Annotated in this window: 51 protein-coding genes and 1 pseudogene (2 of these 52 only partly in view); 40 read left to right on the top strand and 12 right to left on the bottom strand. The window is 60.4% G+C overall.

Features of this window, described 5'->3' with window-relative positions:
* From HCN58_RS16075 to HCN58_RS16065, 3 genes are all read left to right on the top strand, one after another.
* Nucleotides 1-985: the 3' portion of a glycoside hydrolase family 88 protein gene (locus HCN58_RS16075; RefSeq protein ID WP_171580309.1), read on the top strand. The gene continues 176 nt to the left of window position 1, outside the view; only the last 985 of its 1,161 coding nucleotides appear in the window; the start codon falls outside the window, past its left edge; it ends in the stop codon at nucleotides 983-985.
* A 44-nt stretch (nucleotides 986-1,029) separates the two neighbouring features.
* A complete protein-coding gene (locus HCN58_RS16070; protein ID WP_171580308.1) occupies nucleotides 1,030-1,950 on the top strand; it encodes a dihydrodipicolinate synthase family protein in 921 nt (306 codons plus the stop codon).
* Between the two features lie 205 nt (nucleotides 1,951-2,155).
* On the top strand, nucleotides 2,156-2,632 hold the full coding sequence (locus HCN58_RS16065) for an Lrp/AsnC family transcriptional regulator (protein WP_171580307.1): 477 nt from the start codon (nucleotides 2,156-2,158) through the stop codon (nucleotides 2,630-2,632).
* A gap of 213 nt (nucleotides 2,633-2,845) precedes the next feature.
* Here HCN58_RS16065 and HCN58_RS16060 read toward each other — a convergent pair whose 3' ends face one another.
* From HCN58_RS16060 to HCN58_RS35310, 6 genes are all read right to left on the bottom strand, one after another.
* Complete coding sequence (locus HCN58_RS16060) at nucleotides 2,846-4,069, bottom strand: glycoside hydrolase family protein (protein ID WP_171580306.1); 1,224 nt, start codon at nucleotides 4,067-4,069, stop codon at nucleotides 2,846-2,848.
* Between the two features lie 97 nt (nucleotides 4,070-4,166).
* The gene (locus HCN58_RS37090) at nucleotides 4,167-5,507 is read right to left on the bottom strand and encodes a helix-turn-helix domain-containing protein (protein ID WP_210266006.1); all 1,341 of its coding nucleotides are present in this window, start codon (nucleotides 5,505-5,507) and stop codon (nucleotides 4,167-4,169) included.
* Entirely contained in the window at nucleotides 5,504-6,697 is a 1,194-nt protein-coding gene (locus HCN58_RS16050) for a CaiB/BaiF CoA transferase family protein (protein WP_171580305.1), read from the bottom strand. Before HCN58_RS16050 ends, HCN58_RS37090 begins: the two co-directional genes overlap by 4 nt.
* 59 nt (nucleotides 6,698-6,756) lie before the next feature.
* Nucleotides 6,757-6,879, bottom strand: a complete 123-nt coding sequence (locus tag HCN58_RS36750; protein ID WP_283814576.1) for a hypothetical protein — start codon at nucleotides 6,877-6,879, stop codon at nucleotides 6,757-6,759.
* A 234-nt stretch (nucleotides 6,880-7,113) separates the two neighbouring features.
* Complete coding sequence (locus tag HCN58_RS16045; RefSeq protein WP_210266005.1) at nucleotides 7,114-8,043, bottom strand: enoyl-CoA hydratase/isomerase family protein; 930 nt, start codon at nucleotides 8,041-8,043, stop codon at nucleotides 7,114-7,116.
* Nucleotides 8,044-8,114: 71 nt separating this feature from the next.
* Nucleotides 8,115-8,357 (bottom strand): MaoC/PaaZ C-terminal domain-containing protein, encoded by a 243-nt coding sequence (locus tag HCN58_RS35310; RefSeq protein ID WP_210266004.1) that lies wholly within the window; start codon nucleotides 8,355-8,357, stop codon nucleotides 8,115-8,117.
* Nucleotides 8,358-8,505: 148 nt separating this feature from the next.
* Here HCN58_RS35310 and HCN58_RS16035 point away from each other — a divergent pair, with 148 nt between their 5' ends.
* From HCN58_RS16035 to HCN58_RS16000, 8 genes and pseudogenes are all read left to right on the top strand, one after another.
* Entirely contained in the window at nucleotides 8,506-8,904 is a 399-nt protein-coding gene (locus HCN58_RS16035) for a hypothetical protein (protein ID WP_171580303.1), read from the top strand.
* A gap of 367 nt (nucleotides 8,905-9,271) precedes the next feature.
* Nucleotides 9,272-9,790, top strand: a complete 519-nt coding sequence (locus tag HCN58_RS16030; protein WP_235983632.1) for a copper chaperone PCu(A)C — start codon at nucleotides 9,272-9,274, stop codon at nucleotides 9,788-9,790.
* Nucleotides 9,791-9,894: 104 nt separating this feature from the next.
* Nucleotides 9,895-11,682: a PQQ-dependent dehydrogenase, methanol/ethanol family gene (locus tag HCN58_RS16025; RefSeq protein ID WP_171580302.1), complete on the top strand. Its 1,788-nt coding sequence runs from the start codon at nucleotides 9,895-9,897 to the stop codon at nucleotides 11,680-11,682.
* A gap of 63 nt (nucleotides 11,683-11,745) precedes the next feature.
* Nucleotides 11,746-12,309, top strand: a complete 564-nt coding sequence (locus tag HCN58_RS16020; protein ID WP_376701178.1) for a c-type cytochrome — start codon at nucleotides 11,746-11,748, stop codon at nucleotides 12,307-12,309.
* The gene (locus HCN58_RS16015) at nucleotides 12,306-12,938 is read left to right on the top strand and encodes a hypothetical protein (RefSeq protein WP_171580301.1); all 633 of its coding nucleotides are present in this window, start codon (nucleotides 12,306-12,308) and stop codon (nucleotides 12,936-12,938) included. Before HCN58_RS16020 ends, HCN58_RS16015 begins: the two co-directional genes overlap by 4 nt.
* 137 nt (nucleotides 12,939-13,075) lie before the next feature.
* Nucleotides 13,076-13,144, top strand: a pseudogene (gene pqqA, locus HCN58_RS36745) (pyrroloquinoline quinone precursor peptide PqqA); the annotation flags it as partial.
* Nucleotides 13,145-13,341: 197 nt separating this feature from the next.
* Nucleotides 13,342-13,830, top strand: coding sequence for a (2Fe-2S)-binding protein (locus HCN58_RS16005; RefSeq protein WP_171580299.1), 489 nt, complete (start codon nucleotides 13,342-13,344; stop codon nucleotides 13,828-13,830).
* Nucleotides 13,827-16,109 (top strand): xanthine dehydrogenase family protein molybdopterin-binding subunit, encoded by a 2,283-nt coding sequence (locus tag HCN58_RS16000; RefSeq protein WP_171580298.1) that lies wholly within the window; start codon nucleotides 13,827-13,829, stop codon nucleotides 16,107-16,109. The genes HCN58_RS16005 and HCN58_RS16000 overlap by 4 nt, the downstream gene beginning before the upstream one ends.
* Nucleotides 16,110-16,593: 484 nt before the next feature.
* Here the strand turns inward: HCN58_RS16000 and nodU are convergent, their stop codons facing one another.
* Entirely contained in the window at nucleotides 16,594-18,264 is a 1,671-nt protein-coding gene (gene nodU, locus HCN58_RS15995; protein ID WP_171580297.1) for a nodulation protein NodU, read from the bottom strand.
* Nucleotides 18,265-19,286: 1,022 nt separating this feature from the next.
* On the opposite strand from nodU, the gene HCN58_RS15990 reads away from it, so the two are divergent.
* The 4 genes from HCN58_RS15990 to HCN58_RS15975 all read left to right on the top strand — a co-directional run bounded on the left by HCN58_RS15990 (nucleotide 19,287) and on the right by HCN58_RS15975 (nucleotide 25,312).
* Nucleotides 19,287-19,544, top strand: a complete 258-nt coding sequence (locus HCN58_RS15990; RefSeq protein ID WP_171580296.1) for a hypothetical protein — start codon at nucleotides 19,287-19,289, stop codon at nucleotides 19,542-19,544.
* 294 nt (nucleotides 19,545-19,838) lie between these two features.
* A complete protein-coding gene (locus tag HCN58_RS15985) occupies nucleotides 19,839-21,098 on the top strand; it encodes an MFS transporter (RefSeq protein ID WP_171580295.1) in 1,260 nt (419 codons plus the stop codon).
* A gap of 1,024 nt (nucleotides 21,099-22,122) precedes the next feature.
* Nucleotides 22,123-22,362: a hypothetical protein gene (locus HCN58_RS15980; RefSeq protein ID WP_171580294.1), complete on the top strand. Its 240-nt coding sequence runs from the start codon at nucleotides 22,123-22,125 to the stop codon at nucleotides 22,360-22,362.
* 313 nt (nucleotides 22,363-22,675) lie between these two features.
* Entirely contained in the window at nucleotides 22,676-25,312 is a 2,637-nt protein-coding gene (locus HCN58_RS15975) for a CehA/McbA family metallohydrolase (protein WP_210266003.1), read from the top strand.
* 409 nt (nucleotides 25,313-25,721) lie between these two features.
* Here the strand turns inward: HCN58_RS15975 and HCN58_RS15970 are convergent, their stop codons facing one another.
* Both HCN58_RS15970 and HCN58_RS15965 read right to left on the bottom strand, forming a co-directional pair.
* A complete protein-coding gene (locus HCN58_RS15970; protein ID WP_171580293.1) occupies nucleotides 25,722-25,898 on the bottom strand; it encodes a hypothetical protein in 177 nt (58 codons plus the stop codon).
* Nucleotides 25,899-26,672: 774 nt separating this feature from the next.
* A complete protein-coding gene (locus HCN58_RS15965) occupies nucleotides 26,673-27,419 on the bottom strand; it encodes a hypothetical protein (RefSeq protein WP_235983631.1) in 747 nt (248 codons plus the stop codon).
* A gap of 1,312 nt (nucleotides 27,420-28,731) precedes the next feature.
* On the opposite strand from HCN58_RS15965, the gene glmS reads away from it, so the two are divergent.
* Nucleotides 28,732-30,558, top strand: coding sequence for a glutamine--fructose-6-phosphate transaminase (isomerizing) (gene glmS, locus HCN58_RS15960; protein ID WP_171580292.1), 1,827 nt, complete (start codon nucleotides 28,732-28,734; stop codon nucleotides 30,556-30,558).
* 758 nt (nucleotides 30,559-31,316) lie between these two features.
* Nucleotides 31,317-31,514 (top strand): hypothetical protein, encoded by a 198-nt coding sequence (locus HCN58_RS15955; protein ID WP_171580291.1) that lies wholly within the window; start codon nucleotides 31,317-31,319, stop codon nucleotides 31,512-31,514.
* 517 nt (nucleotides 31,515-32,031) lie between these two features.
* Here the strand turns inward: HCN58_RS15955 and HCN58_RS35800 are convergent.
* On the bottom strand, nucleotides 32,032-32,322 hold the full coding sequence (locus HCN58_RS35800; RefSeq protein WP_235983630.1) for a hypothetical protein: 291 nt from the start codon (nucleotides 32,320-32,322) through the stop codon (nucleotides 32,032-32,034).
* A gap of 1,042 nt (nucleotides 32,323-33,364) precedes the next feature.
* On the opposite strand from HCN58_RS35800, the gene HCN58_RS15945 reads away from it, so the two are divergent.
* From HCN58_RS15945 to rlxS, 10 genes are all read left to right on the top strand, one after another.
* The gene (locus tag HCN58_RS15945) at nucleotides 33,365-34,321 is read left to right on the top strand and encodes an ArdC family protein (protein WP_171580290.1); all 957 of its coding nucleotides are present in this window, start codon (nucleotides 33,365-33,367) and stop codon (nucleotides 34,319-34,321) included.
* The gene (locus tag HCN58_RS15940; RefSeq protein WP_171580289.1) at nucleotides 34,321-35,376 is read left to right on the top strand and encodes a DUF7146 domain-containing protein; all 1,056 of its coding nucleotides are present in this window, start codon (nucleotides 34,321-34,323) and stop codon (nucleotides 35,374-35,376) included. The genes HCN58_RS15945 and HCN58_RS15940 overlap by 1 nt, the downstream gene beginning before the upstream one ends.
* Nucleotides 35,377-35,723: 347 nt before the next feature.
* Nucleotides 35,724-36,662 carry a DUF2493 domain-containing protein gene (locus HCN58_RS15935; RefSeq protein ID WP_171580288.1) on the top strand — a complete coding sequence of 313 codons (939 nt, stop codon included), beginning with the start codon at nucleotides 35,724-35,726 and terminating at the stop codon, nucleotides 36,660-36,662.
* Nucleotides 36,663-36,833: 171 nt separating this feature from the next.
* Nucleotides 36,834-37,109: a hypothetical protein gene (locus HCN58_RS15930; RefSeq protein WP_171580287.1), complete on the top strand. Its 276-nt coding sequence runs from the start codon at nucleotides 36,834-36,836 to the stop codon at nucleotides 37,107-37,109.
* Between the two features lie 727 nt (nucleotides 37,110-37,836).
* A complete protein-coding gene (locus HCN58_RS15925) occupies nucleotides 37,837-38,154 on the top strand; it encodes a DUF736 domain-containing protein (protein ID WP_171580286.1) in 318 nt (105 codons plus the stop codon).
* A gap of 169 nt (nucleotides 38,155-38,323) precedes the next feature.
* Complete coding sequence (locus tag HCN58_RS15920; protein WP_171580285.1) at nucleotides 38,324-38,563, top strand: hypothetical protein; 240 nt, start codon at nucleotides 38,324-38,326, stop codon at nucleotides 38,561-38,563.
* Nucleotides 38,564-39,149: 586 nt separating this feature from the next.
* Nucleotides 39,150-40,019, top strand: coding sequence for a DUF2285 domain-containing protein (locus tag HCN58_RS15915; RefSeq protein WP_171580284.1), 870 nt, complete (start codon nucleotides 39,150-39,152; stop codon nucleotides 40,017-40,019).
* A gap of 153 nt (nucleotides 40,020-40,172) precedes the next feature.
* Complete coding sequence (locus tag HCN58_RS15910; RefSeq protein ID WP_171580283.1) at nucleotides 40,173-40,391, top strand: helix-turn-helix domain-containing protein; 219 nt, start codon at nucleotides 40,173-40,175, stop codon at nucleotides 40,389-40,391.
* Nucleotides 40,381-40,920 carry a S26 family signal peptidase gene (locus tag HCN58_RS15905; RefSeq protein ID WP_171580282.1) on the top strand — a complete coding sequence of 180 codons (540 nt, stop codon included), beginning with the start codon at nucleotides 40,381-40,383 and terminating at the stop codon, nucleotides 40,918-40,920. Before HCN58_RS15910 ends, HCN58_RS15905 begins: the two co-directional genes overlap by 11 nt.
* Before the next feature lie 337 nt (nucleotides 40,921-41,257).
* Nucleotides 41,258-43,225: a relaxase/mobilization nuclease RlxS gene (rlxS, locus tag HCN58_RS15900; protein WP_171580281.1), complete on the top strand. Its 1,968-nt coding sequence runs from the start codon at nucleotides 41,258-41,260 to the stop codon at nucleotides 43,223-43,225.
* Nucleotides 43,226-43,233: 8 nt separating this feature from the next.
* Here the strand turns inward: rlxS and HCN58_RS15895 are convergent, their stop codons facing one another.
* On the bottom strand, nucleotides 43,234-44,583 hold the full coding sequence (locus tag HCN58_RS15895) for a GSU2403 family nucleotidyltransferase fold protein (protein ID WP_171580280.1): 1,350 nt from the start codon (nucleotides 44,581-44,583) through the stop codon (nucleotides 43,234-43,236).
* Between the two features lie 424 nt (nucleotides 44,584-45,007).
* Here HCN58_RS15895 and HCN58_RS15890 point away from each other — a divergent pair, with 424 nt between their 5' ends.
* The 12 genes from HCN58_RS15890 (at nucleotide 45,008) to HCN58_RS15835 (ending at nucleotide 57,008) form a co-directional block, all read left to right on the top strand.
* Entirely contained in the window at nucleotides 45,008-47,035 is a 2,028-nt protein-coding gene (locus HCN58_RS15890) for a conjugal transfer protein TraG (protein WP_171580279.1), read from the top strand.
* A 12-nt stretch (nucleotides 47,036-47,047) separates the two neighbouring features.
* On the top strand, nucleotides 47,048-47,599 hold the full coding sequence (locus tag HCN58_RS15885) for a CopG family transcriptional regulator (protein WP_171580278.1): 552 nt from the start codon (nucleotides 47,048-47,050) through the stop codon (nucleotides 47,597-47,599).
* On the top strand, nucleotides 47,592-48,575 hold the full coding sequence (trbB, locus tag HCN58_RS15880) for a P-type conjugative transfer ATPase TrbB (protein ID WP_171580277.1): 984 nt from the start codon (nucleotides 47,592-47,594) through the stop codon (nucleotides 48,573-48,575). Before HCN58_RS15885 ends, trbB begins: the two co-directional genes overlap by 8 nt.
* A 117-nt stretch (nucleotides 48,576-48,692) precedes the next feature.
* A complete protein-coding gene (locus HCN58_RS15875; protein WP_235977108.1) occupies nucleotides 48,693-48,962 on the top strand; it encodes a TrbC/VirB2 family type IV secretion system protein in 270 nt (89 codons plus the stop codon).
* Complete coding sequence (locus HCN58_RS15870; RefSeq protein ID WP_092252230.1) at nucleotides 48,962-49,219, top strand: VirB3 family type IV secretion system protein; 258 nt, start codon at nucleotides 48,962-48,964, stop codon at nucleotides 49,217-49,219. Before HCN58_RS15875 ends, HCN58_RS15870 begins: the two co-directional genes overlap by 1 nt.
* Nucleotides 49,213-51,801 (top strand): conjugal transfer protein TrbE, encoded by a 2,589-nt coding sequence (gene trbE / locus HCN58_RS15865; protein ID WP_171580275.1) that lies wholly within the window; start codon nucleotides 49,213-49,215, stop codon nucleotides 51,799-51,801. Before HCN58_RS15870 ends, trbE begins: the two co-directional genes overlap by 7 nt.
* A gap of 29 nt (nucleotides 51,802-51,830) precedes the next feature.
* Nucleotides 51,831-52,583 carry a P-type conjugative transfer protein TrbJ gene (gene trbJ, locus HCN58_RS15860; protein WP_171580274.1) on the top strand — a complete coding sequence of 251 codons (753 nt, stop codon included), beginning with the start codon at nucleotides 51,831-51,833 and terminating at the stop codon, nucleotides 52,581-52,583.
* 11 nt (nucleotides 52,584-52,594) lie between these two features.
* Nucleotides 52,595-53,752, top strand: coding sequence for a P-type conjugative transfer protein TrbL (gene trbL / locus HCN58_RS15855; protein ID WP_171580273.1), 1,158 nt, complete (start codon nucleotides 52,595-52,597; stop codon nucleotides 53,750-53,752).
* Nucleotides 53,753-53,755: 3 nt separating this feature from the next.
* Nucleotides 53,756-54,460, top strand: a complete 705-nt coding sequence (trbF, locus tag HCN58_RS15850) for a conjugal transfer protein TrbF (protein WP_171580272.1) — start codon at nucleotides 53,756-53,758, stop codon at nucleotides 54,458-54,460.
* Nucleotides 54,457-55,482, top strand: coding sequence for a P-type conjugative transfer protein TrbG (gene trbG / locus HCN58_RS15845; protein WP_171580271.1), 1,026 nt, complete (start codon nucleotides 54,457-54,459; stop codon nucleotides 55,480-55,482). The genes trbF and trbG overlap by 4 nt, the downstream gene beginning before the upstream one ends.
* A 125-nt stretch (nucleotides 55,483-55,607) precedes the next feature.
* Nucleotides 55,608-56,756, top strand: coding sequence for a TraB/TrbI/VirB10 family type IV secretion system protein (locus HCN58_RS15840; RefSeq protein ID WP_235983629.1), 1,149 nt, complete (start codon nucleotides 55,608-55,610; stop codon nucleotides 56,754-56,756).
* A gap of 3 nt (nucleotides 56,757-56,759) precedes the next feature.
* On the top strand, nucleotides 56,760-57,008 hold the full coding sequence (locus HCN58_RS15835) for a DUF2274 domain-containing protein (RefSeq protein ID WP_171580269.1): 249 nt from the start codon (nucleotides 56,760-56,762) through the stop codon (nucleotides 57,006-57,008).
* 25 nt (nucleotides 57,009-57,033) lie between these two features.
* Here the strand turns inward: HCN58_RS15835 and HCN58_RS15830 are convergent, their stop codons facing one another.
* A complete protein-coding gene (locus HCN58_RS15830; protein WP_171580268.1) occupies nucleotides 57,034-57,447 on the bottom strand; it encodes a hypothetical protein in 414 nt (137 codons plus the stop codon).
* A gap of 96 nt (nucleotides 57,448-57,543) precedes the next feature.
* On the opposite strand from HCN58_RS15830, the gene HCN58_RS15825 reads away from it, so the two are divergent.
* Nucleotides 57,544-57,671: the 5' portion of a helix-turn-helix domain-containing protein gene (locus tag HCN58_RS15825; protein ID WP_171580267.1), read on the top strand. The gene runs 103 nt beyond the window's last position; only the first 128 of its 231 coding nucleotides appear in the window; the start codon lies at nucleotides 57,544-57,546; its stop codon lies off the right edge, out of view.

The raw sequence follows: 57,671 nt of genomic DNA, 5'->3' as shown, positions 1-57,671 counted from the left end.
GTTGTTTGCGCGACGCACGGGGAGCTCCAGATACCTGGATGCTGCCCGGCTGTGGAGCAGCCGGCTCGAGCCGCGGGCGCATCTGCAAACGGCGTTCAAGGGCTTTGGGTTCTACTACGGCGTTGCACTTGGCGACATCCTGTGTGCAGACAAGGATGCCGCGACATTGGCGCTGGATGCTGCCCATTCGCTGAAGGGTCAATATGACCCGAGGCTCGATCTCATTCCGCTTGGTAGTGACGCCGAGGAGTCGGAGGACGTAGGCAACTCCTTCAGCAGCATCGATTCCTTGCAAGCGGTTCCGCTCCTGTTCTGGGCGGCAGAGAAGACGGGGGAAGCATCGTTCGCTGACGTCGCCGCGCGACATACGACGCGGGTGCTGGATATTCACATGCGGCCCGACGGTTCGATCGTGCAGTCGAGCAAGCTCAATCCAGCGAACGGCAAGGTCGTCCGCCATTTTACCCACAAGGGCTTTAGCGAGAGCAGCGTTTGGGCGCGGGCGCAGGCTTGGGGCCTCGTCTATGCCGCGGTCGCGCTTGCCCATCGTCCGCAGGAAAAGCGCTGGATGGAGCAGCTGATCGCGGGCGCCGACTGGTGGCTGTCGCACGTCCCGCCCGGCCTGGTGGCGTTCTGGGATTTCGATGATCCGGCAATCCCCAATACAGAAACCGATACGGCGGCTACTGCGATCGTCTGCTCGGCGCTGCTCAAGCTGGGGCGGCTTGCGCCGTCCGCCGATCTCCGCGCGAAATATCAGGATGCAGGCGAGCGCATCGCGCTCGCTCTGATCAACGGCTATCTTACGCCCGTCGGGGCAGGGGAGACCCGCTCGCAAGGCATGCTGGTCGGCGCCTGCTTCAATAAGCGGCGCGACGCTCGTGTACGGGATTCCGCGACCAATGCTGAGACGATCTTCGGCTCCTATTATCTGCTGGAATCGCTGAACGTTCTGGATGGTTTGATCGAGGCGGAAAAGATCTAAACATATCGATCGATGTCACCTCTCCCGATGCGTGGAGCCATGTTATGAGAAGTTCAGACTCCCCGGTCTACAGCGGCCTGTTCCCGGTCGCTCCCACCCCGTTCACGGAGGACGGTGACCTCGACCTGGAAGGACAGAAGCGTCTGCTGGACTGCATGATCGACCAAGGCGTCGACGGCATTTGCATTCTGGCCAACTATTCCGAGCAGTTTTTGTTGTCGGACGAGGAGCGCGATACGCTGGTCGATCTGTGCCTGTCGCACGTAGCTGGTCGCAAGCCGGTGATGGTGACCTGCAGCCATTTCAGCACCCGGATCGCGGAGGAGCGGGCGCGCTATGCGACCGAGCGCGGCGCGAGGCTGTTGATGCTGATGCCGCCCTACCACGGCGCGGGCCTGCGGACGGATGAAGAGGGCATGTTGCAGCATTTCAGCCGTGTTGCCGAGGCTGCGAAGATTCCCATCATGGTTCAGGATGCGCCGCTAAGCGGCGTGACACTGACGGTGCCTTTTCTGGCGCGTTTAGCGCGTGCGGTGCCGCTCGTCAGCTATTTCAAGGTCGAAGTGCCCTTTGCCGCGGCAAAACTCCGCTCGCTGATAGAGGCCGGTGGCGCGGCCATTGTCGGTCCATTTGACGGGGAGGAGGCCATTACCATGATGGCCGATCTCGACGCCGGGGCTACCGGTACCATGCCGAGCGCGCTGCTTCCGGATCTGTTGCGCGATGTCATTGACAATCACAAGGCGGGACGTCGCGCAGATGCCGCGGCGGCCTATGCGCACGTCCTGCCGTTGATCAACTTCGAGAACCGGCAATGCGGCTTGCGTGCCGCGAAGAGCGTGATGGCGGAAGGCAAGGTCACCAAATGCGAGGCGGTTCGTCATCCGCTCGAGCAGATCCATCCGGAGACAAGAGCCAGGCTGATCGAGCTTGCGCGGGAAGCAAATCCTCTGGCATTGCACTGAGGACGCTGACGCCGAGACGCGGCATGCGGGCACTGGATTTTCGGCTTGACCGTTGATGAAAACTTGGGCTGCGGAATTATCTGTAAGCTGATCCGGTACCGGGAGCGCATGATGTGCGCTCCCGCCGTCTACGCTGCTGGCTTGCCCTGATCGCGAACTGCTCATCAGGTTTCCGGAATTTCGATCTTCTGAACGTGGCGCAGCCATGCAACTCGATAGAATTGATGCTCGTCTTCTTGACCTCGTACAGCGCAACAATCGCCTGACCAGTGAAGAACTCGGCGCGAAGGTCGGTTTGTCTGCATCCGGAGTTCAGCGTCGACTGAAACGCCTACGATCACAACGTGTCATAGAAGGAGACGTTTCAATCGTCTCCCCAAAAGCAATCGGACGGAACGTGAGCCTGTTGGTTCTCATTTCGTTTGAGCGCGATCGGACCGATATCGTCGATCGCTTTAAGCAGACAATCCGCAAAATGCCAGAGGTGATGAGCGGATTCTACGTTACCGGACAGACTGACTTCGTTCTCCTAGTAACAGCAAATAGTATGGAAGAGTACGAGCAGTTTACTCGGTTTTTAGTAGACGAAAACCCAGATATAAAGCGCTTTGAAAGTATGGTCGTTTTGGACAGAGTCAAAGCCGGCTTCACTTTACCAATGGATTCTATCGCATGCTGGTGACCAAGCTAGGCTAGAGCGCAGCGGTTTGAGGTCCAGCTGGAGAGGCCAGCTGGCGGCCGAGCTCAAGCCGTGCGGCTGTAATAAAGCGCGTGTGCAACGACGGCTGAATGTTGCGATCGTTCAGAAAGTGTAGTCGATAGATTGGGAGCGGGTTTGGATATTCCTGGAAGTGGCGCGTGCTGGGCAGATCAGCTCGCGAAATGCCAGTTCATCTCACGCGAGCGTCGGCACCGCCGTCAGCGGTCGGAACTTACCGGGCAGCATGACGCGGCACAGGGCCTCGGTGAAGAAGAAGTCGCCGAACATGGTCGCGCTGCGTACACCCTCATTGTGCGGCTTCGAGTAGCAGGAATTCTTTAACAAGCCGCGATGCAACGGTTCTCTCGCGAACTCATCGCGGCACAGCGCTTCCAGCATCGCCAATCCCTTCTCAGTCCACGCCGAAGCAGCGGCGCCATCGGGATGCAACCGCCCCAGCTCGAGCAAGGCGGATGAAATCACGGCCGCTGCCGCCGTGTCCTTAATGTCGGCATCGGCCTTCATCGCATCGAAGTCCCACGGTGGGATCTGACGTCCAGCGAGGCGCTTCATATGATAGTTTGCAAGCTGTTCGGCGAGGTCTAGATATCGGCGCTGCCCGGTCTCTCGCGCGGAGTTGACAAAGCCGTAGATGGCCCAGCCCTGGCCGCGGGTCCAGGCGGATTCGTCGCCTGCTCCCTGGAACGTATAGCCGCGCTTCCGCGCGCCGCTCACCACGTCGTACTCCACTGCATGATAGGTGGAATGATCGGAGCGAATGAAAGCCTTTGCGGTCATGTCGGCATGCGCTTCGGCGGCCAGGCGATAGCTGCGGTCGCCGCTGTAAGTGGTTGCCCAATACAACAGCGAGAGATTGGCCATCGTGTCAATGGCCGAACTGCATTGCCCGCGCGGGTCGTCCAACGACCCCCAGGAGGCGAGATACGCGCCGCTGCGCGTGGTGATGATCCGAGCGCGCAGCTTGTCGGCCGCGGTCATCGCGATATCCGCATACCAACGATCGCCCGTGATCGCGTGCGCGGGAATCGCGCTGCTGTCAAAGATAAAGCCGATGTCATGCGTGTTGGGGTCGTCCGCGCGCTGAGCCACGAGCCGCATGCGTTCGCGCGCCCAGATCAGGTATTTCTTCTCGTTGGTATGCAGATAACAGGTCAACAACAAGCCAACCCAGAAGCCGCACAGCCAGTTGCCGTGGCTCCAGGCTTCGCCGCTATAGCCCGCCGACAGCGAAGCCGGCAGTTTAATCCAGGAGCCGTCCGGTGCTGTAACATGCGGAAACTCGACGCCCAATGTCGGCTCGTCTTCGGCCACTTTGCGGGCCATAACGTTCAGGACCTCGGTGAACAGTCGCCGCTGCGCGCCAGTGAGTTCGATCGAATTTTTGGTCGTGTCCGGCATGCTTCTTTCCGAGAGAAAACAGGTGGGTGAGATCTTCGCGACGAGCCCCCGATGGGTTTGAGGACTGCCAGTTTCGCTTTGTTTATTCGGCGATGGATCAAAAGTTCAGTGTAGGGAGGCTTTGGCGGAATTCGATTGGCGAGCGGGTGGTGTGTTTCTTGAAACAGCGACTGAAATACGCAGGATCCTCGAAGCCGAGACGGTCGGCGATCTCAGCCACGCCGATTTCGGTGTGCAGCAGCAGCCGCTTGGCCTCCAGCATGATCCGCTCGCGAATGAGCTGAGCCGCGGTTAAACCAAGGGCTTGCCGAGTGGCTTCGTTGAGTGCACGCTCGGTGACCTTCAGAAGCTTGGCATATTCCGCCGTCTCGTTCATGGTGCCGAAATTCTTCTCCAGCGCGCTCTTGAAACGGCGTGATAGCAGCAGGTTTCGGGACGACAGGTCGGCGATGGCGGAAGGTACGGCTATCCGTGAAATCTTCATGAGGAAGATCCGCAAATAGGACCAGATCACATCCTCATGCCCGGTCTTCTCCGCCGTGTATTCTTCGATTATGGCATCCATGATCTGGCGGAGACTCTCGGCCTGCATATCGTCCAGATAAAGCGCGTTGTTGAGATTTTCGAGACTGTAGATCGGAATGTCGGTGAGCGAATGCCGGTTGTGGACTCTGAAAGCGAAGAATTCCGGGCTGAAGCTGATGGTGTGCCCGATCGCGTCTTCCGAGAGCGTGAAATCATGGATCTGCCCTGGGGCCATGAAGAACAGGCTGTTCGGCCGGACTTCATATTTGACGGAGTCGATGATGTGGCAGCCGGTGCCGCGGGTCACCCAGACGATATGATAGAAGTCGTGCCGATGCGGGTAGGGCAGCGTCGATTTCATCTTCTCCAGCGGTGCAAAATGGATGTTGAGCGACTTGATCTCGGAGCCGTAATCGTAGTGCTCTATCTTCACGACCGGCAGTGAACAACACGGTTTTCGGTGCGCTGGCTCGCCTCGCGAAAAGAACGAGCGGACTGCCGCCGGTCGTCGGCCCAGTCTCGCCGGTGATCCTTCTACGTCATCCATCGGCTCTGAGGACGCCATGGGTTGTAATCGTTGAGGTCTGAAAACGATTTCAGTCATTTTTATAGCATCAGTCGCGTTAATATGCCAGCCCCGTTTTCTTGAGGATTCGCCGTCTGGCGAATTTCTGCTGCAGTGGAACGAAGGCCCTGTCTGAAACGTAGATACCTGTAAGCCGAAAGTCCGCTGAGGACTGCCTCGCCAGTCTGTTTGCGGACCATCGTATCCAGGATCAGGATCCGCTGAGAGATAGTCGAAAGCGTCCACTTCCGTTTCGGTGAAAGTGCGGGTCACCGCATGCGTTCGGCCAATCTCGAACTTGCTGAAGCTCGGTAGCCGCCAGGTTTCCGGCTTGGTTGCGATGATCACGAGGCGGCCTTATTGGTAATGGCTATCCCGCCGTCAGACAATGCGTCGATTTCGTCCGCTGCATAGCCAAGCTCGGCCAAGATTTCCCTGGTATGTTCGCCTTGCCGCGGTGGCAATCGACGTAGCGGTGGCGCTTCGCCATCGTAGCGGACCGGATGCGCCAAGAGCCGCACCTCGCCCGCTTGAGGGTGCTCGATCGTCATGATCATGTTGTTATGTGCGACCTGCGGATCGGTTTCGACCTCCTCATAGTCATTCACCGGCGCGTACCAGATGTTGTGCGCATCGAAGATCTCCATCCACTCCGCCGTCTTGCGGCTCTGCACGCGCTCATAGACGATGTGATGGATCTCGTCGCGCCGACGCATCGGATCCTTAGGGTCGTTGAAAGCTGCTAGCTTCGGATAGTCGAGCGCCGCTGCCATCTGCGATATAGGGGTTAGCGAGATCGCGATCCAGCCGTCCGCGGTGCGATAGATCCCGTACGGAGCGGGGTGGAAGCGGCTGCCCAGCGGCGGGTCCGTGCGCGCCCAGAGCCGGCCCTTGTTGAGGTAATAGGTAAACGGCTCAATCTGCAGGTCGAGGGCTGCATTGAGAAGGTTGCTCTCCACCAGCGCGCCGCGTCCGGTGCGCTGACGCGAAAGCAGCGCCGAAACGACGCCGAACGCTGCAAGCGCGGCGGCGTGCTGATCGACAATTGCGGAGCCAACCGGGGTCGGCGGCGCGTCGGCCCCGCCCGAGAGCATGGTCATGCCGCTCATCGCCTGCAGCAACATGTCCTGGCCAGGCCGTTTCAAGTAGGGGCCGGACGATCCATAACCCGAGCAGGAGCAGTATACGAGGCGGGGGTTGACGGCCTTCATGTCTTCATAGCCGAAGCCAAGCCGCTCCAGGACGCCCGGGCGGTAGTTTTCAACCAGCACGTTGGCTTCGCGCACCATGTGCAACACGATCTCTTTCGCCTTTTCGTTGCGAAGATCTAGCGAGAGGCTCCGCTGATTGCGGTTGCCGAGCAGAAAGAAAATGCTCACGCCTTCCTTGAAGGCATCGAATCCGGACCAGCTGCGCTCAAATGCGCCTCCAGGAGGCTCGATCTTGATTACGTCCGCCCCGGCGTCAGCCAGCATCTGCACGGCCGCAGGCCCCTGCAGAAAGTGCGTGAAACTCAAAACCTTAATGCCCTCGAGCATGGAAACCTCATGGCTGGACCCAGCAGTTGTTCTCAAACGTCAGCGCTCACGCTTTGCTTTCATTCGCGCGAGTAGTTCGCGCGAATGATCGTGCGCTGCATTTCGGATGTGCCTTCCACGATTTTCAGCACCTTGGCATCGAAATTTGCCATCAGCGGCGAATTGGCGACCGCAATCGACACGCGATAGTTCCTCGAGCACGATAATGAAGGACAGCCATTCGCCGCCGCCACCGCCATACACGCAGGGTAGGGCAGGCCGGCAAGGCCGAGCCTGCAAGCCTTATTTCGTACAAAAATACTTCTTCTTTCCACAACTGCTGGGACCAGGGCGCGATCTGGCTTTCCGCGAAACGCCGAACGGAATTGAGGATCATCGCGTGCTGATCGTTCAGCGAATGGGGCATGCTCATGGGATCACTTGGATTTCTCGGAAGTCGAATTGTCGGTGAGCGCTTTTTTGGGCTTGCGGCGCGCGGCAAAGGCGCGCAAACCCGTGCGGGCGGCAGTGGTGCCGAAGTTGACGGCGTAGTTCGCGGCCTCCAGATCCAGTCCCGCATTCAGCGGGATCTCGGCGGCGCGGTTGACGCTGCGCTTGGCCATTTCCATGGCGAACGAATCGTGCGTCGCCAACTGTTCGGCAAAGGCCAGCGCCGCCGAATTCAGCTCTGGCGCGGAAGCGAAAACATGAATGAACCCAAACTCCCGGCATTCCCCGGTCGTATAGTGGCGCCCGGTCAACACCATTTCCTTGGCGCGCGCCAACCCCATCTTTCTGACCGCGAGCTGCGTTCCGCCCCAACCAGGGATGGTATTGAGTGTAATCTCCGGAAAGCCAAACCGCGCCGTATCGGACGCGATGATGAAGTCGCACGCCAGCGCGAGCTCGAAGCCGCCGCCCAATGCATAGCCATTCACCATCGCAATAGTCGGCTTTGCGAATTCAGATAGCCTGAACAGGACGCGCTGACCACTTTGCATGTCGCGATACGCCTCGACAGCATTCATCTCGATAAGGCCATCGATGTCGTTGCCAGCCACAAAGGCCTTTTGACCCGCCCCCGTGATCATGACGACACGGGTCGCGCTATCCCGCGCAGCATCGTCAAGCATGTGGTCCAGCTCGTGCATCAGCGCCGGCGTGAACGCGTTCATCTTGTCGGCGCGATTGATGGTGAGCACGCGAACGGCGCCGAGCTGCTCCATCAGCACCAGGCTGTCGCGGTCAGCTGTTTGCATCAAAGGACCTCCAGGTAGTTGTTGCCCGAGGCCGCGGTAGTGCCGCTCTCTGGTTCGTGACCTCGTAGTAAATATGCAGGTGTCGCGCTCCTCATCATTGTCACGCACCACCAGCTTTGCGGTGACGGTGTCCCCGAAATAGCCCGGGGCATCGAAGGTGACGCCATATCGGTAGGGCACTACGCTTGCGGAGCCTTTGCTGCCATATATCCCGTCGCGGTGGAGGGAAGGCCGACCGAGACCGTTCCCTGCGCGATCCGCTTCTTGAAGCGCGTATTCTTGGCGTACTCCTCAGTGAGGTGTACGCCGCAGAAGTCGCCAACAATGTCTGCGAATGCATATACGTTATATTCGGTCACGGTCTTCGCGACGTCGGCGCTATCGCCGATCACGTAACAGTTCATGATAGGTCGCTGGGCCATGATGTTGGATCTGATCTTTAGAGCTGCCGCTATCGTCCCGACATCTGCGAACCTGGAAGTAAGCTTCGGCTGCCGTGGACGTGTGGGCTTACTCTTCCAAATGTTAGAAGCGACCCTGTGCCGGCGTTAGGACAGTTTGTGCGAATGCTTGGATTTTTCGGCAATCGCGTGCAGAGGGGCGCGCTCGAAGGGGTGCGCACTTGTCACCGCAGAAGCGATTGTGCGTCGCGGCGATGATCGGCGCGCTATCCAGATGCCGATGTCACGTAAAAAAGTACAAGAAATTCGGAAATGCGTCCTAACGCGTTGCGCTCTGTTCGCCAATACTTTCGCTCAATTGAAGTCTATCGTCGTATATCAAAAAAGCGCGAAGGGGGAGCGGCAGCGTGAAACATTTGGCGTGAAGCTTTGGGTCCATCCTGAGATCAAGGCGCCAGCGGACCGTCTGCCCGTGATTACACATGGCGCGGTGCAGGACACTGCCGACCTCGCGATGATCGGGCTGGCATTGTCTTCGCCCTCTATGGCGGCGAAGTGCTCTCGCTAATTAGGACGGAGAACGCGTGGTCAGTGCGGACCTCGATGGTCTATCCTAATCTTGCCGTTCCGGTCGGTGGTGCACTGCTCATTTTGCATGCGCTGGTGCAGATGGTTGTGTCGCGCCTGTCGCCCGGTAAGTAGAGACACCCGTCGGTGCGTCGGAATATCGAGCCGCATCTAACAGTTGGGGAGGCGCGATCGTGTGGGGTCTTCATGTTGGCAACGTCCTTCTTGGGCTCGGTGCGCCGGTTGCGATCTCCATTGCAATTGCGAGCGCGCGTGCCGTCGGGTCGACTGGCGCGCCACTGCTGGTCATTCCACTGCAGCTCTTTGCCAACCTGTATAATGTCGGCCCGCTGGCGGTTCCGTTTTTCATGGATGACGATCGCTACGAACTTCGCGGCCGCACCGACATCGATCGCGGCAGGCGGATTGTGCGCGGTGGTGGCGGATTGCGGCTCTTTGCGATCCGATTTTTGATTGTCGGATTTGCGCTGACGCTGATGCCCGGATTCGCCGCCGCAAGGGACGCGCTTAAGGTGACGAATGCCCGGGTTTCCGCATCCGATCAGATCGGCATCGACCTGCCGCTTTTGCTGACAATCAAGAACGATGCAGCCGAAGCTGACGCTATCTTGCGCGTCCGCTGTCCATTCGCGAATTTTTCGGAAAAGCACACTGTTGATCGCGGCGAAGGGGCGCCCGCCATGCGTGCGATTAAGTCAATTCCGATTCCGGAGAACGGGACCCTCGAGCTCAGGCAGGATGGATACCACGTCATGCTGCTACAGACTCGCCACAAACTTGTCGACGGCGAGACGTTCACATGCGCCGTCGTTTTCCAGAAAGCCGGAACAAAAGAAACGGAGGTGCAGGTTTCACGAACGCCCTGATCTCAGTGGACCGTTGAGCCCGCTGGATAAGGCCTCTCAGCCGAATGCCCGGACGCGTGCCGGACGTTCGATCAACCATAATATATCAACGGAGGGCACTACTCATGGAGCGATTGTCAGATCACGCAAGAATATCGACGCGAGCGCGGCTGGTTGCGGTTGCAATCGCCGCGGGAGGCATGCTGGCTGCAGCGCAGGTCTGTGCCGCGGATGAGGTCACTCAGGAACGGCTGCTCAATGTCGGCAAGGAGCCGGGCAATTGGCTTCATCATCATCAGAATTATTCGGCTCACCGGTTCTCTACTCTAAAGGAGATCAACCGCGATAACGTGAAGAACCTGAAGGTCGCCTGGACCATGCACCTCGGCGGGGTCGAAGGCGGTGGGATCTGGAGCCATGGCGGGCTGGAAGGCACTCCCATTGCCGAGAACGGATTCCTGTACGTGACTGATGGCTGGGGTTCGGTCTACAAGATCGATGCGCATGGCGGCCGCGGGGTGCTGGTCTGGAAGATGGATCCCAAGACGGACCGTGACTGGGCTGGTGCTGTGGCGTGCTGCGGCGTCGACAATCGCGGCGTCGCGCTGTGGGGTGATCTCGTCATTTCGCATACGCTCGATGGCCGGCTGATCGCGACCAACAAGGAAACTGGCCAGGTTGCGTGGCAACGGACTGTGGCCGATCCGGACAAGGGCGAGGTCATCACCGGCGCGCCACTGATCGTCAAGAACATGGCGATCACGGGAGTTGCCGGCGCGGAGTACGGCATTCGAGGCTGGCTCGCCGCCACCGATCTCACGACCCAGACGGAGGTCTGGCGCACCTACACAATCCCGGGCAAGGGCGAGCCCGGCAGCGAGACCTGGAAAGACAGCAACAACGCGGCCGCCTCCGGCGGCGGTTCGACTTGGGTTACCGGCAGCTACGATCCCGCCACGGACACCATCATCTGGGGCGTCGGTAATCCCGGGCCTGACTGGGACAGCGCCTATCGGCCGGGCGACAACCTCTACACCGACAGCTCGCTCGCCCTTGATGCCACGACCGGCAAGATCAAGTGGCACTACCAGCACACACCGAACGATCCCTATGACTACGACAGCGTGGCAGAGAACGTGCTGGTCGACATACCCGGACCGAGTGGCCCGCGCAAGCTCGCGCTCGAAGCGGACCGCAACGGCTTCGCCTACGCGATCGATCGCACCACCGGCAAGTTCGTGTGGGGGGTGCCGTTCGTTAAAAAGGTCACTTGGACCAAGGGGCTCGACCCGGAGAACGGCAAGCCGATCGAGTACGATCCGAACAAGCCCGTGCAGACCTACATCGCATCGGTGACGCCGAGCCGCACCAACATGGAAACCGACATCTGCCCCGGCAACATGGGCGGCAAGAACTGGCCGCCGACGGCCTATAATCCCGACCTGAAGCTTTGGTACATCCCGGTGATCGAGAGCTGCAATCGCGTCAAGGTCGAGGTGATGACGCCGGAGAAACTGAAGCCGCGTGAGTTCTGGACTGGCGGCGGCACGAGCCAACCGTTCAAGATCACCGGCAGCGTGACCGCGATCGATGTGACGACCGGCAAGATCGCCCAAAAAATGGCAACGCCGTTCCCCAATCTGGGTGGCATGTTGGCCACTCCCGACCTCGTCTTCACCGGTCAGCCGTCCGGCGAAGTGATGGCCCTTGACGCCAAGTCGCTGCAGAAGCTCTGGGAGTTTAATACCGGCGGCGGCGTTAACGCGCCGCCCATGACCTTCACCGTGGAAGGCAAGCAGTATGTCGCGATCCTGGTCGGCCTGGGCGGCGCCTGGGACAAATGGTTCATCGATTCGACGCGCGAGCTGAAGAAGATTCAGCCGGGATCGATGCTCTACGTGTTCGCGCTCTGACCTGCTCGCAAAGGAGGGTCCGTTAATCCGGACCCTCCAATCTTTTCGAAAAGAGACGCGATGATGGCTTTCAACGTATCCCCGGCGGCGACGAGTATCCTGCTCGTGAGCGTCGTCGCGCTGAATCTTTCGATGTCAGGCCTCGCCTATGGTCAGGCGGCGCAAGTAGCAGTGTCGGACCCGACCAATGCCGGCAAGGCCGTATTCAGCAGGGCCAATTGCATGGGCTGCCACAAATGGCACGGCGATGGCGGCGGCGGCTACGGCGGTGATGCGCTGTCGCTGCGCAAGACCGAGCTGACCAAGGAGCAGATCATCGAGACCGTGGCTTGCGGCCGGCCCGGGACGGGCATGCCGTTCTTCGTGCGAGGCGCCTATGACACAACCAGCTGCTACGACATGACCCGGCAGGATGTCGGTGAACGCATGCCGCCCGAGGGCGGCACGTTTCTGCGACCGAACGATATCGCAGCGGTTGCTGACTATGTGATCGCCCACGTCAAGGGCGCGGGCGAGCCGACGTACGCTCAATGTACGACCTTCTTTGGCAACACGTCGCGCGTATGTGACATCTACAAGGCGGGTGCGGAATCATCCAGCAAGACAGGGACTGAGGGCTCGAAATGAAATCGGCACGTCGCGCCGTGATGTCGGTTGGGGTCTTTCTTGCCGTTGGGATGCAAGCCGCTGTCGCGCAGGTCGAGCCCGAATATGATGTTCGCGATATCACCGTTGGCAGGCCCGTCCATATAGTATCGGACGCAGGCTACGCGAATCTGTGCTGCGCCAGGGATCCAAAGGCCAAGCTGCCAGCTTGGTCCGCGTGGGATGAGTGCCCGGCCGAGCGCGATGGATTGCGAGCAATTCACTTCGAGTTCGATCCTGAGACAAGCCGAGAAGGCACGCTAATTGCGGGTCATCCGGTGCTTTTGACCGTCTTCATTGACGGCAAGGGCATCGTATCGGGCCTCGATATCGAAACCGATCCGAATGCAAGACTGTATGCTCGGAAGAAGGCCTTTCTACTCGCTGCGCAGGTCAGGTCTCGTTACGGCGGCGAAGGGTGGACATGTACCGAAGGGAAGGCGCAAGCCGACGAGCAACCGGTCGGCGGTGTTTTCATCCGCGACACATGCAGAAAGTCACTGCCGGACCGGTTGCTCACCGTCGAGCGCAACTTGTTCAGACGAGCCGGCCGAGACCTGAGGGACTTCGTTGATCGGACGTATGTTCGGATTACCCGGGAGATGCAATAGGGCTTCTCTGCCGAGCCGGTACCTTGTGGTTTCCACTTCTTCAACTTGCGTCATCGGGCTTGGAGAGTTGCCGAGGATGCGAGAGGGCGTGTGCTCGATGCGCAGGCCAAGCTCAGCCTCTCCAAGAAACAAAAGAGATGAAGTGGAACGCGCCGAAGATCGTAGAACTGCCGGTCGGCATGGAAATCAACATGTACGCCTGTGCCAGCGCGGTCGGTATCCCGGACGGTAGGCTTCGTTTGAGGTATTTCGCTTGTTGCCCGATCGGCCCGGTGCAGGTCAGCGGCGGGCGGGTGCCGTAACTGTGGGAGTTAGCGCAGCTTTGCGATGCTGCCACTCGTTTTCACCGGAATGCAGTCAGTTCAATCGCCTCGAATTCGTCCCGTAAGAAGGTTTTTGGCAAATGGCAAAGTTAAACATCAACGGCAGAGATCTCTCCGTGGATGCGGCACACGATACGCCGCTGCTCTGGGTCATCCGCGAGCAATTGCAGATGACCGGTACAAAGTTCGGTTGCGGCGCAGGTCTCTGCGGCGCCTGCACGGTCCATGTCAACGGCGAAGCCGTTCGCTCCTGCCAGACCATGGTCAGCGACGCCGTCGGCAAGAAGATCACCACCATCGAAGGCCTTTCCGCCAAGGGCGATCATCCGCTGCAGAAGGCCTGGATCGCCGAACAGGTCCCGCAATGCGGCTACTGCCAGTCCGGCCAGATCATGCAGGCGGCAGCGCTGCTCTCCAAGAATTCCGACCCGACCAGGGATGAAGTGATCGCGCACATGGATGGCAATCTATGCCGTTGCATGACCTATTCGCGCATTCAGAAGGCGATCATGCGCGCCGCATCCGAAATGCATGCCTCCAACGCCGGCACCGAGCGGAGGGCCACATGAATACGCACGTGAACGTCACTGAGCGCGCGCCCACTAATCTCAGCCGCCGCTCGTTCCTGGTCGGCTCGGCAGCCACCGGCCTCGTGCTCGGCTATGCCGCGGCCCCTGGCATCGAACAGGCATTGGCCGCGCCTTCCAACTTCGAGCCTTCGGTCTGGTATTCGATCGCGCCTGACGGCATCGTGACCGTCACCTGCGGCAAGGCCGACATGGGCCAGCACATCGCTTCCACCATGGCGCAGATCGTGGCCGAAGAGCTCGGCTCGAACTGGAAGGACATGCGGGTTCAGCTCGCCTCCAACGATCCGAAGTTCAACGATCCCGTGCTCGGTGCTCAGATCACCGGCGGTAGCTGGAGCACGATGATGAACTTCGATGCGATGAGCCGCGCGGGCGCCGCGGGGCGAATAGCGTTGACGGAAGCGGCCGCCGGCATCATGGGCGTGCCGGCGGGTGAGCTGGTGGTACGTAACTCCACCGTCTCGCATCCGAAGTCGAAGAAGTCGATGACGTTTGCCGAAATCGTCAAGAGCGGCAAGATCACCAAGACCTTCACGCCGGACGAGCTCAAGGCGATCAAGCTGAAGACGCCCGACCAGTACACCATGATCGGCGTCTCGGTGCCGCAACTCGACATTCCGCCCAAGGTCAACGGTACGGCCAAATACGGCATCGACGTCATGCTGCCGGGCATGGTCTACGGCAAGATCGTCACGCCGCCGGTGCGCTATGGCGCCACGGTGAAATCGGTCGACGATTCCGCTGCCAAAAAGGTGCCGGGCTTCATCAGGGCGGTGACGCTCGACGACCAAACCGGCAGCACGACGGGATGGGTGGTGGCGGTCGCCAATACCTATGCCAACGCTCGCAAGGCGGCCGATGCGCTGAAGATCACCTACGACAACGGCCCGAACGCCAAGCTATCAAGCCAGTCGTTGCTCGACGAGGCCAGGCGGCTGCAGGCGCTCGAGGATTCCGGGCAGTTCTTCGTCAAGGACGGCGACACGGCGGCGGCCTTCGGGACCGCGGCCAAGGTGCTGGAGGCCGAATACACCACCGGCATCAACATCCACGCGCCGCTGGAGCCGATGAACGCGACCGCCGAGTTCAAGGGCGACATCCTGCACATCTATTCCGGCAACCAGTTCGCTACGCGCACTGGGGCAATCGCGGCGGGAGCGGCCGGGATCGATCCAAAATTCGTCGTGATGCACCAGATGTGGCTCGGCGGCGGCTTCGGCCGGCGGCTCGATGCCGACATGATGGTGCCCGCGGTGCAAGCGGCCAAGGCCGTCGGCAAGCCGGTCAAGGTGATCTATTCGCGCGAAAACGATATGACCATGGACTATTCGCGTCCGCTGACCTTCCAGAAGGTGAAGGCGGGCCTGGATGGCGAGGGCAAGCTGATCGCGCTCAACCATGACGTTGTCTCGGCCTGGCCGACCGCGCGCTGGGGAATCCCCGATTTCCTGACGCCATCGGTCGACAAGAAGGGGCCGCTCGACTCCTTCACTGTGAATGGGGCGGACTTCTTCTATTCAGTGCCCAATCACAATGTCCGCGCGATCAAGAACGAGCTGGCGCACACCGCCACCCCGTCCGGTCCGCTGCGCTCGGTGGCGCCGGGCTGGACCTTCTGGGCGGTCGAAAGCATGATCGACGAAATCGCCCATGCGGCCGGCCAGGATCCGGCGCAGTATCGCATCGCGCTATTGGACGGCAAAGGCAAGAACGACGGCGGCGCGCAACGGCTGCGCAACACCCTGCTCGCGGCGATGGGCATGGCCGGCTACGGCACCACCAAGCTGCCGAAGGGCGAGGGCATGGGCATCGCCTGTATCTCGTCGCAAGAACGGGCAACCGCAAGCTGGACCGCCTGCGTAGCCCATGTCGCGGTCGCGCCGTCCGGCGAGGTCAAGGTCAAGAAATTGACTGTTGCCACCGACGTCGGCATGCAGGTGCACCCCGACAACATCCGCGCCCAGGTCGAGGGCGCGGCGCTGTGGGGCCTTTCGCTCGCCATGTATGAGAAGGCGACGCTGAAGGACGGCGGTATCGAACAGAGCAATTTCGATACCTATACGCCGTTGCGGATGAGCCAGACGCCGGAAGTCGCCGTCAACGTCATCGCCAACGGCGACAAACCGACCGGCGTCGGCGAGCCGGCGGTGACGGTTGTGGCGCCCGCGCTCGGCAACGCCATCTTCAATGCCTCCGGCGCCCGCGTCCGCGCATTGCCGATCACGCCGGAAGCCGTGAAGGGCGCGATGAAGGCGTAAGCCCCAGTCACAAGCACCCGACAGGGACGACTCGCCAGGGGGCCTCTCCGGCGAATTTTTTTCGAATTGCATTATCTGAAGCGGACAACCGAATAGATGGGTTAGTTCGGTTCCCGTATTCCGAGGATCCCCGCAAATTGTCCTGTTTAACGGGGAATTCGACTAAGGAGACTGGCTTCGGCCGGCCGCAGGCACCAGCGCTTGCTTGCCAGGTTGATCGAGGGCGCCTGGCACGCCGGCTGCCGATCCGCATTGGTTTCGGTATGACAAGGCTTTACCAGGCCCGCCACGGTCAGCTGTTTGCATCAAAAGTCCTTCAGGAAGTGCTGCCTGAGGCCACGACAGAGCCGTTCTGGTTGGCGTGGCAGAAAGATGCAGGTGTTGCGCTCCTCGTCCTTCTCACGCACCACCAGCTTTGCGGTGACGGTGTCCCCAAAATAGACCGGGGCATCGAAAGTGACGCCCTATCGGTAGGACAGTGCGCTTACGGAGTTTTCGTCCATAGCATGCCATCGCACCATACGTGCTCAACCTGTCCCCATTCGCAGGCGGCTGCGGCATCCGGGAAAAACCCACGTCCATGGAGGTTAGCACTTGTATTGCAAAGCAGCGGAATGCCCGTGAGTTTTTCGTATTCCATGAGAAGTTCGGCGATTTTGTGCTGAGAGGTTCTGCAAACGGTCTGCAATCGCGCAGATTGGTCGAGATGTACAACAGCTGGGATCTTTTCGCGCCATTCTGCTCGTGTCTGGTGATCGAAAAGCATGTAAGGGTCCGGCGTTCCAGGACTGAAAATATCCGGCGCACGATCCTCCAGGCATATCGGCGCCACTGGCCGGAAGTGTTCGCGAAGTTTGATATCATTGAGATAATCCTTCATTCGCGGCGAAGCTGCGGCTGCGAGAATGCTTCTGCTACCCAATGCCCGTGGTCCAAGCTCGGCGCGGCCGGCAAGGAAAATTACGGGCTTGTTGTTGGCGAGAATCGTCGCAAGTTCACGCATGCTACACGGCGCGCCCTCCCATTCCGGCGGGACATCGCGAGCTTGCAGGGCTGGACCACTATAGACCGACCATTCCAACGGCACGAAGCCCTTGTCCGCCGCTAGTGCGGAGCAAGCGGCGCCAATTGCCGAGCCACTGTCATTCGGAAAGGGCGGCACCCAGACGGCATCGAACAGGCCGCTGGCACGTAGTGCACTGTTCCATTTGATATTGAGACCGCAGCCTCCGGCTATACACAAATTGCGCGGCGGCAAACACGAATGCCGCTGCAAAGCAGTCGCCATTTCGCGGAGGAGCAGACGCTCAAGAAAATAATGGAACGATGCGAGCACATCTTCGGGTGCCTTGGCCTTCAACAGGAGCGCGCTGGCCTCGAAAAAGTCATGCACAGCCCCAAGTGGGGAGCCCGCGCCACGGGAGGCCTTCGCGCTGTAACGATGGACAAGCTCAGTGTCGGCCGCAAAGCGCTCCTCATAGAGCTTCTGAAATACCGTGACGATTTCTTCATCAACAGATCCGAGCGCGATGTAGGCCATCAGCTTGCCGGCAACACCGAGGTCCCAGTCGGTGCGGTTCGCCTGCTTAAAGGGTCCGAAGTGATAGCCCGCGGCAGCATAGACTTGGCCAATCATCGGGAATAGGCATCCGAGAAACCGGGCTGCGCGGCGTTCTACATAATAGAGACGTGGAAAAGTGCCGCCGTCCCACACCAGGCAGAACGCGGGTTGTCCGGCTTTGGCAAAGGGACTAGTGCAGTATGCTGATGCCACATGCCCTGTGACGTGCGGATAACTTTTATAAGGGAAGACCGTGTCGCCGAGCATCAGGCCAAAGCCGTCGCGCGAAGTGAGAAGGCCTTCGGTATGGCGCTCAAAATACGTCGCCCCTTTTAGAGTGATAGGCGCCGCCCCACTGAGGACGTGGAACTGCGACTCTACCTCCCCCCACCAGCCGTCGATGACGAACTGATCGACATCCCCCAGGTCCAGACCGTGCTCCGCCAAAGCGAGAACAACTGCATCGAGATTGTCGATGCGTTGATACCGCGGATTGTTGCTCCGCTTTTCCTGCTCGACACAGAAGACTAGCCGTCCGTCCTCGACAAGAGCGATCGCTCCGTCATGCGTCAGCTTGATACCGCAGATGCGCATAGTGTCTCCATAGCTAACGCTGACAATTCGATTCCTATCGAGTGAATCAGAAGCTGAAAACATGCAAGTAAGCAGCCGTTGAACGAGTTTTCATGGCGCTGCTCGCGTCGAGCTCAATCAATCTTTCGTTCCAGATGTCTAATGTCGTCTCCCAGCGCGAGATCCGATTACAAGACACTTCGCTACCGCATTGCATGATTTGGGCCACCGGGATTCAGAGGAATCCAACGCCGTTCCCGGCTCGAACTCGCGTTCACAATCAGCTTGGAGGGTTCCCAACATTGGCGCGTGTGTTTTCGGACAGGAGCATGCGTAACACCCATCAACCGTGAATCGTTCTCTGAAGTAGCCGCGAGCCGGATTTCCGTCTTGGGCGATTTATCCGACTTGTCAGGTCAGGAGTTGAGGTGCCGCAACACCCGACCTTCCATGCACCGATCATCGAGAGCTACCGCGTAGACGCCAAACAGGGGAAGGAATCTGGTTTTGCTTTTCAGTAACCTCGGCATCGACCGATCGTTCGACTGTCTCGTTTCTCGGCATGGCCCTGAAAGATCAGGAGCGTCTCGGCTATTGGCATGAATATGACGCGAGAGGAAAGCTGTCAAAGATGCAGGCACCACATCGCGAGCGGCGGTTCGCGCAACGGAAGGGGAGAAAGAGCGTTTCGCCGCCGTCAAGACGCTTTGTCGAAATCCTTGGATTCCTAAGAAGCCTCATCGATGGCTGTCGCATGGATTTGTTGTTGCGCTGCAAGTATTCGTCACCGACGCCGTGAGGATAATAAAACAGCCATATAGCGTTTCCGCGAAGTCATCCCGTTTGATGCGCCTCGTAAGGCACCGAAATATTTGTGCGGTGAACGTCGTGTTGCTCGTTTCTGCACTCCCGCTTCCAAGTACATCTCGTCAAAAAGTACAAGAAATATGGAAAAGCGTCCTAACGCGGAAATTGGCAGATTGCCATACTTCCCCCCAATCGCGTCAATCGCCGCTTCATAAAAATACCATGGGGGAGACGCCGTGAGCAGCACATTGCACAGTATTGTTGGATCGTTGTCAGTCTGCATCCTTGTCTGCGCGCTTGCGGTCGTTGCCGGTGCGCAATCGGCCGACAAGATCGTCATGAAGCTCGGCCGCACGCTGGCGGCGGACAATCATTATCAGCTTACGGTGCTGGAATTCGCCAAGGCTGAGACGAGCGGTAGGATAGGGATCCAGATTGGTCCGCGGTCGCAACTCCGCGGCGAAGTGCAGACGATGCAAGAGCTGCGGGCATGATCGCGCGTGTTGCACGCTCGACCGAACCGCCGTCGATTGATGCGGCCGTGAACAGACAGAAGCCGATGGGCGGAATATGCGAGAGCATTGGATCGTTACTGGCCAATTTGCCAAGGCGCCGCTTACTTGATTGCCAAATATGACGCGACTGCGCCAGACGCGATCCTATCCTGAAGTTTCCCCATCGATATTCGTAACCGATTTTCACCAGCCGAGCGAACCGGACACATGCACGATATCACTCGACCCACTGCTGCCCCGATCCAGCCAGAGAAGCTAGTTGTCACTAGGAGAATGACGGTCGGTCTCGGTGGAGGCGTAGCCCTGGAGGCGTATGACTGGAACATCTACGGCGTGATGGCCGCGTTTCTGTCGCCGCACTTCTTTCCTTCCGGTGATCCGATCACCTCTCTGCTCGCGGCGCTCGCGGTGTTTGGAGCGGGCTTCCTCGCGCGGCCGCTCGGGGCTGCCTTGCTTGGTCCAGTCGCAGATCGGATCAGCCATAAGCGAGTAATGATGATCTCGGTGACGGCGATGGCGCTGTCCTCATTGCTGATCTCCATCTTGCCGACCTATGACGATATCGGCGTCACGGCAGCTGTGGCGCTGCTTCTTATTCGAATCGTTCAAGGACTTTCCCTTGGCGCCGAGTCGGGTGTCGCGAACGCGATCGCGATCGAACTAGCGCCACCGGGCAAGGAAGGGCGTTACCTTGGCCTGATCGGTGGTACGTTCATTCAGCTGGGCGCAATCGGGGCCAGCATGGTCGCCTTTCTGGTGAGTGCCTCGGTGGCACCTGAGGTGATGCGCGAGTGGGCGTGGCGTATACCCATCGCGTTTGGCGGCGTGCTCGGCTTGTTTATCATTTATCTGCGGACAGCCATGCCGGAGACTTTGGTCAATCGCGCGATGCATCGCCAAGATGAGTTGTCGCGCATTCAAGAAACGACCAGCGGCATATGGAAAACGCTGTGGAGCGTTCGGCTCTCGTTGCTCGCGGTCATTCTGGTCATCGGATCGGTGCAGATCGCTAACTACGCATGGATTGCGGGTCTGCCCAATATGGCCAATACGGTGTTCAAGGAGAACAGCACCTGGGTGTTCGGAATCCTGACGCTGATGGGGCTAACCTGGATGGTCACCGCCCCGTACGTGGGCGCCTTCGCGGACAAGATGCGACCCTCCCGCGCGTTCACGCTGCTGCGCCTGCTGCTCATCCCGTGCTTCTTTCTTACATTGATCTATTCGGAGAAGAGCATCTCCACTTTGTTCATCGTGATGGTGTTCGGCGGAGCTATCGTAGGCTTCAACATGGGGCTCTACAACTTCATTGCCACCACGCTGATGCCGCGTGCCGTTCGGACGACGGGGGTAGCGCTCGGCTATGCTTTGGGCGTCTCGTTGTTTGGCGGGACTTCACCGTATCTCATGGTGTGGTTGCAACGCGAGCACATGACCTGGATATTTCCCGTCTACGGATCATTGATAGCGCTGCTGAGCGTAGTGGTCTATCGCATCGCCAAGAACCGCGGCCGCGTCTACATCGGCAACTGAACCCGTCTGTCTGCCTACTCCGCGCGCCGCGGCAAGGCGAGCGGAGGAATTCTGTTGGAGCCAAACCTTGTCGAGAAACGGATTTCTCTCCGAGCGCACGAGTATGCTGGCGCATATTGCGCAGACCCGAGGCGCTACAACTCAGGGCTGCCGCACTGGGCGCGCATTGGGCAAGGAGAATGGACGTTCACGTCCGATGGCGATTGGACAGGAGGTGCATTCGTCGGCGAGCTTTGGTTCGCGGCTACTGCTGAAGCAGAGCGGTCCCCAAACGCCGACGGGCATTCAGCGCTGCGCCGGATCCTGCGGCGCTCCTTGCAATGGACAGTCTTCTAGGGCTTTGGCTTCTATCACCGTGCCGCACTCGGAAGCATCATTCCTCAGAAATAAAGCCGGGCGCGAACTTGCACTCCAGGCGGCAAGGTCGAAGAGGTCAGTGCTGTTGGGGCTGCGAGAGCAGCAGCCACTCGCTCTAGGCGACAGGCCTGGTTTACTGAGCCTTGGCCCAGCTGGGCAACTCTCAGGTGGAGGCGGTCGCCAACGCTTACATGCGGCGGCTGCTCGAAATCCATGTGCGTCCGGATGATTTGGTCACCCCATCATCCACGCTCGACCCTCCCACCGGTAAGGTGGGCAGAACGCACACACACAAAGGCTGCATCGACGGCAGCATGGGACGTGCGTAGGTATGGGCTATGCTGTACACCGGCTATGCCGCCATGGTTCGCCCGACGGAGCCCCTGTGGCCGCGTGCTGGACTGGCGGGTCGACCATGTTTCTGTGGATCTGGCTTGGGACTTCGACGATCCGGCAATCCCGAACACCAGCCGAGATACCGCGGCCACGCCATCGCCGCGGTATTGGCGTTGTGGCTGTCTGGCCCAGCACTTGGACCTCACGAGGCGCCAAGTATCGATATTTCGCGGAGCGTACCGTGACGCAGTTGATCGCGCACACGTCGGCTCCGGCGTACGAGCGACCGCCTGGAATTCTTACAAATGGATGCGTTACCCAAAGAGCAGTCGTGCGCGATATCGACGCTGCAGAGAACGTCGAGTTGATCTTCGATAGCTACTTCTTTGAAGTCTTGGATTCTGACGGGGCTAGCGGCGGCTGGCCGGATCTACTGAATATGCGCCGAGGCCGCAAAGTCCGGGAGCTGTCTCGGGAGCGACTGCGGAAAACCGGCGGGTTGCTCTCAGGGAGGAATGTCGCCGACGTCACCGAGGTCCCAAAGAAATGCTTTTACGTTGCGTCGAACTGAGATGCTTCGTGTCCACTGTAGGCGTGGTCTACAGCGTTACCTCAGCTGACGGAAGTACACGAGCTATCGTTTCCGCCAGAGGTGTTGCGAACACCCGTGTTCTCCTTGCATTCAGGGTCCCGCGCACACGCCACTATGACAGTACCATCATCCATTTGCTTGCCCTCGACGCTCAATCGGAATTCCGATCGCCAGTGACCTCTAGTCTATTTTGTCCATACGTCATGCGACTTCATCCAGTCGAAAAAGTTCAACGCTTTGCTGCCGAATCAATAGGACTCGGCGACGACTTCCCAGAACTGGAGTCCATCGAATGAAAACACCCTCATCGCCGCACTTCACGCCCGTGGATCTGAAGCCATATTTCAATGCCAAGCGCCGGGAGCTGGACGAGCGGTTCGGCAAGCGCGCGGGCGACACCGGCTGGATCGACTCATTGCGGGGGCCGCAGACGCATCGCGGCATCCCGTTTCTATTCGGCGACGATGCAGGGCCCGATGTGCTGGCCTTGCGGACTGGGGAGGGTCCTACCGAAATCTCACTGTTACCCACATTGGCCAGCTACGTGCTCTTTGTGCATGTGGTCACGGACCATCAACCCGTGAGGCCTGAAGGGTTTGGCGAGATCGGGCCAGCCGCGCACTCTGCGGACGGCAACCCGCTCGGCAATCGGGTGTCGACGTATGCGCTCCGATATGCCGACGACAGCGTCGCGGACGTGCCCGTGCTGCGGCGGTTCGCAATCCAGCAGAAACACATCGTATGGAGTGCGAGTGCATTCGGGGCCGTGCCGCTGCGTGGGCCCATCGTGCACGCGAGCACCGGAGAAAACTTCGCGCTCGGGCGAGCGGCGCGCACTAGCTTCATCAACGGCGAGGCTCGCACCGAATCGGGACGCATGGATCGTGAAGGCGAGAACTTGTGGCTTTATGCGCTGCCAAATCCGCATCCAGAGAAGGAGCTCGTGGGCCTGAGCCTGCGTCCGGAGCAAGAGGCTTCGCTCGTCTATGCGGTGAGCACGACACAGCTGTCGGAGCATCCGCTGCGCCTGCAGGGCCGTCGCAAGCTGAGGATGCGGCTGCCGCCCGGGGTGCATCTGAACAAGCTCGGGGAACTAGATGTCGACCATCGCGGCGAGCAAATCGGCATGGACCTGGGCTCGGTCATCTCCGCCCGCGCCGTACTTGAGTACTCCAGAACGGATTGGCTCGGTGACAAGCCTGACGTGCAGCCTGTGCGCTCCAATGACCAGATCATCGTCGAGTACTCCGCGCACCCCGACGCAAGGCTCTACCTGCGCTCCGACGACGGCCGCTTGCATGTTCAGGACCTTCAATCGCTGGACGCCGTCGGGAACGCAGCAGGCACATCGCTGGACGCGGTGCCCATCGAGCAGGCGACGCGACCCGTCAAGATCCGCATCGTTGAGAAGGTCAGCGGTGTGCGTGTCGCCGCACGCCTGCATCTCCACGGCGCGCACGGGGAGTATCTGCCGCCCAAGGGACACCACCGCAAGGTGAACACCGGCAGGTTCGAGAACTTCGCCGGCGAGCTGGCGAACGGCCTAAACCAGTACGCCTATGTGGATGGCAGCTGCGACGCGGACCTGCCGATTGGGCCCGTGTACGTCGAGATCAGCAGGGGCTTCGAGGTGCGGCCTGTGCGTCGCATCGTCGAAGTCACCACGGATACGGAAAGCCTTACCTTCGAGCTGGACAGAGTGCTGCGCTGGCGCGAACAGGGCTGGGTCAGCTCCGATACGCACGTCCATTTCCTGAGCCCGCAGACAGCCCTGCTAGAGGGCAAGGCGGAGGGTGTCAACGTCGTCAACCTGCTCGCGGCGCAGTGGGGCGAGTTGTTCACCAACGTCGCCGATTTCGACGGACGCACGACGATCGGGGCGAAGGACTTCGGCGGCGACGGAGAGTTCCTCGTCCGCGTCGGCACGGAGAACCGGATGCAGGTTCTAGGGCACATCTCGCTTCTCGGCTACGAAGGCGAGATCATCAATCCGCTCTCTTGCGCCGGACCGAACGAAGCGGCGATCGGCGATCCGCTGGAAGCGATCATGGCTGACTGGGCGGAGCGTTGCCGGCAGCAAGGGGGGCTGGTCGTGATGCCGCACTCGCCCAACCCGCAGGCCGAGCGGGCGGCCGATATCGTGCTCGGCTTAATCGACGCGATGGAGATGATGTCGTTCAACCCGCTAACCGCGCAGATCAGCGCCTTCGGTCTGGCCGACTGGTACCGGTACCTCAACATTGGCTACCACCTTCCGCTGGTGGCAGGTTCCGACAAGATGGACGCGTCCGCGCTTCTCGGCGGCTCGCGGACCTATGCGCAGCTGGGCGCGCGCGATTTTACGTACCGCAACTGGATGGATGCCGTGCGCAGCGGCGACACGTTCATCACAGTCGGGCCGCTCGTGGACATGACGGTAGAAGGGCGGCGTCCCGGGAGCAAGATCGCGATTCCAACTTTAGGCGGCACTGTCAGTATCGACTGGCGGATCGAATCGGTCAGCGTTCGCCCGACGCGTGTGGAGTTGATCCGCAACGGCACTGTCGTCGATGAAGTGCGATGCGGCGACTTGTCGTGCAACGGCCACCTCGAGCTGGGCGTCACCGAGTCCTGTTGGGTCGCTATCCGTGTTCGAGGCAGTGTCGCCGGGCGCGAGGCCGACATTGCGGCCCACACCAGTGCCGTGTATGTCGACGTCGGTGACAAACCCGTCTTTGCGACCGCGGACGCGGTCTCGGTCCTCGCGCAGATTGAGGGATCGATCGCCTACGTGGATACGATCGCACCCAAGACCGATGAAGCGCGGCACTCAAGGCTGCGGGCTGTCCTGGAGCTTGCACATCATCGCCTTCATCACAGGCTTCACGAACTCGGCGCCAGCCACGAGCATGTGCCGATCCATTCGGTTCACGTTGACCGCGAGCATTGATGAAACAAAAACTTAGGATAAAAGGAATCTGCTGTCCGTTTCCGCTTGTGTGTGTTGGCGGCGTCGCGGGGGCGCCACCCGGACCATGGCACGTCCGGCTATGTCCCACTGGCATGCCATCGACGATCGATTTAGGCTACGAAGAACATTGGACGCTCGGACAGATAGTAAGATGCTAGGTAGCCCGCAGTGAGATAACCATCGATCAGCGCCCTTGCCGTATTCGCCTGAGCTGGTTCAGATTGTCTGAAAAAAAATCTCCTATGGGCCTGTTTCCCCACTGGTGCAGCGAAAGCTCGCGGGGAGCGGCACAGCTTTAACTTAATTCCATAAGGACCTGATCCGGCTTGATTTTCCGGCTAGATCCACCGAGTCCGGACGTATGGAATTGTACGTGGACGTCTACATTTCAATTGTCAGCGAGTGGTGACATACGAAGATGTAGGCGAACGCTGACGTTTGGATCGCCGTGCTCATACAAAGCCCAGCCGACATCGGCGCCACCATTCGCGACAGACGCAAACGTCTCAAGCTCCACCAGTCCGGCACTGGCCAAGCGCATTGGAGGGTAATCGAGATCGAGCATGGCCACCCCCGCGCTGAATTGGCGCTCTTGCTTCCGTGCACTTGATGCTCTCGGCATTCCTTGGACGCCAGTGCCTGGCCGACGACGAGCCGCGGTTTGGCACCAGCCCGCGTCGCGGAAAAGTTGCTCACGATCCCGCGAAATCCGTGCTCACGATCGTCTGAAATCTCTGCTCACGATCCCCTGAAATCCGTGCTCACGATCCCGCGAAACATGCATACACGCAGGCAGACATAAGGTAGTGCCGCAAGGACGCGCCGCTTCCCACTTCTGTCAGACGCCCCGGCATCTTTGTCCAGCGACTCGTCGGAAATCCGGGCTAGCAATCCCGAGCTTGTTGTTTGCAACAAGACAGCACCCGAATTGGAAGAGAATTTACGTTGTTTTGGCGGTGCGCTCACGCGCTTGATCAAGGCCCGCCTCAACGCTTCGATGAGGCACGATCCTCGGCATAAAGAGGAGCTTCGCTCCACCTACGAAAGTCAAGATTGCCGGGCTCGGCTGCAGGGCAGGGGTACCCTGCGTCGTGTCTCCAGCATGCGGCGCTGAGGTATATTCGAGCTCGCGCGCCTGCATAATCGGCTGCTGCTGCGATCGCGAGACATTAATTTGCGCGGGTTGACTCCAGAGGCGACGAGGGCCGACCTCGGTCCCTAAGGAAAGTCGCAGTTCAATCGCATGGGCACGTTGGTTGTCCCGCTGCGCGCCATGTGTGACAAGGAGCAAGCTGGACGCCCGCGGTATCACTCCGCGGCGCTGCGGAAGGCGTTAAGTTCAACTTGGCCGACCGCTCCGTCCGTCTCGTTCTCCAGTCGTGAGCGGCTTGGTAATATTTCTCAGGATTGCAGCGCGGCAGTTGGCTAGCATCTCCTTCGTGTACTTCTCGCCGAAATAATCCAGAACGAAGGTCCCGCCGTAGTCTGACTCATCGGCGACACCGCTGGTGAGGCCGTCGAGGATTGTGCCGACTTCGCCGATGCGATCGGAGTATCGGGCGCGGATAACGTTAACCGCGTTCATCGAGTGAACTGCCTCGTCGGCAGTCACTTCCCTTAGCCAACGAACGAATCTATTGCTCCCAAGTCCTGCATAGAAACTCTTATCCGCAGCATAGGCATGGCAGGTGCACATTTCATCAAAGGCTATCATAACCATCACAGAGAATTCGTCTTTCAGGTATTCATTGATTGCACTAAAATTGTGTGATCGAGCGTCCAATCTCTCCCAAAGATCCTTTTCGGATCCATCAGCGACGAGCTCCATGATCTGTATAAAGCCCTCGGCGTGACGCTCCTCGTCCCTCGCCCAGGCATCAAAGAATGCCGCAGCCTCCTCGGTAGCGATCAAGTTGCGGACCGACAACTCCTCTTTCAGATGCCTCGCGTCATATTCAGTATACAGTTCTGGCCACAACTTTTTCCAACGTGTGCGCAGAACTGATGGCTCGGCGGTGAACATCACCGGCGTCAGAGCATTGAACAATTCTTTGGGACTCCAATTCCGTCGAACCGGCGTGATCATCCGATTCCTCCGAATCACGAACGGTACGAGCGGTCTGGCAGACGCATTTTTCTTCCCGAACGCTCGCAAAGCATATTAGCTACACACAGATGCTGTCGCCTCCTTGTTTTGGTGGGATGCAATTCCAGGCCGCACTCCTTCAGACTAGCGTGAAGCGTCGCCTTAACGGGCTCAATAGAAGCCCAGCGCGGTTCGTCATTGATCTCAACCAACTCGATCACCAACACGAATCCGAGTGTACTGTCGAGGACAGCGTCGCATGGCTTTTTTCACAAACCGCTCACGTCAATTGCTCGGCGGGCGCTCCCGCAAGGATCTTCGATTAGATCAATGCAGCGGCACTTCACGGCGGTGTTGACTCTCAGCATGCGGCCTCATTTAGGCACCAGCCGGCGCCGCGCAGCATCGAAGTGCCGGTCCCTTCTGAGCAGCCACCGTCCTGGAAACGCCAAACCAATCATAAAAACCTCTGTGTCGAGGTACTGAGCGACCCATGGACGACAACCTGGCGTCTAACTTCGGAATAGACCACGCGTGCCTAGGCGGCAGGGCGGAGTGCACGAGGCTGTTGATGACAAACTGTTTCCGCTAACCGCGATCGCGCAAGCTGGCGACGCAAGGCGGACCGCTGACATCAGTAGTAACGGAAGAGTGGCGACAAACCTTCGTATAGCTTTCGAAACCGTTTCAATATCGAAGGCTTACTTACGTAGAATTGAGCCATCAATCGCAATCGTTTTAGTCTAGTCGAGAATCGAACCCGAGCGTCCTGAATGGCCCTCGGCGCACGGAAGCAAGATGAGGTCACCGACGATTATGAAGTTCTATCGCAGGACGGCACGCGGTCCGTCGATTTGCCTCGAGTGTCGTCGATCCCTGGGATCACGCTACCAGCGAGATATCTCCAAAAATGAGCCCTATTGCGACTACGATTGCTATCTTCGCTACCGGACAAAGAGTCTGTTTGCGCCATCGCTCGCTGTCGCACGGGACCATGGACTCGCGCCTGGGTATTTGGCTCACCTCGAAACCCTCAGTTCGTTTGCTGCGCTTGCTGCCGCTTCCTACTGGCATTTGATTGTGCTCGCCAAAGCCGCCCTGGGCGAACCGATGATGGTTGAAACTTCTAAGACCTAGCTCACGCGTGTGCATGCGGCGAGACTAATTGCTCCGACAGCGAATTCCAGAGTTGAACCGCTAACGATGTCGCCATCCGCGATGACTATTGAGTACCTTCAGACCAGTGAATTTGGTTAAGAAGTTTCTGCGTTTTTGAAGATGATTTCCTTGAGGCTGGAGGGCATTGATCGGCATGTGCGGGATTGTCGGCATCCTGGGGCGCGGCCCAGTGGCGGCGCAGCTGGTCGAGTCACTCAAACGACTGGAATATCGTGGCTACGACTCCGCAGGCGTCGCGACGCTTGAAGGCGACCATCTCGAGCGCCGGCGTGCCGAAGGCAAGCTGAAAAATCTCGAGGCGCGGCTACACGGCGATCTGCTATCGGGTCATACAGGTATCGGTCATACGCGCTGGGCCACTCATGGCAAACCGACCGAGCGCAATGCCCATCCGCATATGACGGACAATGTCGCCGTCGTCCATAACGGGATCATCGAAAATTTCCGCGAGCTCCGCGCTGAGCTAGAGCAGAATGGCGCTAACTTCGCCTCGGAGACTGATACCGAGGTGGTGGCGCATCTCGTCGAATCCTATCTAAAGCATGGCTACACACCGCAGGACGCAGTGAAAACGTTGCTGCCGCGGCTGCGCGGCGCGTTCGCGCTGGCATTCCTGTTCAAAGGTCATAACGATCTCATGATCGGCGCTCGCAGGGGTTCGCCGCTCGCGATCGGGTATGGCGACGGCGAAATGTATTTGGGATCGGATGCTATCGCGCTCGCGCCCTTCACCGATACAATCACCTATCTTGAAGACGGCGACTGGGCCGTACTTACCCGTGCGATCTGCGTCATCTATGATTCGAAAGGCGCCGTCGCCCACCGGGAAACGCTGAAGTCCGGCGCCTCATCGCTTCTGGTAGACAAGGCGAATTATCGCCACTTCATGGCCAAGGAAATTTACGAACAGCCGGAAGTGGTCGGGCAGACGCTGGCGCGTTATGTTGACATGGCCGCCAAGCGCATCGCGCTGCCGTTCGAACTGCCATTCGATTTCAATGACATTAGGCGCATCTCGATCACGGCTTGCGGTACCGCAAGCTACGCCGGGCACGTCGCCAAGTATTGGTTCGAGCGGCTGGCGCGTATACCGGTCGAGATCGATGTCGCCTCCGAACTCCGCTACCGCGAGGCGCCTTTGCGCAAGGGGGATCTCGCGATCGTCATCTCGCAGTCGGGCGAAACCGCCGACACACTGGCCGCGTTGCGCTACGCCAAGGCGCAGGGTCTGCACACGATTTCCGTGGTCAACGTACCGACGTCCACGATTGCGCGCGAGAGCAAAACCGTGCTGCCGACACTGGCTGGCCCGGAAATCGGCGTTGCCTCGACCAAAGCTTTCACTTGTCAGCTGATGGTGATGGCCGCCCTTGCGATCGCCGCGGGCAAAGGGCGCGGAGAATTGTCCGACATCGATGAATTGAAGCTCGTGGGTGAGCTGATCGAAGTTCCGCGACTGATCGCTGAGGCGTTCGCGATCGAACCGCAGATCGAGAAGCTCGCGGGCGATATCGCCAAATCGCGCGCTGTGCTCTATCTCGGCCGCGGCACGTCGTTTCCCCTGGCGCTGGAAGGCGCGCTCAAACTGAAGGAAGTCTCCTATATTCACGCCGAAGGCTATGCCGCCGGCGAGCTCAAGCACGGCCCGATTGCGCTGATCGACGAGAGCGTGCCGGTGGTGGTGATCGCTCCTTACGACCGGGTTTTCGAAAAAACCGTCTCAAACATGCAGGAAGTCGCCGCTCGTGGTGGCAACATCATCCTCATGACCGATGCGACAGGGGCTTCGGAAGCGACGGTGGATTCGCTCGTGACCATTGTGCTGCCAGACGTCGCTGCAACCTTTACACCCATGATCTATGCCATTGCGGTGCAGCTCTTGGCCTACCATACCGCTGTCTTAATGGGAGCGGACGTCGATCAGCCACGCAATCTCGCGAAATCGGTAACCGTAGAGTAGGCGGGCAACGCCCAAGTCGCGGGTGGCAGCTATGGGCCGTGTTTGGTATGTCCGTTCTGTGGAAGCCAAACCCGAGCAGATCGTCAATTTCTCTCCCATCCATGTTGATGCCGCTCGTAGTTGCTGCGTGCGTCCGTGTCGCCTTCGGACATGAGTGGTTCGCATCTCGAAACGCGATAATGGCTTCAAACGTACAACTGGAGTTCAGCTCCCGGACCGGCATTCTCAGAAGGCTCGATCTATAGGAACCTGTCTGGTGCATCGGTAACTAAAGCTCCGCTTCAATTAGTCGGCTAATACCACGGCCGGGCCTGCTGATCCGGCTGGCCAGCGCGCGACTTCGGCGAAATAGCGGTCCAGGTCCCACTGCAAATTCGGTTACTTGAGCTCTTACTCATGTTCGTCGCGCCAAGCTTCCTGACCTTGGCGCTTTTAGTGTGGGCCCGAGCGCTCCATCGCTGGCTGTTTCCCATCGGCGGCGGCCATGTTCGATATCTGCGATGTGCATGATCGGTATCCACCCTGGGCAATTCCTCTTACAAGTGCCGCGATCCACGCTGGAACTTGTGGCATCCATTGTTCTTATCTCTGCGAAGAAACGAGGGAATTCCCCGACTATCTAAGGTCGGAAGGCCAGGTTGTTCATAAATTGCCGCTTCGTAACGATTCACAGACAGTCATTCTGCCGCCTAGCGCGATTTGAGCGACTCACGGTAGGCTATTGTCCTCCACAGTCCTAATGCGAGACGAGACACGAAATGGTTGCTGCCGCCCACAAACTGCCCACGTCAGGCTACGCGCTCGAAGTGGATGGCCGATTGAAAGCCGAATTTATGACCAAAGTCGGAGCAAAGGCAGGGGCAGAAGATCTGAAGAAGCGCTTTCCAATGCTTCAGGTCAGAATTTACGATGCGCAGACTATGACTCGAGAAGAGGTATCGCTTCCGCGAGCTTAGGTATTCATCGAAAGGTTTTCTTGGTGCGCGAGCGGCCGGACTAGCTCCGAGCCGCACAAGGTGTCCCTCTATGGCTTGGTCACCGGCAGTCGTCCGTGAAGAGCTGGCCAAGCCATTGAGCGGGAGTCCGATTTTTAGAGCAGAGCTCTCAGGTTGTTCTGCGCGTCATCATCGCGGCTTTCTGCGAAAAGGGCGCGGATCGGAGTCTCGCACTGCTGTGGCCCGCTTGCACAACTGGCATCGGCGAGTCTGCGGACATAATCGCACGGGTCTCAAACCAATCGGAGTTGCTCTGATCAATGCGAACTGCTTAAGTCCATTCGTAAGCACAGAAGATCTGCCGTCCTGCCCATCCCGGCGACGTGCAAGACGGCGAGAAGGGCCGGCTGCTTAAAGCGCAAGCGGCCGCACCGATTCCGTCAGGGTCGGGCACGTTGATCCGCCACCGAGCCAGCGGTGCAGGCCAAGACCAAGCTCGCCCAGTGTTTTGATCTTCATAAGCGGTTCCGTCTGCTGGTCAGAGACGCAAACTGTGCGTGTGGCGCAGCGGCGACCACCAGATCCACAGCACCGCCGCCGCGTCCAGCACGCTGCTGGCCAGCAACGTGGCACAGAGGCCCAATGCGGCACCCGCCGCGCCGACGACCAGCGAGCTAGTGGCGCCAGCCCCCACATCACGCTCCGGATGCTCGCGTTCACCCGGCCCTGCAGCCGGCGCCTGGCTAGCGCAGTACCGAATGGGGACCTGCTGCACGTTGTAAATCTCCTGGCCAACCGACAGCAGGAACTGAGACAGTGCGACGCACATTACCGCGGACCACCACGGCCGGGTGAGAAGGCAGCCAGGCTCATGCTTCCAGTGCTGAGCGCCAGCGCTACCATCAGCACCGGCCCGAGGCCGATCACGCGTCCCACTCACGGTGCGGTGACTGCGCCGACGACGCCACAGGTGCACCGATGCCGAGCACCATGCCGACAGTCCCGCCCTCCAAACCCAGATCTTTCGTGCAGCAGGAAGACCGCCGAATATGCGTTGTACCAAAAGATGAAGGTGCCAGTCGCCAACGTGACTGCCTGTGTGATCCTGCCGACTGAACCTGTTTCCTGCCCGGTGCTGCGTTGCTGACGCTCGTGCCGCTGCGTTCGCCCGCGCGCGCAGCGGGCGGCTCGACCCAGCTACTCGGCCATATGGCCGAAGGCTAAGCTGTGTTCGGCACCCCGTTTCTGCAAGCGGGCCCGTTCCTGGCCGGCTGGCTGGTGAGCGCGTTCTCCGCGCCGACTTGCCAACGCGCTCGCTTGGCTGAGCTCCAACAAATTCTCCGCCTGGACCCAGCCGAGTCCGGTCCACCAGCGTTGGTACGCACACCGGATAGGTCATCTCGGCGTTCACCGCCACCACCCGACCAGCGCCGTCGCCGTACACAGCTGGATCATTCCGAGGTGTCCGAGGCCGGCCAGCAGCGGAATTCAGGCCAGCGTTGCCGCCATGACCAAGATGGCGATAAACAGGATTCACCGGTGCCGGGGCGGTCCACGGTGACGCCGGCGAACGGGCCGCCACCAGGTACGGCACCCAACCGCAAGTCACTAGCAGCCGGTCTGCGGGTCTCGCGCCAGCAGAGTGATCGCGGTAAGCGGCAGCGCCAGGATGGTCACCTGGGAGGTCAGCAACGACCGTCTAGCCACGACCTGGGCTTTGAGAAAGATGGGACTCTGGATCGCATTCAGTGTCCAGACCACCGAGATGGCCGAGACGAGGAGACCTCCAGAGGCAAGAGTGGCGGCCTGGATTGCCGTGACGGGTTTGTAGCCGCGAGAGAGGCTCGCGGTGCCCGTCGCGGAGAACCGCGATGTCCAGCCACAATCAAGTTTCGCAGAGCAGCCCCGGCCGGGCTAATTTTTATGACGAGATCACGAATAGACTCATTGCCGAGCTAGAGGCGGGGTGTGTGCCCTGGGTACAGCCGTGGGGAACGGCCGCGGCGAAGGCGCCGCTTGCCATGCCTCACAATGCAGCAACACATCGGCGATATAGCGGCATTAACATCCTGATCCTATGGGGCGCTGTGGTCGAGCGGGGCTTCTCCGGCCAGAGCTGGCTCACCTTCCGGCAGGCATTGTCTCTGGGTGGCCACGTCCGCAAAGGAGAGCGAGGAACGACCGTCGTCTATGCTGACCGCTTCGTGCCCGAAGAGGAGAGGAAGCGGGCGATTGAGGCCGCCGACGAAACCAAAGCGATTCCCTTTCTGAAACGTTTTACGCTGTTCAATACCGACCAATGTGACGGGCTGCCAGCCAAGGTGTCGACGACGGCGCCTCTCCCGTTACCTCACATGATCGAGCCACAAGTCGAAGCGCTGATTAGTGCCAGCGGCATCGATCTTCGGATCGGCGGTGACCGAGCTTTCTATTGTCCCTCTGAGGACTACGTTCAGGTGCCATTTCCGGCCGCCTACTTTGAGCCGATCAATTGGCACCGCACGGCTCTGCATGAGCTGGCTCATGCCAGCGGCCATTCCTCTCGGCTCAACCGGGATCTATCCGGAAGTTACGGTACCAAGAAATACGCCTTCGAGGAAATCATCGCGGAGATATCCGCCGCATTCTGCTGTGCTTCGCTCGGCATCGTGCCGACCGTGCGGCATGCGGACTACATTGGTTCGTGGCTTGAGGTGCTCCGCGAAGACCATCGCGCAATCGTCCGCGCCGCTTCGCAGGCCAGCAAAGTCGCGGATTATCTGCTCGCGTTCTTGCCTGATCTCGCCTTGACCCCGGCGGAAGAGCCTGCCCACTGCGAGGCCGCCTGATGCTGTTCGATGCTTCCGAACTGGCATACCGCCTCGCGCGCGAGGCCGAGGCGGTATGCCGCCACTATCTCTCCAATGGTCGGCGCGTGGGGCGCTACTGGCTGGTCGGCGACGTCCGCAACACGCCAGGCCGCTCGATGTTCGTGCGGTTACAGAAATCTCCGAAGGGACCTGCGGGCAAATGGACCGACGCCGCCACGGGCGAACATGGTGATCTCCTCGACATCATCCGCGAAACCTGCGGCTTCATAGAATTCCGCGATGTCGTGGACGAGGCAACGCGCTTCCTTAAGCTGCCTCGGCCGCACCCGGATCTCCCAACGAAGCCCGTCCGCGCTACAGTAAAGGCAGGATCGCCGGAAGCGGCGCGGCGGCTGTTCGCGATATCTCGGCCGATCGAGGGGACCCTCGTGGAGGCATATTTGCGCGGACGCGCCATTTTCGAGCTGCACTACGGAGCGAGCCTGCGCTTCCACCCACGCTGCTACTATCGGCCGGATGAGGACGCGCGGACCGAGATTTGGCCTGCAATGATTGCCCGCGTCACCGATCTCGACGGCCGGATAACAGGCGCGCACCGGACCTGGCTTAATCCTGAGGGTTTTGACCCGATCCGGCTCGGCAAGGCGCCGATCGACACACCACGAAGGGCAATGGGCGATCTGCTCGGCAACGCAGTTCGTTTCGGTACGGCGTATGATGTGCTTGTCGCGGGCGAAGGGATCGAAACCATCCTGTCGCTGCGCTGCGCACTGCCTAACTTGCCAATGGCCGCCGCATTATCGGCCAATCACCTAGCTGCCATGCTGCTCCCGCCGACGCTGCGTCGCCTCTACATCGTCCGGGATGCGGATGCGGCGGGAGACGCAGCGACGGCTGCCCTCAGGCAGCGCTCGGAGGCTGCTGGTATCGTGGCGATCGCTTTGTCTCCTCGGTTGGGAGATTTTAATGAGGATCTCCGCACGTTCGGCATCCACGAGCTTCGAGCGGCCATGCGCATTCAGCTCGCGCCGCAGGACTTTACCCGCTTCTTGGTGATGGCGGAGGAGGGTTAAAGCCGGCGTTGCTGGCGCCGTCGTCACGGCAGATCGATGGGAGGTCCATGGTGCCCAGGAGAGGCCGCGCCCTGGCCTTCTAGAGGGCGATCGGACAGCAACCGGGACGGACCGGCAATGGCTGCGCCCGGCTATTTTCCGCCGGCGGTGTTCACCCCGCGAAGAAAGCTTCGCGGGGGCCCGGCCACGCGCCTTTGCATCGCGAAACAAAATAGCCGGACTTCGCCATCCTCCGCTGTCGCTGCGGCCCTTCGCTTCGCTTCGGGTTCTGATCCGTTCCGCTCGCTCTCAGGTGATCGCACGAAGGCCGCGATGGGCGCGGCCGATCCGGGCAAAGGACCTCGACCATGACATCCGATCGCAACGACCTCGATTTCGAACCAACGCAGGGCTCATCCCCGATTGATCACGTCATTAGCGAACTTCAGCTCTTTGGCTACCGTCCTTTGAACGACGAGCCAGACCCGAGGCCGCTTCCCGAAGGCAAGATGATCGCGGGCGCTGTCGCCGATATGTTCGACGCCCTCGTCGCAACCCTAAGCGACACTCGCCTAGAGCCGGATCTCGATGACCTGCTCTGGTCGACGGTCAACCTGTTCCACCGTGCAACAGAGCGCATCGAGCGCGAGCTCGACGCCAACGAGCAAGCACAGCGGAAGAGCCAGCGTGAGCAGGACGGCTCGGAAATCAGATCGGTCGAACTCGAGCGGCTCACGGCCGAAGGCATCACGCTGGTCGAACGTCGCAACTGCATGGAGCTCTTCCGCGATCAATCCATCGAGCGCTTCCAGGTCCATACCGGCTCGCCCTGGCGTCCTCGCTCTGGATCACTGGTCAATCATCGCAAGCTTACTGCGGCGATGATCGACTCCAGGGATTTCCTCGCCGCCAAACACCGGGCAGAGACCGAACTGTTGCTGCCGGCCGGCCCCAAAATTGCCCTAACCGGTGGGCTCGACTTCAATGACCATCATCTGGTCTGGGATCGACTTGACAAGGTCCACTCTAAGCATCCTGACATGGTGCTGCTGCATGGCGGCTCGCCGAAAGGCGCCGAACTGATCGCCGCCAAATGGGCGACCAATCGCAAGGTGCCCCAGATTGCTTTCAAGCCCGACTGGACCAAGCACGCCAAGGCCGCACCGTTCAAGCGCAATGACGCGATGCTGGAGATCTTGCCGATCGGCGTCATGGTCTTCCCCGGCACTGGCATCCAGAGCAATCTCGCCGACAAGGCGAAACGACTCGGTATCCCGGTCTGGAAGTTTGGGGATGGCGGCGCGTGAGCGCCGTCCATGCCGATTTCGAAATCTCCCTGGATAGGGCAAGCGTCGTAACCGACGCAATTGCGCCCCCGAGCACATTCGCCACCTCGAATGTGGTTAGACAGTGAGCCGCACTCCTAACTAGTTCCGGCTTGAGTAACCTCGCGTCCAGGTGATCGTGGAAGGCGCGAATTGCTCTCGGACTTCCTCAATACCTTCGCGTCGGTCTATTCTGCTCAGATCTCTGCTCTCGCTGTAGATTCCCTTTCATTCCTGGTTAGGTTCACTGCCGGCGTGATGGTATTTCATAGTGCGGGCGCCATCGGCGAGTTGCTCGTCGGCATCGCTCCCGCCGCGATGATGCTCCTCATCGGTCAGATCACCTTTGCCTCCGCACGGTCATTTGTCTTGCGCGCAGCCATCGCGGCAGTCTTTACCATTTCGGCCGCCGTTGCCGTTATTATGTGATTCTCGGATATCGTATGTTGGAGTGCCATCCCCGCGCTGGCACGAGATCCTTGGCTGCATCGGTTCGATCTTGATCGGTGACACGGGGGCGGGCGCGCATGACCGTCTTGGCCGAGCTTGGCCCGCTGCAGTCAGTCAGGGCAGGGCGAACCGAACGTCAACCAGTTCTCGCGGCTAGCACGGCTATAGCCCTTCGGCTCGGCGCCCAGGGTTCTCCTCAATCATTAGGCGCGTCGAGATCGCCAATGATCGGCATCGCAGGCAGGGGTGGTCTCCTCAGAGCACTACACGGCCATTATGCCATATCGGCAACTCTGTTAGTGTCGGGGCGGGCGTTCTCTAACGGCTATTTCGGGGCGGCCCACGCCCGACTTTTCCCGCACGTTGTTTCCTTTCTTCGCCTGAACCTATCGATCTCTTGTACAGGACGACCGACGTCCGCCGCCCCGTCTCCTTAAGGCTGTTCAGCGCACGGACGCACCTTGCCTCTTGATGGCTGATCTAGCCGAAGACCGGCTCCGCCTCGATCGTCTGAGCCGCAACGCCGCCGTTCAGACTTTCTTCCCCTGGGCTGACGCCCATTCCTCGCGAGCCAAGAAAGTCTTCCGGCTAGCGTCCTCCGCTACGCTCCGGCCCGCGAGCGGGTGCGTCGCCGATCGTCATTCGGCCTCTCGATCACCATCGAGGCCGCGGTGGTCGCGGGCTCGAAAACTCAAGGAGAAGTGACATGGCTAACATCGGTTCCTTTAAGAAGATCGGCAACGATTTTCAGGGCGAGATCGTCACGCTGAGCGTGCAAGCGAAGGGCGTCCGCATCGTCGCCGAGCCCAATCGCACCAACGAGAACGCGCCCAGCCACCGCGTCTATGTCGGCCGGGCCGAGATCGGGGCAGCCTGGTCGAAGCGGTCAGAGGAGGGCCGCGACTACCTTTCGCTCAAGCTCGATGATCCTTCGTTCAACGCGCCGATCTACGCGAACCTGTTCGAGGATGAAGACGAAGATCATACCCTGCTCTGGTCGCGGCCGCGGAAGAACGGCGACTAAGGTTCTCTCCACCGAAGCCCCGCCCGACCCACTCGGGCGGGGCCCTTTTAGCCGCGCGACGGAAGCCGTTAATCTTTTGTTTACCTGAACTTAAGCCAACCGATTCGGCGCGGCATCTCAATTCGTTCCCCCGAGTTCGCCGCAGCCGAGTCGGTGAAGAGTCAACCATATGGGCAACAAATATACTGCATCGCGATCGGCGCGACTCACCCTATTTCTCGGCCACTACAAACGCGTTCACCACTTCACGGAGCTGACGATGGCGAGTCCGTTCATGTTGTTTCCCGAGCCAGAAACGGTGACGCTTAAGCGCACTTGCATGGCGCAAATGATTATCAGCCTTGCCGCGCTCACCTCGACCGGCGTCCTGCTATCGAAGGTCGTGACGGTGATGAATGGAATGCATTAGAGGCGTCGGCCAACTCAGGGCAGAGCTGCCAGAAAGGCTGTAAGAATCTTAGGGCCGGACTGCACAGTGCCCAAGGCGCCATGCGGTCCGGCCCAACCATTGATCGATCCATTCAGACCAAAGCGAGGTCGACTATTGCAAACGTTGCCGCAGCAGACATCTTGCTAGGAACGAGCAGAAGGTCGTTGAAGACTTACTTCTTCATCTTCTTCTTTTTGGCCTTTTTCACGGTGGTCTTCTTCGCCTTCTTCGCTTTCTTGGCCATATGCCCCTCCGTTAAATCTCAAATGAGATCGCTTACTGCGCAGACCGGAATCGGCCCGCACACGAGAAAGCGTACCACAGAATATGCAAGATTGACATTGAGACGTCTTGTTCGTGAGGCTACCGCGTTCGAGTGTCTGCCGTGGGGTGAGCACGGGGGCGAGAGAAGGATTCTCGCAACCACGGCCGATTGGCATTACGTGATCCGGTGTTGGGCGATCCGCAAAGATACCAGCAGAAACTTGCGCGGGCATGATTTGGACACTGGCGGAATGATCCAATCGGCGCCCAAAGCACCCGCTGGGCCGTTCTGTTGCCCCATTTGGCCGAAACGATCAGCAATCCGAAGTGCTTTCTATCCCTGGGGCAGGCCCTGAACCATCCCGTCATGTCTTCGTACCGCCGTACGCGCGATGGCGTCGCTCGCCTTGATCCGGCGGGCTATGACGCATGCGACTGGGCGTGGGAGTTCTTGCGCCGGAACAAAGACTATATCGCCGAGTGGCGAGGCTCCGTTCCCCGACGTCTGCCGTACATCAGACTTAGCGATGGGACGTGGCTGTTGCGGCTGCGACGACGCTTTCCTCGCGCCGAACGATGGGGACTTTATGCCTTTGCCGACCCCGCGCTATGCGCCCGGCAGGCACCGGTGTTCTGGCACGTCGATGCCCTGAAGCGGGTGATCCGCCTCAACACCCAAAGGCAAAATGGCAACGAAAACACGCCCCCGTCTACGCTTGCGGACTTCAAGTTCAATCGAATGGCGGTCATCGGTGTCGACGAGGTCCCGTTGGTGTTGGTGAAGGGAGCGGGCGTTCATGTCCCCCTCGAAATCCGCGGTCTTCATGCCCTGACTGCGGCATTTGCGCCGGTCTTTGAGCTCCATGGCCTCGGCGACCTCTCCGCGCAAATCGAACTTCTGAAGCGCCTGAAGCGTTTCACCGAGCCTGGCCAGAGGACAATACAAACGCCGCCATTCGCAAGCGACGAACGTATGCACCACGCCCTGATCGCGCTCGATGAAAGCCTGGAGGGCAAGACCTACCGCCAGATCGCAATCGCGATCTTCGGGGAGAAAAAAGTTGCGGAGGAATGGTACGGGCATAGTCAATTCTTGAAGGATCGCACGCGACGGCTTGTTGCCAAGGGAACCGAATTGATGAAGGGCGGCTATCGCGATCTCCTGAGCTAGCCGTTTCTTGTCGCGGCTGCTTGACGAGACTTGCTTTCGCAGGATGGCGAAACAGCCCCTGCCGCATTCGCCACTCCCAATCAGGTTGCTAATGTGACGACGCTTCTTCTCACGTCTCGTGCTTGACGATTTAGGTGAGAAGGAGCCTCGGAAATGACGAAGACTGACGACAAAGGGTCCGATAAGCCGTTTCTCAACACGGTAGAGGCTGCCGCCTGGCTGCGCCTCACCAAGAATACCCTTGAAAAAATGCGGGTGAACGGTAGAGGGCCTGCCTACCGCAAGCACGGACGCTATGTCCGCTATCATATCGAAGACCTCATCGAATATTCGCAAGCCAATAAGCGGAGGTCAACCTCCGATGCTGATTGATCGCGCAAGTCGCTGGCGCCAACTGGCCGTGCTCTCGGCCATGTGCGCCAGCATCATCGCAGTGCTGATTTCCTTCGCGAGCGGGATGCCGCTTTTGATCTACAATGCCTCGGGCAGCGCGCCACTCGGCTTCTACTATCTGGAGCAACGGCTGCCCGCGCACGGTGAACTGGCGCTGTTCAGACCGCCGCCGGCTATTGAGCTTTTGATCATCGCGCATGGCGTTTTGCCGCGGCCCGTACCCCTTCTGAAGCAGGTGGCTGCGGCCGGCGGCGATGAAGTGTGCCGCGCCAGAGCACCGATCGAATCAATCTTGGTTAATGGAAAGGTCATTGTAGAGGTGCTTCAGAACGATCGAGGGGGACGGCCCCTGCCAACCTGGGAAGGCTGCTTGCGGCTTGTTGAAGGAGAGTTCTTCTTGCTGCAGCCGCACCCTCATTCGTTCGACTCGCGATACTTCGGCCCGGTGCTGCGCTGCGACGTCCTGGGCGTGGCGCATCCGCTCTGGACCTGGAATCCAGATAATTGAAGTTGCCCATGGCAACGATCGTGCGTATCAGAAAAGGGGCGCGCACCTTCCCCTAGCATGCCGCTGAGCCTTTGTTCGGGCAGATAGCGAAGCTGCGGTCAAGCAAGCTCTTCCATTGAGATCAACGGACAGCGAAGCGGGAGGGCAAGATAAAAGCACTGGCGCCACGGGGCGCTTAAGTTGTTGTCTGCACATCCAAGATTTGGCGCTCTCCGGATCTTCATTGTCGACAGGTTCGCCCCAACGCCATGGCGCTCTTGCGCAATTGCGTCTGCGTCTTGGCGAGCGCTCGTCGGCTTTACATATCGGCAGCTTCTCCCAACGGCGGATGCATGCCATGCGCGAGGTCGACGACGAATTCGAAGTGAAGCTCGGGCGGATTGGCAACCGCAAAGCCAAAAGGGCGGATAGCTATCTTCGGCGCGTCCGCCAGGAGGCGTCGAAGGCTGGTGCCAGCGCGCGGGCGGGTACGTCGTTTACCGGTGGCCGCATCGGCCGCGGCCATGCGCAGGGGGCGGTGTTGGCCGGGCGCGGACAAAGCCAGGGCCAGCGCCGTGTCGTAGTCAAGGCACGGATCGTGCGGATCAAGTCAGGTGACTTAAGTGCCATGCGAGCCCACCTTCGTTACGTCCAACGCGACGGTGTCACGCGCGAAGACGAGCCAGGGGAGCTTTACGACGCCAGCAATGATCGCGCCGATAGCAAAGCCTTTACGGAACGCAGCACGGGGGATCGCCATCAGTTCCGGTTTATCGTGGCGCCGGAGGACAGCGCAGAGCTGGCCGACCTGAAGCCGTTCGTCCGCGACCTCATGCGGCAGATGGAGCAGGACCTCGGCACCAGGCTCGACTGGGTTGCTGCCGATCATTTCAACACCGGCCATCCCCATACGCACATCGTCTTGCGTGGCAAGGACGGCGATGGAAACGACCTCGTCATCGCCCGCGACTACATCGCTCACGGCTTTCGAGCGCGGGCGGCCGAGCTCATCACGCGAGAGCTCGGCCCTGAAACAGAGATCGAGGTCGCTCGCAAGCTTCAGCAGGAGATCACGGCCGAGCGGCTCACGCGGCTTGACCGGAGCATCCTGCGAGATGCTCAAGGCGGAGTTCTTGAGCTGGGTGCGCTGTCAGGACGGGAACCCTTCTGGCAAACGGCGCGGATTGGACGGCTGCGAACGTTGGAGCGCATGGGCTTGGCAGAGGAGAATGAGCCCGGCCGGTGGCGGATCGACGCCGAGCTCGAGCCAAAGCTCAGACGCATGGGGGAGCGGGGCGACATCATCAAGACCATGCACCGTGAGATGGCCGCTGCGGGAATTGCACGGGCGGCCGGTGACTACACGATCTTTGATCCGGAACGAGGCGTTCATAGCCTGGTCGGGCGGGTCGTTGGCGAAGGGTTTGCTGACGAACTGACGGAACGCCGCTATGTCGTCATCGATGGGGTGGACGGCCGAACGCACTATGCCGAGCTCGGTACCCTCGGTGCCAATGAGGAGCCACCTGTCCGGAACACGATTCTGGAGCTCAGATCGCGCGTTGCCGAACCGCGCGCAACCGACCGGACGATCGCAGAGATAGCCAACATGCATGACGGTATTTACAGCGATCGTCTGCATCGAGAATTCGATCCGAAGGCCTCCGGCGAATATGTCGGATCGCACGTGCGGCGCCTGGAGGCGATGCGGCGCCAAGGGCTGGTAAGCCGTCTTGCCGACGGCAGCTGGAGCGTGGGGCGGGACTATCTCGACCGGGCGCTTCGGTACGAGAAACTTCAGCAATCGCGTAGTCCGGTGCGGGTCGCGGTGCTCTCATGGCAAAGGCTGGAGGATCTGCCGCAGGCGTTGGGTGCAACCTGGCTCGATCGTAAGCTCGTTGGGAAGGAGCCGGCTGAACTCGCGTCGACCGGCTTTGGCGCGGAAGTCGAGACCGCGTTGCGAGCGAGACGGCAATGGCTGATCGAGCAGGGGCTGGCACGAGAGGAAGGCGGACAGGTGCGTTTCGCGCGGAACATGCTCAAGACCCTCGAGACACGCGAGCTGGCACGGACCGCTGCGGAGATATCCGCGCGCACCGGCCTTGAACGCCTCGATGCGAAGGCCGGCGACAAGATCGACGGCGTCTACCGGCGGATGCTGACGCTGAACAGTGGACGGTTCGCCCTGATCGAGCGATCCCATGAGTTCGTGCTGGTGCCGTGGCGGCCTGTGCTGGAGCGAGCCCGCGGACAATTGGTCACCGGTCAGGTCGGCGGGGAGGGCATATCGTGGTCGATCGGCATGAAGCGCGGGATTGGACGATGACGAAGGGCCTACTTCCGTTTGGGTGCTCGTTGCGTCGAAAAATGATCGACATCGGACGTCTTGACCAGAAGGGCGCCGGGCTCGTCGACCGGGGAGGTGAGATATTTGGCGCGAACGATCTCCTCGATCCTCGACCTGTTCTTGAGGAACGCTTGCAGCCGACCTTCTTGCCCGAGACCGTCGGCACCGAAATGGTCGTCCAGCGCCTCGCGGCTGACCGCGCAGTTGACCGCGCCGCCGAGTGCCTGGCCCTGGAAGGTCACGACGTCGCGGCTGAAATCATAGCGAGCAGGCGGATTGTCGAAGGAGAGATCGATGCCGGGAATGACCGAGCGAGGCGCGCCAATGGTCTTGAGCACCACGTCACGAACGGAGCCAGCAAGCAAAGCCAGTCCTTCGAGCATCAATTGGCGCCACTTGGGACCGCGGCCATGGGCCTCCTCCCAGGCAGATTTCAGCTCCTGGGGCCGCTTCTCGGCGAGAACCGCGAGCAAGGCCTCGGCCTGCTGCAGGTCCTTGTCGCGTTTTGCCAACCCTTCCGGGCGCCTACGGGAGACGATGAGCTTGTGGACAGCGTAGCGCGCAGGAGCCGGCACGTGCACGTAGATGCCGGCGCCATGCAGGATCACCGCCGGCTCAGGATCGCGGATCAGAAAGTCCAGGAAGCGCAGTGGCTGGGCGTCCGTGTGCAGGGCAGGTAGCTTTTGGGGACGGCCCGTCTCCTTGCCCTCGTGGGGCGTGAGAAAGTCGACGCGCAAGCCGCCTTTGGCGGCGTAGCTCGTCACGCGCCGGCCATCAGATACGTGAGGGACGGCACGAAAGGTTTTGTCGACTTCCTTCAGCACGTCCAGAACGGGCGGCGTGGAGTCCTCGACCGCCACCGAGACATTCTTGAACTGAGCAATGTCGACGTCGCCGGTCTGCAGCGAGCCGGCGGAGAGGCGAACGCCAAGCATCGCAGCATAGGTTTGGTAGGCGATCGTTCCGACGAGCACGCCGCGAAGGCGAAATACGCCAGCCTTGGCAAGTGCTGCGATGACGTCGCCGATCTCGGGAATGGGACGGGGAAAACTGAACGAGCGGACCAGGGTGGACACAAGCGCCCGGCGCTCGCGTTCGTCCTCGCGAATTTCCTTGTGATGGGCGATGCGCTCCAGGAGTTCCGGCGTCTCCGGCCCGACATAGCGCTGAGACCGCTCGGCGCCGGTGCCGGTCTGGAAGTACCAATATCTGCGGCCGTTGATGCTCTTGGCCGTGAACGAGCCGGCCGCCGCGAACGCATCCTGAAAGGCGGCGTTGGCGGTGCGCTCAAGGAGCTCGGCATAGGTCGTCTGGGCGACGAGGGTGGGGGCAGGCATGGTCGTTTCCCGAGTTTATACTCAGCTTGCGGATTGAGTATAATTGGCATCAAACCGGGCGTCCAGCGGGTTTATACTCACTCCGCGAAGTGAGTATAACAGGAATTAACCGTGATTTCGTGCCGAATCGGCGCGCCTGGCCCATCAATTGCGTTGTTTGGCTGGTTCCGCCCCTGACCTTGGCAACCTGCGTTCGGCGCGCCGCTGTCCGCGAAGGATCATCCAAATTGAGCTGGTCACTCACCTTTTGTTGAGGCGTTGGGTCATCTCGGCCGAGATTTGACGCAGATCCTTCTCGCCTCTCGCACGCCTCATCGACATTGCTCTCGCTTCCCGGACGCGATTTTTATTTCGATTGAACGCTAAGCGCATTCGCCCCTTTCATCGCGCCGCTCACGTGGGGTGAGTGGGTGGGGCGAGCCGGATGTTTCCAGCAAAAATCTATGTCGGTCAGATTGCCGTCGTCCTCGGCATCGTTGTCGCGTCGACCTGGAGCGCGACGCAATGGACCGCCGCGGCTCTCGGCTACCAGCAGCGGCTGGGTGAGCCCTGGTTCTTGATCGTCAGCTATCCGGTCTATCTGCCCTGGCGGCTGTTCGAATGGTGGTTTGCCTACGAGGCCTATGCGCCCAAGATCTTCGAGGAGGGAGGAGCCATCGCCGCAGCCGGCGGCATTGCAGGGGCGATGTTTGCGATCGTCAATTCGGTGTGGCGCGCCCGCCAAAGCCAATTGGTGACGACTTACGGTTCGGCTCGATGGGCTACGCCGAAGGAAATCAAGACCGCTGGCCTGTTCGCGTCGAAGGGCGTGTTCCTGGGGCGGCTCGAGAACAACTATCTGCGCCATGATGGACCGGAACACGTCATGTGCTTTGCTCCGACACGGTCGGGAAAGGGCGTGGGACTGGTGCTGCCCACATTGCTGTCCTGGACCTCGTCTGCGGTGGTCCACGACATCAAGGGCGAAAACTGGGAATTGACCTCCGGTTGGCGTTCGACGTTCTCGCATTGCCTCCTGTTCAATCCGACCGATCCAAGAAGCGCTCGCTACAACCCGCTGCTTGAGGTGCGCAAAGGGGCGGCCGAAGTCCGCGACGTCCAGAACATTGCCGACATCCTGGTCGATCCCGAAGGGGCGCTCGAACGCCGAACCCATTGGGAAAAGACCAGTCATTCGCTTCTGGTCGGTGTCATTCTTCACGTCCTTTATGCGGAAGAGAAAAAGACGCTCACCCGGGTCACCGAGATCCTGGCCGACCCTGCGCAGTCCTTTGAGAAGACGCTCAGGATCATGCTGGCCACCAATCATCTTGGCACCGAGGCCGAGCCGAAGGTACACCCGGTCGTCGCCGCGACTGCGCGAGAGCTGCTCAACAAGTCCGAAAACGAACGCTCTGGCGTTCTGTCGACCGCCGTGAGCTTTCTCGGCCTCTATCGCGACCCCATCGTCAGCCGAAACACCGAGAGCTGCGACTGGCGCATCGCCGATCTCGTGAGTGCCGACAAGCCGGTCACGCTCTATCTCGTCGTTCCGCCATCGGACATCAGCCGGACCAAGCCGCTGATCAGGTTGATCCTCAACCAGATCGGCCGCCGGCTGACTGAGACGCTGAACACCAAGGCAGGCGACCGCAGGCACCGCCAGCTCCTGATGATGCTGGATGAGTTTCCTGCTCTCGGCCGGCTCGACTTCTTCGAAAGCGCGCTCGCCTTCATGGCCGGCTATGGCATCCGCGCCTACCTGATCGCGCAGTCGCTCAACCAGATCGCCAAGGCGTACGGCGAGAACAACGCGATCCTGGACAATTGCCACGTCCGCATTGCTTTTGCCGCCAACGACGAGCGCACCGCCAAACGCATCTCGGACGCCCTCGGCACCGCGACCGAACTACGCGCACAGCGCAACTATGCCGGTCACCGGCTGGCTCCCTGGCTTGGCCACGTCATGGTCAGCCGCCAGGAGACCGCGCGTCCTTTGCTGACGCCGGGCGAGGTGATGCAGCTGCCGCCCGACCACGCCATCGTGCTGGTTTCGGGGCTGGCACCGGTCCGGGCGATCAAGCTGCGGCACTATGAGGACGCAAACTTCGTCAGTCGTCTGCGCAAGCCGCCAGACTTGGTGGGCGACGAATATACCGATCGGCCGCCGGCCCGGACTAACGACTGGCGCGGCGAGGTTCGCACCACCGACCTTCGCCTTGCGACCCTGCTTTATCGCGAACTCATGCAGACCGGCGGCGAGGAGGGTGGTCTCAAGCAGCAACTGGCGTTGTTCGACGAGGCCTCACCGGCTGTGAACGAGCCTCGCGCCTTCGAGGAGCGATTGCTCGACGACGAGGCCGACATCGCCGCCGACCGCAGCCAGATGCAGCAGGCAGCAAGCGCGTCAAGCAACGTGCGCCGAGCCCATGCGGTCACCCGCGACGACGACGATCTTTTTCCCTCGTTCTGAAGAGCATCCCCGATGAAACCCAAACTATCGGCCTATGTCTCCGACAGCGTGGCAGAGCGGCTTGAGCTCGCAGCCAAGCGCCCCGGGGCCAACAAATCGGCCATTGTCGATGCCGCGCTGGATCGCTTCCTCAACCCCGAGCGGGACACGAGCGGCGATGCGGCGCTGATCCGAAGGTTGGACCGGATGAGCCGGCAACTGGAACGCGCCGACCGCGACGTGAGCATCCTGGCTGAGACCATCGCGCTGTTCATCCGCTACTACCTGACCATCACCCCGCCGCTGCCCTCGCAAGATCAGGACGCCGCGCGTGCGCTGGGCCGGGAGCGGTTCGAGATGTTTGTCGCCCAGGTCGGCAAACGCGTCGCCTCCGGTGGCCGGCTAGTCGCCGACGTCATGGACCGCGTCAGCGCCTCGAAACCGGATCTCTTCATGCGGAACCTAGAGGAGGGCGCCCCTCTGGGCGCTGCCCAAACTGCCGATACAGGATCCCGCGCGCCGAACGCGACGGGTGAGCCGCCGGAGCGTTCTCCGGCACCGCGAGAGGAGGTCGGCAATGTCTGATCTCCTCTCGCCAGAGACTCGCGAACGACGCCGCGGCATGCTGCGGACCGCGATGGGACCCGCGATCGCGCTTGCTCTGGAAGAGCCTGATGTCGTCGAGGTCATGGTCAATCCCGATGGGAGGCTTTGGCTTGATCGGCACGGGACAGGCCGCGCTGACACCGGCGTCGTTCTGACGCCGCAGGAGTCGGAGCGGATCATCCGGCTTGTTGCGAGCCACGTGCGGGCGGAAGCGAGCGGTTCGTCTCCCATCATCTCGGCGGAGCTCCCCGAGACTGGTGAGCGCTTTGAAGGCGTCTTGCCACCCGTCTCGCTCGCGCCATGCTTTGCGATCCGCAAACCCGCAACGACCACGTTCCGACTGTCCGACTACGTCAAGGCGCAGATCGCCTCGCCATTGATGGCAAAGGTGCTGACATCGGCGGTCACCGAAGCGCGCAGCATCCTGATCGTCGGGGGCACCGGCTCGGGCAAAACGACGCTCGCCAATGCGCTTCTTGCGGAGATCGCCGGCCTCGAAGAGCGGGTGGTCGTCATCGAAGACACCCGCGAGCTGCGCTGTGATGCCAAGGACGCCGTGACGCTCCGCACCAAGCCGGGTGTGGCAAGCCTTGCCGATCTGGTGCGCTCCACGCTGCGTTTGCGGCCCGACCGCATCATCGTCGGCGAGGTCAGAGGCGCCGAAGCCCTCGACATGCTGAAGGCCTGGAATACGGGCCATCCCGGCGGAATTGCCACCGTCCACGCCAACTCGGCACGAGCTGCGCTGTATCGGATTGAGCAACTCATTCAGGAGGCGGTCGCAACCGTGCCACGCCGGCTCATTGCCGAGGCGATCGACCTGATCGTCTTCATCAAGGGCCGGGGGCCCGCGCGGCGCATTGAGGCCGTCGCCGAGCTCAAAGGCCTCGATCCGTCGGGCGACTACCTGCTCGAGACCCCGCCCGGACTTCCGAACACCGCCCATCGCCCCTGACCTTAAGGAGACTGCAACATGTCTATTCGACTGCGTCTAAACGTGCGTTCGCGCCTTCGCGGCTTCTGTTCGGTCGGCGGTTTGCCTCTAGTCGAGCTCGGCGTGGCCTCGACTTGCATGCTCCTCAGTGTCACGGCGGCACACGCCGCTGGTTCGGGCATGCCATGGGAAGCCCCGCTCGAGCGCGTCCTGGAATCCGTCCAAGGGCCTGTCGCCAAGATCGTCGCCGTCATCATCATCACGGTGACCGGCATATCGCTTGCCTTCGGCGACACCTCCGGAGGATTCCGCAAGATGATCCAGGTCGTGTTCGGTCTCTCGATCGCCTTCGCCGCAAGCTCCTTCTTCCTTTCGTTCTTCTCGTTCGGCGGCGGAGCACTGATCTGATGCGTCCCGATGGTTTTGAACTTGTCCTCCACCGCTCGTTGACTGAGCCCATCCTGATCGGCGGTGCCCCGCGTGCCGCCGCCATCCTGATCGGGACTCTCTCGGCCGTGCTGGCGCTCGGCCTGCGCCTTTGGCTCGCAGGCCTCATCCTCTGGGTGATCGGCCACAGCGCTGCCGTTTGGCTCGCCAAACGCGACCCAGCCTTCGTCGAGGTTGCCATCCGTCACACCAAGCACAAAGGCCGGCTCGCATGCTGAACTTGAGAGAATTCCGCGGCAATGCCTATCGGCTCGCTGATTGGCTGCCATGGGCATGCCTGGTCGCGCCGGGCGTCATCCTGAACAAGGATGGCAGCTTTCAGCGGACGATGCGCTATCGCGGGCCCGATCTCGACAGCGCGACCGAGGCCGAGCTGATGAGCGTGGCGTCCCGCGTCAACAATGTTCTGAAGCGTTTCGGCTCAGGCTGGGCTCTCTTCTTTGATGCCACGCGCATGGCGGCCTCCGAATACCCGCGGTCGGAGTTTCCGGATCCGGTATCCTGGCTGATCGATGAGGAACGGCGCGCCGGCTTTGAAGGCCCCGCCGGCGTAGCATGGGAGGATCCGTCACGCCCCAGCGGGCAGCATTTTGAAAGCGTGCTGCATCTGACCCTGATGTACTTGCCGCCGGCCGAGCGGATCTCGCGCCTTGAGGGCCTGTTCCTCGAGCGTCCAACGGAGAAGGATCGCGCGGCCAGGAGAGGTCGGCGCATTCGTCGGGATCAATCGACCGCGGATGCTGATCGACGCGAGAATGCAACATTTGGCGACAATCACGACGCCGATATCGACGTCCAGCAAGGACGTGAAAGAAGCGAGCAGGGCTACCGGGATCACCTCCAACTGTTCATCCAGGAAACCGACCGGGCGATCGATCTGCTCTCGTCGGTCTTGCCCGAGATCTGGCCCCTCAACGATACGGAGACGCTCACCTATCTTCATAGCTGCGTCTCGACGAAGCGCCATCCGGTCCGCGTTCCCAAGACTCCCGCCTATCTCGATTGCTTCCTGAGCGACGAACCGCTGACCGGCGGATTGTCTCCGGCCATCGGGCGGAGCCATCTGCGTGCGCTCACCGTCCTCGGGTTTCCGCACGTTACCTTTCCGGGCCTGCTCGACGAACTGAACCGGCTTGGCGTTGCCTACCGCTGGGCAACCCGGTTCATTCCGTTGGATCGTACGCAGGCAAACGCGACGCTGTCGCGCTATCGGCGGCAGTGGTTTGCCAAGCGGAAATCGCTCGGTGCGATCCTGAAGGAAGTCATGTTCAACGAGCAGGCGGCGCTGCTCGACACCGATGCCAGCAACAAGGCTCTCGACGCCGATGCGGCGCTCTCCGAGCTCGGCGACGATCTGGTTGCTTTCGGCTACATCACGACGACAGTCACCGTAAGCGACGAGGATTCGCATCAAGCAGACGAGAAGATCCGCGCGGTCGAGCGGGTGATCAATAGCCGCGGGTTCACGGCGATCCGTGAGAGCGTCAATGCGGTTGAGGCCTGGCTCGGCGGTCTGCCGGGGCAAGCTTATGCCAACATCCGCCAGCCCATCGTTCATACGCTGAACCTGGCCCACATGTGCCCATTGTCAGCGGTATGGGCCGGACCCGAACGATGCGAGCATCTCGATGGACCGCCACTTCTGATCGCCAAGACCAAAGGCTCGACCCCGTTCCGGTTGTCGCTCCACGCTGGCGACGTCGGGCATACGATCATCGTCGGTCCTACGGGGGCGGGCAAGTCGGTCCTGCTTTCGATGCTCGCCCTTCAATTCCGGCGCTATCCCAACGCCCAATTGATCACGTTTGACAAGGGTCGGTCGGCACGGGCTACCACGCTCGCGTTATCAGGAGCCTGGTATGAACTGGGCGCCAAGGGCGGCATTGCATTCCAGCCGCTCAAGGATGTCGCGGAGGAGGGAGCGAGGCTCTGGGCGCTCGACTGGCTTTGCGGCGTGCTCGCCCATGAGCGCGTGACCGTAACGCCGGATGTCAAGGAGACGCTCTGGTCGGCGCTGAGAAGCCTCGGGTCTGCGCCCGTTTCCCAGCGGACAATCACCGGGCTCGTAGCGTTGCTTGCCCGCGACGCCCTGCGGCAGGCGCTGCAGCCCTACACGCTCGAAGGACCCTACGGTCGTTTCCTGGATGCAGACGCCGACCGTCTTTCCGGCGCGGACGTGCTGACCTTCGAGATGGAAGAGCTGATGGCGTTGCCAGGCCTGGTGGCGCCGGTTCTGACCTATCTCTTCCACACCCTCGAGGACCGGTTCGACGGCCGTCCCACATTGCTGGTGCTGGATGAAGCCTGGGTGTTTCTGGACGATCCGCTGTTCGCAAGCCGCATTCGTGAATGGCTGAAGACGCTGCGCAAGAAGAACGTCTCGGTCATCTTCGCGACCCAGTCGCTCGCCGATATCGCCGACAGCCAGATTGCGCCTGCGATCATCGAATCCTGTCCAAGCAGGATTTTTCTGCCGAATCCACGTGCACTGGAGCCGACCCAGACCGAGACCTATCGCCGGTTCGGCTTGAACGACACGCAAGTTCGGTTGATCTCGGAGGCGTTTCCCAAGCGCGACTACTATCTGCAGTCCCGCGCCGGTAACCGCCTGTTCGAGTTAGGCCTCGGACCGGTAGCGCTCGCGATCGTCGCAGCATCCTCGCCTGAGGATCAGCGTGCCATCGACGCGGTTCTGTCCCGCTCGGGCCCCCATCATTTTGCCAAGCGCTATCTCGCCGAACGAGACCTGCACTGGGCCGCGAACCTGATCAGCACCTTCGAACAGACCCAGAAAGCCTGACCCCAATCCTAACATCTGAGGAGCTATCCATGCTGAAGATCTTTGGCACGCCTGTCGCATGCCAGACGCTAAAAGCGAGCGCAATTGTAGCGCTGTCCCTCGTCATTGCGCTGAACGGGTCCCACCGGCTGGGGGCGCAAGTTGTCGTCTTCGATCCATCGAACTACAGCCAGAATCTCCTGACGGCTGCTCGCACGCTTGAGCAGATCAACAATCAGGTCAGAAGCCTTCAAAACCAGGCGCAGTCGTTGCTCAATCAGGCCAAGAACCTCACGAGCTTGCCCACAAGCGTCGTCGGCCAGCTCTCCTCGACGATGAATCAGATGAATGGCCTGATCAGTCAGGCAAAGAACATCTCGTTCGACGTTCAGAAGACGCAGCAGGATTTTGGGCGGTTTTACCCTCGCGAATACGCAGCGGCCGTCTCGTCGGACAAGATGGTGCAGGACGCGACAGCGCGTTGGGACAATAGCTACGATGGACTGAAGCAGTCGCTCACCGTTCAATCCGCCATTGTAAGTGGCTTGGACCAGGACGGCCAGACGCTTCGAACGCTGATGGCGAATTCGTCCGCGGCGGTCGGCTCGTTGCAGGCCCAACAGTCAGGCAACGAACTGCTTGGCCTCCAGATCAAGCAGTCGTTGCAGACCCAGGCGCTCATGGCAACGCAGGCGCGCGCGGACACGTTGCGTGCCGCCGAACAGCAGGCGTCGTCGGCCGCCGCAAAGGAGCGATTTACCCGCTTCATCGGCGATGGCCATGCCTACACCAGCGGCAAGTAGGTGAGGGCGCCATGGCTGATCTCTCCGTCATTGACCGCTTTACCGAGACCTTCTCGCGCTACATCGACTCTGGATTTGGTCTTCTGTCCGGCGATGTCTCATTCTTGAGTTCAACGTTGATCGGCATCGACCTGACGCTTGCCGGCCTTGCCTGGAGCATACGCGCGGACGACCACATCCTGGTCACGCTTGCCAAGAAGGTACTTTATGTCGGCGCTTTCGCGTTCATTATCGGCAACTTCAAAAGCCTCGCTGATATCGTCTTCGCGTCATTCTCCAGCATCGGCCTAAAGGCATCCGGCGGAAGCTTAAGCGCCGCCGACCTGGCGCGGCCGGGCTTTGTCGCCTCTGCCGGGTTTACGGCCGCTCATCCTCTTTTGGAGGAAACCGGCCAGTTCTCAGGCTTTGACGTCCTGACCAACCTGCCAACGATCCTGATCCTGCTGTTTTGCTGGATCCTGATCGTGCTCGCGTTCTTCGTCCTCTCGGTGCAGCTCTTCGTCACCCTGATCGAATTCAAGCTGACGACGCTTGCAAGCTTCATTCTCGTGCCGTTCGCCTTATGGGGCAAGACCGCATTCCTGGCGGAAAAGACGCTCGGCAACGTGGTCGCCTCGGGGGTGAAGGTGATGGTGCTCGCAATTATCATCGGCATTGGCTCGACCATCTTCGGCCAGCTCGCGAGCACGTTGACGCGGCCGGTCGACATCGTGTCGGCGATGAGCCTCTTGCTTGCAGCCCTTTCGCTGTTTGGGCTTGGCATCTTCGGCCCGGGAATCGCGGCGGGCTTGGTCTCTGGCGCGCCCCAGCTTGGCGCCGGCGCGGCAGCTGGAACGGTGGCAGGCGCGGCGGCTATCGCGATCGGCGGCGGAGCGGCGGCCGCGGGTGGTCTTCGCGTTGCGGCAGGCGGTTCTATGGCTGCGGTCCGCTCTGCGGCATCGCTTACGGGAGCATCTTCGGCTGCGGGCACGTCTGCCCGAGCCGCAACCGTGGACCAGCTCTCTAGCGCGAGCACTGGCGGCACTGCGAGCGGCGCCGCCGGGGTGGGGCGCGCGTCCCCGTCGTCAGCACGGGGACACGCAAGGGAAGCAGCTCAGGTCGCTGCTCACACCCTGAAGGAGGGTGACAAGGGCGGCCATTCTTCGGGTCCGAAGCTGGGGGAGGAGTAGGATATGGCAAGTCATCCCTTTCAGCGCGTGTCCGTTCGCTATGGCGAGACGCCTGAGCCGGTCACGCCCTACCAGAAGGCAGCCCAGGTCTGGGACGAGCGGCTAGGCTCTGCCCGTGTTCAGGCGAGCAACTGGCGTATGGCAGCGCTGACGGCCATCGGCTTGTCCGGTGTTCTTGGATTGACGATCTTTACCCAGATCGCCCGCTCGGGCGTCGTTCCCTACGTAGTCGAGGTCGATCGGCTCGGCGAAGTCCGAGCAGTCGGGCCGGCACTCGAAGCCTATCAGCCGTCAGATGCGCAGATCGCGCATTTTCTCGCGCGGTTCATCGAGAATGTTCGTTCGTTGTCGATTGATCCGATCATTGTCCGGGCGAACTGGCTGCGCGCTTACGATTTCGTCACCGACCGCGGCGCTCAAGCGCTGAACGACTACGCGCGGGAGGCCGACCCCTTCACAAAAATTGGGTCCAAGACGGTGACGACCGAAGTCACCTCGGTGGTGCGTGCGTCTGGCGACAGCTTCGAGATCCGCTGGAAGGAGAACACCTACGAGAACGGCGCGATCGCAAAGACCGAGCGTTTCACGGGTCTTGTCACCACCGTTCTCAAGCCGCCCGCAGACGCCGAAACGCTGCGGAAGAACCCCCTCGGCCTCTACGTCCATTCCCTCAACTGGTCGCGCGACCTCATTGGAGACGCCAAATGAATTCCAAAGTCCTCACCAAGCTCGCGTCGGCCAGCATCCTTGCCTTATCGCTTGGGCTTGCCGGATGCGCCACCAAGCTCAATCTCGAAGCGCCCTATGATGAGATGACCTTTGAGAAGGCGCTTCCAGACGCCGATCCGCCAGCGCCAGTGCAGATCGTCGAAACACCTAAGGTCCTGCCTTTGCCAGGCCAGCTAAAGCCCTTCCCAACAAAGGCCACCAAGGAGGAAAAGCTGCCGCCGGAGCAGGCGATCGCCAAGGCCAACAAGGCGGCGCGGATGGAGCCGACGCGCGCAGGCTATATCAATGCCATCCAGGTCTATCCCTGGACGGAAGGTGCGCTCTACCGGCTCTATGCAAGCCCGGAGAAGGTCTCGACGATCGCGCTTCAACCAGGTGAGGAACTGATCGACGTCTCCACAGGCGATACGGTTCGCTGGGTGGTCGGCGATACATCGAGCGGGCAGGGCAGCTCTCGGCGGGTGCACATCCTGGTCAAGCCGACGCTTCCGGATATTCAGACCAATCTCGTCGTCCTGACTGATCGGCGGGCCTATCACCTCGAGCTGGTCTCGACCAAGCAGACCTACATGGCGTCCATCTCCTGGACCTATCCGACCGATACGCTCGTCGCTCTTCACAAGCAGAACGCCGCCGCCCAGGAAAGCGAGGAGCGGATCGCCGATCGCGGCGTGCGGCTCGACAGCCTGAATTTCCGCTATCGCATCGAGGGCGACGATCCGCCGTGGCGGCCACTGCGCGCCTTCGACGACGGTCGCAAGGTCTATATTCAGATGCCTACCGGCCTGTCACAAGGAGAGGCGCCGCCCTTGTTCGTTGCCGGCGCGGACGGCCGGCCGAACCTCGTCAATTACCGTGTCCGCGGCACCTACTACATCGTTGACCGAATGTTCGGTGCCGCGGAGCTTCGCCTTGGCGAAGGCCCCCAGCGCGTCGTCCGGATCATCCGTATCGACGCGCGACCGGTGTCCCAGGCCTTCAGCACCGGGAGTGCCTCATGACGACAGGATTGGATCAGGATCCGGAGCCGCTTGAACTGCGAGCCCGTCCACGACCCGTTCGGCGCCTCAACAGGCGCGCTCTCATGATCGGCTGCGCCGTCGCCGCGCTGTTAATTGGTGGGGCGATGCTCATTGCACTCCGACCGCACTCCTTCAAGCAGTCGGAGCGGACTGAGCTTTACAATACCGACCGCAAGCAGACCGCCGAGGGGCTCAGCAAGCTGCCGAAGTCTTATGAGGACCTGCCGCCATCGACGCCGCGGCTTCGATCGCCATCGCCTGGGGACATTGGCCGGGCCTTTGCCGAAAACGAGAAGAAGGCCGGCGTGGCATCGGATACCGGCTTCCGGACAAACCCGGAGGAAGACGCCGAAAGGGCTGAACGGATACGGCAGACGCGGATCGCTCAGCAGGCAAAGGAGTCGGGCTTGTTCTTCCGCTTGTCGGAGAAACAGGAGAAGCGCAAGCAGACAAGCACTGCCGAGGCAACGGCTGCTGCTCCGTCCGCATTCCGGCCTTCGACGCCCGATACAGGGTCGTCTGCTGTGGAACTCGCAAAGACGGCGCAGGCGATGATCGACCGCTCCAGCGAGATCATTCCCTCGTCGCAAGCGCGAAAGCTCGCCTTCGTGGGCGCGAAAGCCGACACCGGGACGACCAATCCTCATGCGCTCAAGCCGGCACCATCCACCTATGCCGTGATGGCAGGCTCAATCATCCCGGCAAGCCTCGTCACTGGACTGAATTCGGACTTGCCCGGGACCACGATCGGCCAGGTCACCGAGAACGTCTACGACACGGTAACCGGCGAACATCTCTTGATCCCGCAAGGGACAAGGATCGTGGGCAAGTACGACAGCGTTGTCGCTTTCGGCCAGAAGCGGGCACTCGTCATATGGAGTCGGCTCATCCTGCCGAACGGCAATTCGATCGTGATCGAGAACCTTCCGGCTACAGACGTTGCAGGCTATACCGGGCTCGAGGACCAGGTGGACTTCCATACCTGGCAGTTACTTAAAGGCGTCGCTTTAGCGACCCTGATCGGGGTGGGTACTCAGCTATCGATCGGCAATGACGAGAGCGATCTCGTGAAGGCGCTGCGGGAAAGCACGCAGCAAACGACTAATCGTGCCGGCCAGCGCCTGGTCGAGCGCGAGCTCGACGTGCAGCCGACGATTACGGTGCGGCCGGGCTGGCCGCTGCGGGTGATCGTTTCGAAGGACTTGGTCCTGAAGCCGTATCAGGACATTCAAACGACGGAAAAAGGCCTATGATCAATGAAGCTCGCGAAGTTACCTGACCGGACGCCGGTGAAGATGAACGTCCTGTTGGCGCCCGGTCTCGCAAAGAGATTGCGAGATTATGCTGATTTCTACGCAGAGACTTACGGCAGCCGGGAAGAGGTTGCGGAGTTGATACCGTTTATGCTGGAAGCATTTCTCGATGCCGATACTGACTATAGAAAGGCACGACGCAAAGACGATGCGCCGAAGGGGTCTCATCAGTCGCATAAGGCGGGCGGTTAGCCCGAAGGCGAAGCCGATACCAAGGTCAGTACGAACTCGCGACCATGGCGAGCGCGTCCCGCACAGTGCCCAGCGATTGCTCCAGTTGGTTCCGGAGAGCTTCCAGATCGGAGGTTCTCGTCTCCTCGAGGCGCAGATTGCCGGATGCCATCGATCGGGCAACCAATTCACTGATTGGCGTTACAGCAACTTCCAGCAAGTCACCAATATCTCGATCAGTTTGCTCGGAAAAATCTGCGCTCACCATTCCGTCCGGTGTCATTCTCGGCACCACGGATAGCTGGTCTAGAACCGTTCGTTCTACGATTTGAGCGGGAATCTCAAGCTGTATGAGAACCGCTTGTGTAATCGCACAACGGTAGCCCACACGATATCCCGACGAACTAAGTCCATCCTCACCGCGCCGAATTCTCTCGGCGAATGGCACGACATCGGACATTGGGGGACTTCTCAAGTACCAGCGTGGCGAAGTGCACGAATGTTGTTGCATTATAGTACGTCGCAATAAAGTACAACAATGTGGCGGTGTATCCGCATGTCGGAAGACGTGCGGATCATGGTGGGCGAGAATGTTCGGAGGCTGAGGCTCGCCGCCGGGATTTCTCAGGCCAAATTGGCTGAAAGGATGGGCGTCGACAGGGCTTACATCAGTGGGCTGGAAAA

The sequence above is a fragment of the Bradyrhizobium australiense genome, from assembly GCF_013114825.1.
GTDB classification, from domain to species: Bacteria; Pseudomonadota; Alphaproteobacteria; order Rhizobiales; family Xanthobacteraceae; genus Bradyrhizobium; species Bradyrhizobium australiense.
The sequence above is the reverse complement of the archived record's forward strand: the minus strand, read 5'-3'. Positions and strand labels throughout refer to the sequence as shown.

Excerpts from the sequence above, each read along its gene's own strand:
- HCN58_RS15955 (WP_171580291.1), top strand. The coding sequence starts at position 31,317 with ATGGTTGCTGCCGCCCACAAACTGCCCACGTCAGGCTACGCGCTCGAA.
- HCN58_RS16065 (WP_171580307.1), top strand. The coding sequence starts at position 2,156 with ATGCAACTCGATAGAATTGATGCTCGTCTTCTTGACCTCGTACAGCGC.
- trbL (WP_171580273.1), top strand. The coding sequence starts at position 52,595 with ATGGCTGATCTCTCCGTCATTGACCGCTTTACCGAGACCTTCTCGCGC.
- HCN58_RS16005 (WP_171580299.1), top strand. The coding sequence starts at position 13,342 with ATGGCAAAGTTAAACATCAACGGCAGAGATCTCTCCGTGGATGCGGCA.
- HCN58_RS15970 (WP_171580293.1), bottom strand. The coding sequence starts at position 25,898 with ATGCTCGATCTCGATTACCCTCCAATGCGCTTGGCCAGTGCCGGACTG.
- HCN58_RS16015 (WP_171580301.1), top strand. The coding sequence starts at position 12,306 with ATGAAATCGGCACGTCGCGCCGTGATGTCGGTTGGGGTCTTTCTTGCC.
- trbG (WP_171580271.1), top strand. The coding sequence starts at position 54,457 with ATGAATTCCAAAGTCCTCACCAAGCTCGCGTCGGCCAGCATCCTTGCC.
- HCN58_RS16030 (WP_235983632.1), top strand. The coding sequence starts at position 9,272 with ATGGATGACGATCGCTACGAACTTCGCGGCCGCACCGACATCGATCGC.
- HCN58_RS15835 (WP_171580269.1), top strand. The coding sequence starts at position 56,760 with ATGAAGCTCGCGAAGTTACCTGACCGGACGCCGGTGAAGATGAACGTC.
- trbJ (WP_171580274.1), top strand. The coding sequence starts at position 51,831 with ATGCTGAAGATCTTTGGCACGCCTGTCGCATGCCAGACGCTAAAAGCG.
- HCN58_RS15910 (WP_171580283.1), top strand. The coding sequence starts at position 40,173 with ATGACGAAGACTGACGACAAAGGGTCCGATAAGCCGTTTCTCAACACG.
- HCN58_RS15945 (WP_171580290.1), top strand. The coding sequence starts at position 33,365 with ATGTCCAGCCACAATCAAGTTTCGCAGAGCAGCCCCGGCCGGGCTAAT.
- HCN58_RS35800 (WP_235983630.1), bottom strand. The coding sequence starts at position 32,322 with ATGTGCGTCGCACTGTCTCAGTTCCTGCTGTCGGTTGGCCAGGAGATT.
- HCN58_RS15965 (WP_235983631.1), bottom strand. The coding sequence starts at position 27,419 with ATGATCACGCCGGTTCGACGGAATTGGAGTCCCAAAGAATTGTTCAAT.
- glmS (WP_171580292.1), top strand. The coding sequence starts at position 28,732 with ATGTGCGGGATTGTCGGCATCCTGGGGCGCGGCCCAGTGGCGGCGCAG.
- HCN58_RS16060 (WP_171580306.1), bottom strand. The coding sequence starts at position 4,069 with ATGCCGGACACGACCAAAAATTCGATCGAACTCACTGGCGCGCAGCGG.
- trbF (WP_171580272.1), top strand. The coding sequence starts at position 53,756 with ATGGCAAGTCATCCCTTTCAGCGCGTGTCCGTTCGCTATGGCGAGACG.
- HCN58_RS15830 (WP_171580268.1), bottom strand. The coding sequence starts at position 57,447 with ATGTCCGATGTCGTGCCATTCGCCGAGAGAATTCGGCGCGGTGAGGAT.
- HCN58_RS35310 (WP_210266004.1), bottom strand. The coding sequence starts at position 8,357 with ATGGCCCAGCGACCTATCATGAACTGTTACGTGATCGGCGATAGCGCC.
- HCN58_RS16070 (WP_171580308.1), top strand. The coding sequence starts at position 1,030 with ATGAGAAGTTCAGACTCCCCGGTCTACAGCGGCCTGTTCCCGGTCGCT.
- HCN58_RS15885 (WP_171580278.1), top strand. The coding sequence starts at position 47,048 with ATGAAACCCAAACTATCGGCCTATGTCTCCGACAGCGTGGCAGAGCGG.
- HCN58_RS15875 (WP_235977108.1), top strand. The coding sequence starts at position 48,693 with ATGCTCCTCAGTGTCACGGCGGCACACGCCGCTGGTTCGGGCATGCCA.
- HCN58_RS15920 (WP_171580285.1), top strand. The coding sequence starts at position 38,324 with ATGGGCAACAAATATACTGCATCGCGATCGGCGCGACTCACCCTATTT.
- HCN58_RS15840 (WP_235983629.1), top strand. The coding sequence starts at position 55,608 with ATGCTCATTGCACTCCGACCGCACTCCTTCAAGCAGTCGGAGCGGACT.
- HCN58_RS15890 (WP_171580279.1), top strand. The coding sequence starts at position 45,008 with ATGTTTCCAGCAAAAATCTATGTCGGTCAGATTGCCGTCGTCCTCGGC.
- HCN58_RS16000 (WP_171580298.1), top strand. The coding sequence starts at position 13,827 with ATGAATACGCACGTGAACGTCACTGAGCGCGCGCCCACTAATCTCAGC.
- HCN58_RS15985 (WP_171580295.1), top strand. The coding sequence starts at position 19,839 with ATGACGGTCGGTCTCGGTGGAGGCGTAGCCCTGGAGGCGTATGACTGG.
- HCN58_RS15940 (WP_171580289.1), top strand. The coding sequence starts at position 34,321 with ATGCTGTTCGATGCTTCCGAACTGGCATACCGCCTCGCGCGCGAGGCC.
- HCN58_RS15895 (WP_171580280.1), bottom strand. The coding sequence starts at position 44,583 with ATGCCTGCCCCCACCCTCGTCGCCCAGACGACCTATGCCGAGCTCCTT.
- nodU (WP_171580297.1), bottom strand. The coding sequence starts at position 18,264 with ATGCGCATCTGCGGTATCAAGCTGACGCATGACGGAGCGATCGCTCTT.
- HCN58_RS15905 (WP_171580282.1), top strand. The coding sequence starts at position 40,381 with ATGCTGATTGATCGCGCAAGTCGCTGGCGCCAACTGGCCGTGCTCTCG.
- HCN58_RS15975 (WP_210266003.1), top strand. The coding sequence starts at position 22,676 with ATGAAAACACCCTCATCGCCGCACTTCACGCCCGTGGATCTGAAGCCA.
- trbB (WP_171580277.1), top strand. The coding sequence starts at position 47,592 with ATGTCTGATCTCCTCTCGCCAGAGACTCGCGAACGACGCCGCGGCATG.
- HCN58_RS16050 (WP_171580305.1), bottom strand. The coding sequence starts at position 6,697 with ATGCTCGAGGGCATTAAGGTTTTGAGTTTCACGCACTTTCTGCAGGGG.
- HCN58_RS16025 (WP_171580302.1), top strand. The coding sequence starts at position 9,895 with ATGGAGCGATTGTCAGATCACGCAAGAATATCGACGCGAGCGCGGCTG.
- trbE (WP_171580275.1), top strand. The coding sequence starts at position 49,213 with ATGCTGAACTTGAGAGAATTCCGCGGCAATGCCTATCGGCTCGCTGAT.
- HCN58_RS15935 (WP_171580288.1), top strand. The coding sequence starts at position 35,724 with ATGACATCCGATCGCAACGACCTCGATTTCGAACCAACGCAGGGCTCA.
- HCN58_RS16020 (WP_376701178.1), top strand. The coding sequence starts at position 11,746 with ATGGCTTTCAACGTATCCCCGGCGGCGACGAGTATCCTGCTCGTGAGC.
- HCN58_RS15925 (WP_171580286.1), top strand. The coding sequence starts at position 37,837 with ATGGCTAACATCGGTTCCTTTAAGAAGATCGGCAACGATTTTCAGGGC.
- HCN58_RS15870 (WP_092252230.1), top strand. The coding sequence starts at position 48,962 with ATGCGTCCCGATGGTTTTGAACTTGTCCTCCACCGCTCGTTGACTGAG.
- rlxS (WP_171580281.1), top strand. The coding sequence starts at position 41,258 with ATGCGCGAGGTCGACGACGAATTCGAAGTGAAGCTCGGGCGGATTGGC.